This window comes from Lactobacillus pasteurii DSM 23907 = CRBIP 24.76, from assembly GCF_000297025.1.
Lineage (GTDB): Bacteria > Bacillota > Bacilli > Lactobacillales > Lactobacillaceae > Lactobacillus > Lactobacillus pasteurii.
The window spans coordinates 1-57671 of the sequence record NZ_CAKD01000029.1; the positions used below are offsets into that span (position 1 = coordinate 1).

Annotated in this window: 58 protein-coding genes, 2 pseudogenes and 2 riboswitches; of the genes and pseudogenes, 43 read left to right on the forward strand and 17 right to left on the reverse strand. The window is 40.6% G+C overall.

Annotated features, from left to right (window positions below):
* From BN53_RS08825 to rlmH, 6 genes are all read left to right on the forward strand, one after another.
* Positions 1-267 (forward strand): ATP-binding protein (locus BN53_RS08825; RefSeq protein WP_040537408.1); only part of this gene is annotated, 267 nt, incomplete at its 5' end.
* The gene (locus BN53_RS08830) at positions 257-1609 is read left to right on the forward strand and encodes a YycH family regulatory protein (RefSeq protein ID WP_009560594.1); all 1353 of its coding nucleotides are present in this window, start codon (positions 257-259) and stop codon (positions 1607-1609) included. The genes BN53_RS08825 and BN53_RS08830, both read left to right, overlap by 11 nt.
* Positions 1610-2437 carry a two-component system regulatory protein YycI gene (locus BN53_RS08835; protein WP_009560595.1) on the forward strand — a complete coding sequence of 276 codons (828 nt, stop codon included), beginning with the start codon at positions 1610-1612 and terminating at the stop codon, positions 2435-2437.
* Between the two features lie 16 nt (positions 2438-2453).
* Entirely contained in the window at positions 2454-3251 is a 798-nt protein-coding gene (locus BN53_RS08840) for an MBL fold metallo-hydrolase (RefSeq protein WP_040537410.1), read from the forward strand.
* 89 nt (positions 3252-3340) lie between these two features.
* Positions 3341-4576 (forward strand): S1C family serine protease, encoded by a 1236-nt coding sequence (locus BN53_RS08845; RefSeq protein WP_009560597.1) that lies wholly within the window; start codon positions 3341-3343, stop codon positions 4574-4576.
* 471 nt (positions 4577-5047) lie between these two features.
* Entirely contained in the window at positions 5048-5527 is a 480-nt protein-coding gene (rlmH, locus tag BN53_RS08850; protein ID WP_009560598.1) for a 23S rRNA (pseudouridine(1915)-N(3))-methyltransferase RlmH, read from the forward strand.
* 27 nt (positions 5528-5554) lie between these two features.
* On the opposite strand, the gene BN53_RS08855 is transcribed toward rlmH, so the two are convergent.
* Together BN53_RS08855 and BN53_RS08860 are read right to left on the reverse strand one after the other, a co-directional pair.
* Positions 5555-6205, reverse strand: coding sequence for an energy-coupling factor transporter transmembrane component T family protein (locus tag BN53_RS08855; protein ID WP_009560599.1), 651 nt, complete (start codon positions 6203-6205; stop codon positions 5555-5557).
* A gap of 4 nt (positions 6206-6209) precedes the next feature.
* Positions 6210-7571: an ATP-binding cassette domain-containing protein gene (locus tag BN53_RS08860; RefSeq protein ID WP_009560600.1), complete on the reverse strand. Its 1362-nt coding sequence runs from the start codon at positions 7569-7571 to the stop codon at positions 6210-6212.
* 24 nt (positions 7572-7595) lie between these two features.
* A riboswitch (TPP riboswitch) is annotated at positions 7596-7684 on the reverse strand.
* A 170-nt stretch (positions 7685-7854) separates the two neighbouring features.
* On the opposite strand from BN53_RS08860, the gene BN53_RS08865 reads away from it, so the two are divergent.
* Positions 7855-9441 (forward strand): ATP-binding cassette domain-containing protein, encoded by a 1587-nt coding sequence (locus BN53_RS08865; RefSeq protein ID WP_009560601.1) that lies wholly within the window; start codon positions 7855-7857, stop codon positions 9439-9441.
* 91 nt (positions 9442-9532) lie between these two features.
* Entirely contained in the window at positions 9533-10468 is a 936-nt protein-coding gene (locus tag BN53_RS08870; RefSeq protein ID WP_009560602.1) for a helix-turn-helix transcriptional regulator, read from the forward strand.
* 34 nt (positions 10469-10502) lie between these two features.
* Here the strand turns inward: BN53_RS08870 and htpX are convergent, their stop codons facing one another.
* Both htpX and BN53_RS08880 read right to left on the reverse strand, forming a co-directional pair.
* Positions 10503-11393 (reverse strand): zinc metalloprotease HtpX, encoded by an 891-nt coding sequence (gene htpX, locus BN53_RS08875; RefSeq protein ID WP_009560603.1) that lies wholly within the window; start codon positions 11391-11393, stop codon positions 10503-10505.
* Between the two features lie 15 nt (positions 11394-11408).
* The gene (locus tag BN53_RS08880) at positions 11409-11963 is read right to left on the reverse strand and encodes a LemA family protein (protein WP_009560604.1); all 555 of its coding nucleotides are present in this window, start codon (positions 11961-11963) and stop codon (positions 11409-11411) included.
* A 211-nt stretch (positions 11964-12174) separates the two neighbouring features.
* Here BN53_RS08880 and BN53_RS09670 point away from each other — a divergent pair, with 211 nt between their 5' ends.
* Positions 12175-12627: an ATP-binding cassette domain-containing protein gene (locus BN53_RS09670; protein WP_009560605.1), complete on the forward strand. Its 453-nt coding sequence runs from the start codon at positions 12175-12177 to the stop codon at positions 12625-12627.
* 40 nt (positions 12628-12667) lie between these two features.
* On the opposite strand, the gene BN53_RS08890 is transcribed toward BN53_RS09670, so the two are convergent.
* Positions 12668-13768 carry an SLC13 family permease gene (locus BN53_RS08890; RefSeq protein ID WP_009560606.1) on the reverse strand — a complete coding sequence of 367 codons (1101 nt, stop codon included), beginning with the start codon at positions 13766-13768 and terminating at the stop codon, positions 12668-12670.
* A gap of 220 nt (positions 13769-13988) precedes the next feature.
* On the opposite strand from BN53_RS08890, the gene BN53_RS08895 reads away from it, so the two are divergent.
* The 10 genes and pseudogenes from BN53_RS08895 (at position 13989) to BN53_RS08930 (ending at position 21755) form a co-directional block, all read left to right on the forward strand.
* Positions 13989-14384, forward strand: a complete 396-nt coding sequence (locus BN53_RS08895) for an iron-sulfur cluster biosynthesis family protein (RefSeq protein ID WP_009560607.1) — start codon at positions 13989-13991, stop codon at positions 14382-14384.
* A 95-nt stretch (positions 14385-14479) separates the two neighbouring features.
* Positions 14480-14611, forward strand: coding sequence for a hypothetical protein (locus BN53_RS10000; RefSeq protein WP_009560608.1), 132 nt, complete (start codon positions 14480-14482; stop codon positions 14609-14611).
* 86 nt (positions 14612-14697) lie between these two features.
* Complete coding sequence (locus tag BN53_RS09955; protein ID WP_009560609.1) at positions 14698-15231, forward strand: MFS transporter; 534 nt, start codon at positions 14698-14700, stop codon at positions 15229-15231.
* Positions 15232-15249: 18 nt separating this feature from the next.
* Positions 15250-15969 (forward strand): annotated as a pseudogene (locus BN53_RS09960) (glycosyl hydrolase family 8); the annotation flags it as partial.
* A 353-nt stretch (positions 15970-16322) separates the two neighbouring features.
* Positions 16323-17660 carry a M20/M25/M40 family metallo-hydrolase gene (locus tag BN53_RS08905; RefSeq protein ID WP_009560611.1) on the forward strand — a complete coding sequence of 446 codons (1338 nt, stop codon included), beginning with the start codon at positions 16323-16325 and terminating at the stop codon, positions 17658-17660.
* A gap of 51 nt (positions 17661-17711) precedes the next feature.
* Positions 17712-18539 carry a helix-turn-helix domain-containing protein gene (locus BN53_RS08910; protein ID WP_009560612.1) on the forward strand — a complete coding sequence of 276 codons (828 nt, stop codon included), beginning with the start codon at positions 17712-17714 and terminating at the stop codon, positions 18537-18539.
* Positions 18540-18662: 123 nt separating this feature from the next.
* A complete protein-coding gene (locus tag BN53_RS08915; RefSeq protein ID WP_040537412.1) occupies positions 18663-19871 on the forward strand; it encodes an MFS transporter in 1209 nt (402 codons plus the stop codon).
* Positions 19871-20119 carry a DUF2087 domain-containing protein gene (locus tag BN53_RS08920; RefSeq protein ID WP_009560614.1) on the forward strand — a complete coding sequence of 83 codons (249 nt, stop codon included), beginning with the start codon at positions 19871-19873 and terminating at the stop codon, positions 20117-20119. The genes BN53_RS08915 and BN53_RS08920 overlap by 1 nt, the downstream gene beginning before the upstream one ends.
* A gap of 81 nt (positions 20120-20200) precedes the next feature.
* Complete coding sequence (locus BN53_RS08925) at positions 20201-20842, forward strand: YfbR-like 5'-deoxynucleotidase (protein WP_009560615.1); 642 nt, start codon at positions 20201-20203, stop codon at positions 20840-20842.
* A 1-nt stretch (position 20843) separates the two neighbouring features.
* A complete protein-coding gene (locus BN53_RS08930; protein ID WP_081495938.1) occupies positions 20844-21755 on the forward strand; it encodes an HNH endonuclease in 912 nt (303 codons plus the stop codon).
* 106 nt (positions 21756-21861) lie between these two features.
* Here BN53_RS08930 and BN53_RS08935 read toward each other — a convergent pair whose 3' ends face one another.
* From BN53_RS08935 to BN53_RS08950, 4 genes are all read right to left on the reverse strand, one after another.
* Complete coding sequence (locus BN53_RS08935; protein ID WP_009560617.1) at positions 21862-22617, reverse strand: amino acid ABC transporter ATP-binding protein; 756 nt, start codon at positions 22615-22617, stop codon at positions 21862-21864.
* Positions 22617-24239: an ABC transporter substrate-binding protein/permease gene (locus BN53_RS08940; protein ID WP_009560618.1), complete on the reverse strand. Its 1623-nt coding sequence runs from the start codon at positions 24237-24239 to the stop codon at positions 22617-22619. The genes BN53_RS08935 and BN53_RS08940 overlap by 1 nt, the downstream gene beginning before the upstream one ends.
* Positions 24240-24342: 103 nt before the next feature.
* Positions 24343-24516: riboswitch (Lysine riboswitch) on the reverse strand.
* 92 nt (positions 24517-24608) lie between these two features.
* Positions 24609-25373 (reverse strand): TerC family protein, encoded by a 765-nt coding sequence (locus tag BN53_RS08945; RefSeq protein ID WP_009560619.1) that lies wholly within the window; start codon positions 25371-25373, stop codon positions 24609-24611.
* A gap of 67 nt (positions 25374-25440) precedes the next feature.
* Positions 25441-26145, reverse strand: coding sequence for an NAD-dependent protein deacylase (locus BN53_RS08950; RefSeq protein ID WP_009560620.1), 705 nt, complete (start codon positions 26143-26145; stop codon positions 25441-25443).
* 95 nt (positions 26146-26240) lie between these two features.
* Between BN53_RS08950 and BN53_RS08955 the strand changes: the two genes are divergently transcribed.
* Positions 26241-26708, forward strand: a complete 468-nt coding sequence (locus BN53_RS08955) for a hypothetical protein (RefSeq protein WP_009560622.1) — start codon at positions 26241-26243, stop codon at positions 26706-26708.
* A 40-nt stretch (positions 26709-26748) separates the two neighbouring features.
* On the opposite strand, the gene cls is transcribed toward BN53_RS08955, so the two are convergent.
* Together cls and BN53_RS08965 are read right to left on the reverse strand one after the other, a co-directional pair.
* Complete coding sequence (gene cls, locus BN53_RS08960) at positions 26749-28206, reverse strand: cardiolipin synthase (RefSeq protein ID WP_009560623.1); 1458 nt, start codon at positions 28204-28206, stop codon at positions 26749-26751.
* Positions 28207-28216: 10 nt separating this feature from the next.
* A complete protein-coding gene (locus BN53_RS08965) occupies positions 28217-29146 on the reverse strand; it encodes an alpha/beta hydrolase (RefSeq protein WP_009560624.1) in 930 nt (309 codons plus the stop codon).
* Between the two features lie 87 nt (positions 29147-29233).
* Between BN53_RS08965 and BN53_RS08970 the strand changes: the two genes are divergently transcribed.
* A complete protein-coding gene (locus BN53_RS08970; protein WP_009560625.1) occupies positions 29234-29725 on the forward strand; it encodes a ribonuclease H family protein in 492 nt (163 codons plus the stop codon).
* 41 nt (positions 29726-29766) lie between these two features.
* Here the strand turns inward: BN53_RS08970 and BN53_RS08975 are convergent, their stop codons facing one another.
* The gene (locus tag BN53_RS08975; protein WP_009560626.1) at positions 29767-30705 is read right to left on the reverse strand and encodes a DUF1002 domain-containing protein; all 939 of its coding nucleotides are present in this window, start codon (positions 30703-30705) and stop codon (positions 29767-29769) included.
* Positions 30706-30854: 149 nt separating this feature from the next.
* Between BN53_RS08975 and BN53_RS08980 the strand changes: the two genes are divergently transcribed.
* From BN53_RS08980 to BN53_RS09015, 8 genes are all read left to right on the forward strand, one after another.
* The gene (locus tag BN53_RS08980; RefSeq protein WP_009560627.1) at positions 30855-31709 is read left to right on the forward strand and encodes a glycosyltransferase family 2 protein; all 855 of its coding nucleotides are present in this window, start codon (positions 30855-30857) and stop codon (positions 31707-31709) included.
* On the forward strand, positions 31693-32349 hold the full coding sequence (locus tag BN53_RS08985; RefSeq protein WP_009560629.1) for an alpha/beta fold hydrolase: 657 nt from the start codon (positions 31693-31695) through the stop codon (positions 32347-32349). The genes BN53_RS08980 and BN53_RS08985 overlap by 17 nt, the downstream gene beginning before the upstream one ends.
* 113 nt (positions 32350-32462) lie before the next feature.
* Positions 32463-33449 carry a ribose-phosphate diphosphokinase gene (locus BN53_RS08990; RefSeq protein WP_009560630.1) on the forward strand — a complete coding sequence of 329 codons (987 nt, stop codon included), beginning with the start codon at positions 32463-32465 and terminating at the stop codon, positions 33447-33449.
* 148 nt (positions 33450-33597) lie between these two features.
* Positions 33598-34284 carry a TetR/AcrR family transcriptional regulator gene (locus BN53_RS08995; RefSeq protein WP_009560631.1) on the forward strand — a complete coding sequence of 229 codons (687 nt, stop codon included), beginning with the start codon at positions 33598-33600 and terminating at the stop codon, positions 34282-34284.
* 14 nt (positions 34285-34298) lie between these two features.
* Positions 34299-35129, forward strand: a complete 831-nt coding sequence (locus BN53_RS09000; RefSeq protein WP_009560632.1) for a hypothetical protein — start codon at positions 34299-34301, stop codon at positions 35127-35129.
* A 122-nt stretch (positions 35130-35251) separates the two neighbouring features.
* A complete protein-coding gene (locus BN53_RS09005; protein WP_009560633.1) occupies positions 35252-36736 on the forward strand; it encodes an ABC transporter substrate-binding protein/permease in 1485 nt (494 codons plus the stop codon).
* Positions 36729-37469 carry an amino acid ABC transporter ATP-binding protein gene (locus BN53_RS09010; RefSeq protein ID WP_009560634.1) on the forward strand — a complete coding sequence of 247 codons (741 nt, stop codon included), beginning with the start codon at positions 36729-36731 and terminating at the stop codon, positions 37467-37469. The genes BN53_RS09005 and BN53_RS09010 overlap by 8 nt, the downstream gene beginning before the upstream one ends.
* A gap of 30 nt (positions 37470-37499) precedes the next feature.
* Entirely contained in the window at positions 37500-38453 is a 954-nt protein-coding gene (locus BN53_RS09015; protein ID WP_009560635.1) for a UbiA family prenyltransferase, read from the forward strand.
* A gap of 66 nt (positions 38454-38519) precedes the next feature.
* On the opposite strand, the gene BN53_RS09020 is transcribed toward BN53_RS09015, so the two are convergent.
* Positions 38520-39731: a CAP domain-containing protein gene (locus tag BN53_RS09020; RefSeq protein WP_009560636.1), complete on the reverse strand. Its 1212-nt coding sequence runs from the start codon at positions 39729-39731 to the stop codon at positions 38520-38522.
* A gap of 154 nt (positions 39732-39885) precedes the next feature.
* On the opposite strand from BN53_RS09020, the gene BN53_RS09025 reads away from it, so the two are divergent.
* From BN53_RS09025 to BN53_RS09045, 5 genes are all read left to right on the forward strand, one after another.
* Entirely contained in the window at positions 39886-40968 is a 1083-nt protein-coding gene (locus tag BN53_RS09025) for a D-alanine--D-alanine ligase family protein (protein WP_009560637.1), read from the forward strand.
* A 27-nt stretch (positions 40969-40995) separates the two neighbouring features.
* Positions 40996-41727, forward strand: coding sequence for a helix-turn-helix domain-containing protein (locus tag BN53_RS09030; RefSeq protein WP_040537417.1), 732 nt, complete (start codon positions 40996-40998; stop codon positions 41725-41727).
* Positions 41728-41810: 83 nt separating this feature from the next.
* Positions 41811-42920 carry a YibE/F family protein gene (locus BN53_RS09035; RefSeq protein ID WP_040537418.1) on the forward strand — a complete coding sequence of 370 codons (1110 nt, stop codon included), beginning with the start codon at positions 41811-41813 and terminating at the stop codon, positions 42918-42920.
* Positions 42917-43678, forward strand: a complete 762-nt coding sequence (locus BN53_RS09040) for a YibE/F family protein (RefSeq protein ID WP_009560640.1) — start codon at positions 42917-42919, stop codon at positions 43676-43678. Before BN53_RS09035 ends, BN53_RS09040 begins: the two co-directional genes overlap by 4 nt.
* Positions 43675-44448, forward strand: a complete 774-nt coding sequence (locus tag BN53_RS09045) for an alpha/beta hydrolase (protein ID WP_009560641.1) — start codon at positions 43675-43677, stop codon at positions 44446-44448. Before BN53_RS09040 ends, BN53_RS09045 begins: the two co-directional genes overlap by 4 nt.
* A 55-nt stretch (positions 44449-44503) precedes the next feature.
* On the opposite strand, the gene BN53_RS09050 is transcribed toward BN53_RS09045, so the two are convergent.
* Positions 44504-47518 carry a TIM-barrel domain-containing protein gene (locus BN53_RS09050; protein WP_009560642.1) on the reverse strand — a complete coding sequence of 1005 codons (3015 nt, stop codon included), beginning with the start codon at positions 47516-47518 and terminating at the stop codon, positions 44504-44506.
* Between the two features lie 153 nt (positions 47519-47671).
* On the opposite strand from BN53_RS09050, the gene nagA reads away from it, so the two are divergent.
* On the forward strand, positions 47672-48826 hold the full coding sequence (gene nagA, locus BN53_RS09055; protein ID WP_009560643.1) for an N-acetylglucosamine-6-phosphate deacetylase: 1155 nt from the start codon (positions 47672-47674) through the stop codon (positions 48824-48826).
* Between the two features lie 48 nt (positions 48827-48874).
* On the opposite strand, the gene BN53_RS09060 is transcribed toward nagA, so the two are convergent.
* Positions 48875-49351, reverse strand: a complete 477-nt coding sequence (locus BN53_RS09060; protein WP_009560644.1) for a nucleoside 2-deoxyribosyltransferase — start codon at positions 49349-49351, stop codon at positions 48875-48877.
* Positions 49352-49452: 101 nt separating this feature from the next.
* On the reverse strand, positions 49453-50250 hold the full coding sequence (locus BN53_RS09065; RefSeq protein WP_009560645.1) for a tyrosine-protein phosphatase: 798 nt from the start codon (positions 50248-50250) through the stop codon (positions 49453-49455).
* Between the two features lie 139 nt (positions 50251-50389).
* Between BN53_RS09065 and BN53_RS09070 the strand changes: the two genes are divergently transcribed.
* The 5 genes from BN53_RS09070 (at position 50390) to phnE (BN53_RS09090) (ending at position 54558) form a co-directional block, all read left to right on the forward strand.
* Complete coding sequence (locus tag BN53_RS09070; RefSeq protein ID WP_009560646.1) at positions 50390-50863, forward strand: universal stress protein; 474 nt, start codon at positions 50390-50392, stop codon at positions 50861-50863.
* A 342-nt stretch (positions 50864-51205) separates the two neighbouring features.
* Positions 51206-52144 carry a phosphate/phosphite/phosphonate ABC transporter substrate-binding protein gene (locus BN53_RS09075; RefSeq protein ID WP_009560648.1) on the forward strand — a complete coding sequence of 313 codons (939 nt, stop codon included), beginning with the start codon at positions 51206-51208 and terminating at the stop codon, positions 52142-52144.
* Positions 52145-52170: 26 nt separating this feature from the next.
* Complete coding sequence (gene phnC, locus BN53_RS09080) at positions 52171-52953, forward strand: phosphonate ABC transporter ATP-binding protein (protein ID WP_009560649.1); 783 nt, start codon at positions 52171-52173, stop codon at positions 52951-52953.
* Positions 52946-53746 (forward strand): phosphonate ABC transporter, permease protein PhnE, encoded by an 801-nt coding sequence (gene phnE / locus BN53_RS09085; RefSeq protein ID WP_040537413.1) that lies wholly within the window; start codon positions 52946-52948, stop codon positions 53744-53746. The genes phnC and phnE (BN53_RS09085) overlap by 8 nt, the downstream gene beginning before the upstream one ends.
* Entirely contained in the window at positions 53746-54558 is an 813-nt protein-coding gene (gene phnE, locus BN53_RS09090; protein ID WP_009560651.1) for a phosphonate ABC transporter, permease protein PhnE, read from the forward strand. Before phnE (BN53_RS09085) ends, phnE (BN53_RS09090) begins: the two co-directional genes overlap by 1 nt.
* A 52-nt stretch (positions 54559-54610) precedes the next feature.
* Here phnE (BN53_RS09090) and BN53_RS09095 read toward each other — a convergent pair.
* A pseudogene (locus BN53_RS09095) lies at positions 54611-54895 on the reverse strand (FAD-linked oxidase C-terminal domain-containing protein); the annotation flags it as partial.
* 21 nt (positions 54896-54916) lie between these two features.
* Between BN53_RS09095 and BN53_RS09100 the strand changes: the two are divergent.
* The 3 genes from BN53_RS09100 (at position 54917) to BN53_RS09110 (ending at position 57634) form a co-directional block, all read left to right on the forward strand.
* Positions 54917-55600 carry an alpha-amylase family glycosyl hydrolase gene (locus BN53_RS09100; protein ID WP_009560653.1) on the forward strand — a complete coding sequence of 228 codons (684 nt, stop codon included), beginning with the start codon at positions 54917-54919 and terminating at the stop codon, positions 55598-55600.
* Between the two features lie 100 nt (positions 55601-55700).
* Positions 55701-56186 (forward strand): hypothetical protein, encoded by a 486-nt coding sequence (locus BN53_RS09105; RefSeq protein ID WP_009560654.1) that lies wholly within the window; start codon positions 55701-55703, stop codon positions 56184-56186.
* Between the two features lie 50 nt (positions 56187-56236).
* Positions 56237-57634 (forward strand): metallophosphoesterase family protein, encoded by a 1398-nt coding sequence (locus tag BN53_RS09110; protein WP_009560655.1) that lies wholly within the window; start codon positions 56237-56239, stop codon positions 57632-57634.
* Positions 57635-57671: the final 37 nt, after the last annotated feature.

Consider the following 57671-nt stretch of genomic DNA (forward strand, 5'->3'; position numbering starts at 1 on the left):
AATCACGTGATTTTGAGTATTTCTGACCAAGGCCTGGGTATTCCGCGCAAAGATCTGGATAAGATTTTTGACCGTTTCTACCGGGTAGATAAGGCCCGTTCAAGAGCTCAAGGTGGTACGGGGCTAGGACTAGCAATTGCGAAGGAAATTGTTGAAGCCCATCACGGAAAAATTTGGGCAGACAGTAGCGAAGGTCGAGGATCGACATTTTACATATCCTTACCATATGAACCAATGAGTGAGGAGGATGACTGGGATGAAGTTTAAAATTAAGTTTAGTGAATTGTTGTTAGGCCTAGGGACGCTTTTAGCGATTGTTACTTCAATCGTATTGTGGACTTTTATCATGACTAACGACCAACGCTTTAGCAGAATTAGACAAACCAGCGACACTGCCGGCAAGCAGGTCACTCGTACCAAGAATACCAAGTATCTATCGGATATTTACATTCCGACTAGTATTTTTGGTTTTAAAAATAATAAGCCTTACCGCTTATATGATTCTAAAAATAATCTTTCTTTTGAATTTATGTCAGGAATTGAGGATGCCAAAGTTAGAAGTATTCGCAAGGTATCGCAAAGTCAGTCTAGCTATAGCATGTTGCTAGATAACCCAAACTTCATTCAATTGACTTATCCAGATGCGATTACTTTTCGCCTATTTGGCGATTTCAATCTAAAAGGCGACAATCGCAAGTTCAATCGGATCTTTATTTCAGATTCAAACAACTGGCTTTATGCTGGGAATGATCAAACAGGCAAACTCTACCGAGTTGGACTAAAAAATGCCAACTTTGATCATTTGCGCAAATACGCCAAAAAAGCCAGCTACAAGGGTTCGGTTAACTTTGTCAGTCTCGGTCAGGGTTATTCGACCTTTTATGATAAGGCGGTAAAATTCAACATCTATAGCTATCTGATCAACTATCAGACTGATTCATACTTTGTCTCTCGCCTCTTGGGCAATTCGGGTGTTTCTAGCCGCATTAACAAGAAGGGTCTAACAACTTACACCCTTAACTATTACACCCGGCTAACGGTGCCAAAGTCCGGCAAGAGCAATAATCATAATTACGTCTACACCCATTATGAAAAAAATGCCCTAGCTAATAAGACTCCAAATGAATCTACCAGGCTAATTGACAGTACTAGCTACGTTCATCAAGTGGGTCTTTCTGAGCAAGATATACGTTTTTTCGATTCTGATGATGATAAAGTGGCTTATACCAATTATATCGAAGGCTTGCCGGTCTTTTTGAACAAGGGTGATTTGCAGGTGTCGACTGCTTTTGGCACAGATTCAGTTATTGTTAAGTTCAATAGCTTGAACTTGCAAATACCGATTCCGTTTGATGGGCAAACGCAGACCTTGCGTCCAACTCAAGAAGTGCTTAACTCCTTGCTTCGCCGCGGCATGCGCCAAAATAGCATTCAGCGCATAGTGGTCGGCTATCAAGTAGAAAAGGACCTAAGTCATGATAATCTAATCAACCTGATTCCAACTTACTACATCAAGGCTTATGGCGAATGGAAGAGTGCTAGCGAATGGGAAAAGCAGAATACCGCTCTTTACAATCAAGTAGATTCAACAGGAAAAGGGGTTAACTAAATGGACCACAGACGAATAGAATGGCTATTTTTGATCATCTTTTTGTTGATAGATATTTATCTAGGCATCGAAATCTTGCGCTCGCCAGTAAGCTTGAGCAGCATTGATACCACTAATGGCAGCTCTGCTAGCATCCGCCAAGAAATGCGAGCAGATGGGATTGACTTGCCAAGCAATCTTTCCGAAAAAACGGCCACGAGCTATTATTTAGCAGCTAAAAACAGCGACTACTTGTCAGACAAGCTCTCAAGCCTAACGCAGGTTAATGCTAGCTACTCAAAATCGCAAAATATGATCACGGCAACGCCAAGATCGACTGTGGAAGTCAAAGGCAATAAAAAAGCAATTTTAGCCACATTGAAGCAATTTAAAGATGATGAGCGCAATGTGCCTTTTGGCAAAAATTATTCCTATGAAGAATCAATGTCTAGCGATGAGACCTATACTTTCGTGCAGGATTCTGAATATGGCAAGATCTATAACAATTCAGCCTTGCTCACGATCATTGTCAAAGACCACAAAATATCTAGCTACATGATCTCTTATCTTGGTACGGTTAAGCCAGTGCGGGAGCTGCAATCGACGATTTCGCCATGGCATGCCATCCGTTCCATGTATACCGACCGCGAATTAGCTAACAACTCGCGCATCATTAAGGTGAAATTAGCTTACTCCAAGTTGACGGTTGTTCACGGCAGTACAATTTTGTTGCCAACTTGGCTAGTTTGGGTCGAAAATAAGAACAGCAAAAATATCAGCTTGAAGCGGGTCAATGCCTTTACTGGACAAGTACTCGCGACAAATACTACCTATAGCATCAACAATTAATGGAAGGAATGATTTGGTGCAAGTATCAATTTTGGCTAGTGGATCAACTGGCAACACCAGCTTAATTATGACTAAAAAACACAAGATTCTAATGGATGCAGGTCTTTCTGGTAAAAAGACTAAGGAGCTCTTAGCTAAGGTTGGCGTTGATATTAGTCAAATCGATATGGTGTTTTTAAGTCACGATCATAGCGACCATAGTGGGGGGCTGGGTGTATTAATGAGGCGCTATCCCCAAATCAATGCCTTTGCTAATTCCGGCACCTGGGATTATTTATTGGAAACTGGCAAAATCGGAAAGTTGCCTGCCCAGCAGATCAATGTGATTGAACCTGATCAAACCCAAATTTTCGATGATTTGGAAGTAACGGCCTTTGCCACTAGTCACGATGCTGCCCAGCCGCAGTATTACGTTTTTGGCAATGAGGGGAAGCGGATGGTCTTTTTGACTGATACAGGCTATGTGTCAGAAAAAGTGGCGAAAACGATTGAAGATGCCGATGCTTATATGATGGAATTCAACTACGATACGATGATGCTTAGAGAAGGGCCTTATTCTTGGGCTCTTAAGCAGCGCATCCTGTCGGATTTAGGTCATCTGTCCAATGAGCAAGCAGGACAAGCACTCGTGGACATTGTGACTAAGCGGACCAAGCAGATTTTTCTCTCGCATTTAAGCCGGCATAACAATACCGAGTACTTGGCAAAGGATACGGCTTGGGAAATGTTAGAGCACGGGGATGCCGATGTCAGCTCAGATTTGAACATTACCATGACCGAGCCAGATGACCCAACAGATTTGACTGAGATCTAAAACTTAACAACTTTAGCGAAAAAAGATCATACATTATTCACATCTATTAGCTATATTAAGATTATCGAAGTGAAGAAGGAATGATAGACATGGAAAACAAAAATAACGAAAGAATACAAAACAATTCTAGAAAAAAGAACAACCCATTAGTTAAAACTGCTATTGTTGGCGTAGTTGCAGGACTTCTTGGAGGAGGAGTTTCTTATGCAGGCTTAGCTGCAGTCAATGGAGACTTCAATACTACTAATACTGCTCAAACTACGGTCAGCTCTTCTAGCGCAAAACTATCTAAGACAAGCGCCAAGACTAGTTCTGCCATGACGACTGCTTATAACGATGTTAAGGGTGCGGTTGTGTCAGTTATCAACTTGAAATATGGCGGCGGTCAATCAAGCTCAAGCTTATCAAGTTTATTTGGCGAGCGCAGCTCAGAATCTGATTCATCAAGTAAGAAGCTTCAAACCTATGCCGAAGGTTCAGGCGTAATTTATATGAAATCTAACGGCAAGGGCTACATCGTAACTAACAACCACGTTATTTCTGGTGCTGATGCCGTTCAAGTTATGTTGCAAAACGGCAAGACCATCGATGCTAAAGTTGTTGGTAAAGATAGCACTACCGACCTAGCAGTCTTGTCAATTGATGCTAAATATGTAACGCAAGTTGCCCAATTTGGCAACTCTAAGAGCTTGCAAGCTGGCCAGACAGTCATTGCCGTAGGTTCACCTTTAGGTAGCGAATATGCTTCAACAGTAACCCAAGGAATTATATCTGCTCCAGCTAGAATGATTACCACTTCATCTGGTATTCAGCAATCCGTTATCCAAACCGATGCAGCCATCAACCCAGGTAACTCCGGTGGTCCACTTGTTAACTCAGCTGGTCAAGTAATCGGAATCAACTCAATGAAGCTGGCTCAATCATCAGATGGTACTTCAGTTGAAGGCATGGGCTTTGCCATTCCAGCCAATGAAGTAGTAAATATCGTTAACCAATTAGTCAAAAAAGGCAAGATCACCCGTCCACAATTAGGCGTTAAGGTAATTGCCCTAAGCAATATCCCTTCAGCTTACAGAAGCCAATTAGGCATTGAAAGCAGCTTGAAGAGCGGTATCTATGTTGATTCTGTAACTAGAAATAGCGCAGCAGCTAGAGCCGGCATGAAGGCTAAGGATGTTATTACCAAGGTTAACGGCAAGTCTGTCAGCGATGTCGCATCTTTGCACACGATTTTGTATGCACACAAGGTTGGCGACACAGTAACGGTTACTGTCAACAGAAATGACAAGAACGTAAACTTAAAGGTAACTTTGGAAGCAAATTAATTAAAATTGAATAGGCAAAAAAGGCGATCTGAAGCTGTTTTAGCAGAAAGATCGCCTTTTTGTTAACTATTAGCGTGTGTAACAGAATAAAGTTCGGAACTACAAATTGTCAAGTTTTGCTAAATCACAGAAGATGTTGAAAACTGTGGAAAAAACTGTGGATTGTGCATAACTCTAATAAAAACATGGGATAGAGGGTGTGTATAACTTGTGGATGGAGTTTGACTTGCGAAATTATTTTTTTGCATTAAGATAGAGAAAGGCTTGATTTAATCGGTATTTATCAGTAAAATTTGTGAAAAATAGTTATCCCAAGCCAAAATGTGGGTAAAAATTTGAAAAAAATTTTTGCAAAGGGCGAGACCACTAAGTATAGATAAATTAAAAAAAATAGACACAAAATATAGATTTATCTTTTTCACAACTGTGGATAACTCAAGTGGAAATAATGTAAATTCTGGGGGAAAAGTAGTGAATATCAAGATTGTCTGTGTTGGAAAGTTGAAAGAAAAGTACTTCAAGGATGCGATTGCGGAATATCAAAAAAGGATGAGTCGCTTTGCCAAAGTGGAAATTGTCCAAGTTCCAGATGAAAAGGCACCTGAAAAACTCAGTCCAGCAGAAATGGAACAGGTCAAAGAAGTCGAAGGCGAGCGCATTTTAGCTAAGATCAAGGACAAGGAATATGTTTATGTCTTGGCAATCAAGGGCAAGCAAAGAGCAAGCGAAGAATTTGCTAAAGAGATCAAGGATTTGACTACCTACGGTCATTCTGACCTTACGTTCGTTATTGGAGGCAGCCTTGGCACTAGTCCAGCTGTTAACAAGCGGGCAGATGATTTGTTTAGTTTTGGCAAGTTGACCATGCCTCACCAATTGATGCGCGTGGTGCTAATGGAGCAGATCTACCGGGCCTTTATGATCAATACCGGTAGTCCATATCATAAATAAAAAAGAAGGCCACGTGGCCTTCTTTTTTTACAAGATGAAGATTCCAAGATTGAACAAGGCTAAAAGCAAAGCAAAAATCAGCCAGTCTTTTTTAGTCATGGGGACTACTTCGATGACTGAGCGCTTTTGCCCTTCGGTGTAGCCGTGAGATTCCATACCTTGGGCAAGGTTGTCGGCAGAATTTAACGCAACTAAGATCGCTTTAAAGTAAAGCATTGGCGACCAAAAAGACAAATACATGCCGCGCATCATGCCTGCTACGCGAATCTGTTTCACGGCGCTAGCCATTTGCGGAATGATGTTTAAGGCAGCTAAAACCCCATAAGTAAACTTGCTTGGCAGGTGGAAGTTTTGCTCAAGCGAGCGGGCAAACTGGCTGCTGGTCGTATCATGAGCTAGGCAGGCAATGGTCAAAGTATAGACATAAACACGCGTAGCCAAACTCCAGGCATTATAAGGATCAGACTTGCCATTAAACCAAAATAGCGTCGCAAAAATCGTAAAGGCTGGAATAAATGGAATGGCAATTAGGGCGAATAATTTTTTAGATGAAATTCGCCGAATTACTAGGTAGACAAGCGCAAAGGCAATTACAATTAGGTTGATATAGAGATTGTTCTTGATGGATAATTCCAGCGAAATAATGAAAATCAATAAAAATTCTAGACTAGGATTCATCTTCTTACCTTTCTAGATAACTCAAACGTTGTTGATCAAATAAAAGATGATAGTCGCACCAAGTAGCCAGCTCGCCTAATTGGTGACTGATAACTAGGATCGTTTGTTGGTACTTTTCTTGGCAAGCTTTCATCAGGCTAACTACCTGCTTGACTGACTCATGGTCTAAGCCGCTTAATGGCTCATCGATCAAGAGGACTTTTTGACTAGATAATAGCATCAATAAGATCTGCAACTTCTTCTTTTGCCCGCCAGACAAGGAGTATACGACTTGGTCTTTGTGGTTGAATAGGTCAAGCTTAACTAATAGTTGATCAACCTCATCCATTGTGACGTTGGGGTTGTTCTTGAGACTCAATTCCAATTCGTCTTTAACTGTTACCGTTAAAAATTGGTCAGTGGCTGCTTGAAAAATTTGTCCCACATCTTTGAGATAAGTTCGACTCTTAGCCTTGCGAACTTCTTGTCCCTCATAGCTAATCGAGCCTTCGTAAGGAATCAATTGGGTTAAAGCTTTGAAAAAAGAAGACTTGCCAATCCCGTTTGCGCCAGTGATTAAGGTTACTTTTCCTTTGACGATTTTCAGCTGATCTTGCTTTAATAAAAGCCGTCTTTGAGAAATCTGAACTTGATCCAAAACAAAGGCTGCAGCTTGGTCTTCAGGCAAGGCAAAATGATAGTCGTAATCAACGGCTTTAAATAGCTGCTCCATTTCAGCCAAAGAAAGCTGCTTCACATTTCCAGCTTCAAAGGCATAAACGTGGTCGCAGACTGAATCGTAATTATCAAAAACATGATCGCTAATGATAATGGTCTTGCCTTGATCACGCAAGTGGGCCAGCTTTTGAATTAAGAAGCTGCGCGCATGTGGATCGCAGCTAGCAAAAGGCTCATCCAGAATCAAAATATCGATGTCCATGGCAACTAACACAGCCAAAGCGACTCTTTGCTTTTCCCCGCCTGACATGGTGGAAATGTTTTGATCTAGCAAATTGTCGATTTGGGTAAAGTCCGTTGCCAGCTTTAAGCGTTCTTGATAGTTAGCTGCATCTAAGCCCAAATTTTCCAAGGCAAAAACAATTTCTTCTCTTGGCGTGGCCATGGTAAATTGCTGGCCGGAATTTTGAAACATCATAGCCGTCTTTAAGCCAGCTAAGTCGATTGATCCAGCCAGCAATTTGCCGGCGTATTTAGGATAAAGTCCAGCTAGAATCTTCATTAAGGTTGATTTGCCGCAGCCAGTTGGCCCAATTAAGAGCGAAAACTTGCCAGTATCCAGCTCTAAATTTAGTTTGTTGATGATTGGCTGTTCGTCCTGATAGGCAAAAGTTAATTCTTTGACTTTGATTGATTGATTTTTGACCATAAAAAAACACCCTCTAGGGGTGGCCGTGCTTGAAATCATCTTCCCTACGCTGGCATTATCCAGACAGGTTCAATGGGTATGTTCTCAGCCTAGTGGCACCCCGTTAATTAAGTTCATTTTACAAAATCTTAGCAGGGATGTCCATTAACTTGGATTTGTTAAAGCCTGCTTGCCCTATGATTATTGCTTTGATATTAAAAAGTATTTATTTGCTTTTAATAATTATAAAATAGATGTATAATTATCTTAAGCGTTTTTACTGTCCAGGTAAGAGGAGGGAAATATGACTCTAAAATTTGCACCCAAAAACAAAGTGTTTTTATACGTGATTTTTGCATTAATCAATGCTTTAGGCAATGTTACAGTTGCGTACACATCAAAGATCATGCTAGATTTAGCCCAGTACCATAGAGGCAAATTAAATGACTTGATTTTAGTAGCTGGTATTGGTGCAGGGACAATATTAGCTATAATGTTAGCCAACTTTGTTTACAGATATATTAAAGTAGATCTTATTAAGACGATAAACGTTGAACTTAAAGATAAGACGATGACTTATCTGGTAAATAAACGAGATGTTTCGCAAAAAGATGGCCTGAGTCTAATGACCAATGATCTTAAGCAAATCGAAACCCTTAAAGTAACCAATGAGTTGATGATTATTTCTGAATTGATCTCGTTTGTTCTATCAATCATAGTAGGACTACTAAATTCTTGGATTTTAACTTTGATCTTTTTGACTACAACTTTAATTCCTGGTTTTGTCCAAAAGTGGTTCGCTAAACCAATTCAGAAAAGATCAGGTCAATGGGAAAAAGCTAATGCGGAATATACTCAAAAGGTTAGCGATGCATTGAATGGGGCCAGGACTGCAAACTTATATGACGCTCAAATTCCTGTGATTAGCCAAGTAGTAGAAAGTGCTAAGCGAATGGAATTAGCTTTGAGAAGATTAAATTATGCTCAGCAAGGAGCATATGAAATAATTGTCGCTGTTGCGGATATTTTTAGTTTCATAATCCCATTTTTGGTGGGATCGATTTTGATGTATCAGGGATGGTTTGGTGCCGGAACACTGATTATGATCGTTCAATTATCTAATGAATTCGTTAATCCAATTGTTAATATTTTCGATCAAATTAATGCTATTAAGTCTACTAAACCAATGTGGGATAAAATTGAACCAGCTCTTACTTATCAACTTACTGAGAGTCCTAAATTTAGTGATAAGCTACAAGAATTAGAAGTGGATAATGTTAGCTATACAGTTAATGAAAAGCAACTATTTAACGGCTTATCATTGAAAATTAAACCAGGTCAAAAAGTCTTATTAATGGCTCCAAGTGGCTGGGGGAAGACGACATTTCTCCAAATGCTTATGGGACAGCTTAAGCCAAGCCGTGGTAAAGTTATTATTAATCATCAAGACATGTCAGGAAATTATCAAAAAGCCCATAATTTCTTTGGCTATATCAATCAAAAGCCATTCATCTTCGATAATAGCTTGAAATTTAATCTAACTTTAGGCAAAAAAGTGTCAGATTCTGATCTTAATCAAGCGATTGAACTAGCTGGCTTAAGTGAGTTAGTCGCAGAAAAAGGGCTAAATTATGAATTAGGCGAGTCAGGAAGCAACTTATCAGGTGGACAAATTCAAAGAATTGAAATTGCTAGGGCTTTGTTGAGCAAGAGACCAATTTTATTAGCAGATGAAGCTACGAGTGCATTAGATCCTGCTATGTCTTTAGCTATCCATCAAACCTTGCTAAAGAATAAAGGCATAACAGTTCTGGAAGTAGCACACAAGGTTAGTGATGAAGAACTTGAAATGTTTGATAGAATTATCCATTTAGACAAATTAGCAGTTTAAAAAACCTTCCAAAAATTTTCCACTTAGGCATCTAATCCAATTTGCTTTATAATGGGAATAGAAAACAAAAAATAGGAAGGTGGATCGATCTATGGCAACTGTTGCACTGGACCAATATCTTGCAAAGTTATTCGAACTAATAGTAGATGATCATGATGAAATTAAATTAAATGCAGGCAGAGCAGATTTTGGCTTGTTCTCTATCTATGCCGAAAATAAAAATCCCGGTCTGCATTTCTATCAAGTTAATGAAGCAGAACTCTTATTTGCGGTTGGTGGAAAAGTTGCTCTAACCGTTGATGGACAAGCCACCTTGATCGATCAAGCTAGTGTTCTTTTATTGCAAGCAGGCAGCAGCTATCAAGTCGGCGAACAAATGGGTGAGGCGACTTTATTGAAGGCAAGATTTGGCTCAAACTTCCGCTATCAAGCCTTTTTCAAAGATTTGGCTGGCAAGACCGATCCAGAATTAGCCGTCATTAACAAACTATCTAAACAACTAGAAAAAGATAAGTACCTATTTTTTACTGATAAGATTGAGTCAACTAAGCTTTTAGGCGAAATCGTTCAGGCATATTTAGGCGAAGAATTATTTGTCAAAAGTCTAGTTAAGGCTAAATTGACCCTAGCCTTTGTCTTGCTGTGCCAAAAGCGCAAGCAGGGCTTGACTGGCAAGGATGGACGCATCAAGTTCTCTGAAGCAGCACTAACGGAATATATCGATCAACACTTTGCCAAGGTTACTCTAGGGGATGCGGCAGCTTATTTTGGCTTTAATCCTAATTACTTCTCAAATATGGTCAAGCAAAAGACTGGTCGCAGCTTCGTCGAACATGTCGATGAGCGCCGGATGCAAGAAGCTAAGGTATTGTTAGCTAAGCCAGATGTTTCTTTGAAAGAAATCATTAGCCTGGTGGGCTTTTCAAGCAAGTCTTTCTTCTATAAGCGTTTTAACGAATACTACCACATGACGCCAGCAGCGATGCGGAGCGAACTATTTAGACAAGCAAATATCCATTTGAAATAAAGAAAACAGCCCGGAAAAATTTCGGGCTGTTTTTTTACATTTGTTCTAAGCGTTTGATTCTTTCTGCTGTGGCTGGGTGAGTATCAAATAATCCAGTTGCCTTTTTTAAAGGGTTGGAGATATACATGCCGGCACTAGATGGGTCGGCGCTTCTCATGGGCTGGCTGCCTTCAATCTTTTGCAAGGCTGAGATCAAGCCATGGGGATTGCGCGTAAGTTCAACTGATGATGCATCAGCCAAGAACTCGCGATTGCGCGATAAAGCCATCTGGGCCAGGCTAGCTGCAAGTGGTCCAAGAATTAAGGCAAAGATGATTGCGACTAACTTGAAAATTGCCATAAGCGGACTAGTTTCGCGATCGTCATCGTCATCTCGACTGCCAGCGCCCCACCAGATCATTCGACTGGCAATTCCTGAGATAAAGGAAATAACGCCGACTAGGACAACGGCAATTGTTGATAGACGAATATCGTAATTGCGAATATGCGAAATCTCGTGGCCCAATACCCCTTCAAGTTCTTCGCGGTTCATCATATTAAGTAGCCCGCTAGTAACAGCAACGGCGCTATGATCAGGGTCGCTGCCGGTAGCAAAGGCATTAGGACTAGGATCATTGATAATGAAAACTCTTGGCATTGGAACTTTTCCCACCATGGCCATATCTTCGACAATATGCCACAGTTGAGGATTGTCTTCTTCATGAATTTCCTGAGCATGGTTTAGACTCATGATCATATTGGCTGGATTTTGCATGACCATAAATAGGTAAGCTAGACTAGCAATTACGGCAATAATTAAACCAGCAAGTGGCGAGTCGCTAGTCAAATAGCCTAGTCCAGCCCCAACTAGGGCAAGAATAATAATAAAAATTACCATAATAATGCTGCTTTTGTGCTTATTACGGCTAATTTGCTGATATAACATAGATTTTCCTAATTTCTAAAACTTAACTTTAGGTGCTTCTTTTTCAGCTTCAGGAGTTTCCAAGTAGTTAACCTTTTGGAAATGATGAATTTTGGCTACGATGTTGGATGGGAAGGTCAAAAGCTTCTGATCGTATTGCGCAGCACTTGAGTTATAAAGCTGACGGGAGTAGGCAATTTTGTTTTCAGTGTTGGTCAATTCTTCTTGCAAGCTGAGGAAGTTTTGGTTGGCCTTTAAGTCTGGGTAGTTTTCTGACAAAGCGAAAATTGTCTTCAATGAATCTGACAATTGGTTGGAAACCTTAAGGGCTTCTTCGTGATCGCTAGCAGGAACTTGGTTTAATTGATTGCGCAAGTTGATGACTTGAGCCAAAGTTTCCTTTTCGTGGGATGCATAGCCTTTAACAGTTTCTACTAAGTTAGGAATAAGATCGTTTCTTCGTTTGAGTTGAACGTCGATTTGACTCCAACTTTCTTCAGTGTAGACCTTTGCTTTTTGCAAGTTGTTGTAAGTGGCAATGTAGGCAAAGACTAGCAAGACTAGGATTGCTAAAATTATCCAAATTAACATATGTAACCTCCGTAATTAATAGTTGATTACTGTACATTATAACTTAATTCTAGGATAAGGGATAGTAGGTAAGTTTTAGAGTAAAGAAATAAGTAAAAACATACTTTTTAATTGACAAATAATCTTAGGGGGTAAATTGTTTTTATTAAATATTATAATCATAAAAAATTAATTTATTTGTATAAATGCGAACGATAAAAGGAGTAAGAATATGAAACAGCTTCTTAAATACATTAAACAAGAACCAGCTAAAGTCGCCTTTGTAGCGTTTTTGACGGCGATTGCTTCTATTTTTAGAGTAGGCCACTCGTTAATTCAGGTTATGGTTTTAAATAGTTTAATCAAGCTTGATGTTAATGAGTTTGTTAGATATGTTTTATTCGATATATTGATCTTTGCATTACTATCGGTGATTTTGGCTTTTAAAGAGATTGCTCAAGCCTGGACAATTCAGCATTTGTCACTGCGATTGAGACAAGCTTTGCAATCAGCTGATTTGTTAGACTATGTTGAATCATTGCCAGAGGGGTTAGATACTGAAGTTCAGGAATCTGGTAATTCAATGTCTGGCGGACAAAAGCAAAGATTAGCACTAGCTCGAGGTCTGCTGCGGAAGTTACATGAAGAAAATTTAGCTAAATTTGATCAAATAATCGAAATATAAAACTAAAAAGGTTCTAGCCAATATCTGACTAGAGCCTTTTTTATATCATTAACAATAACCAACCAACAATGGTTAGAATAATCAAACCGGTAAACTGCATCGCCGTCCATTGTTTAAAGAACTTGGACTTACTTATGCTAGCGTGTTGGTTGTAGGTCTTAAGAACCAGCATGTTGGCCATCGAACCAACCACTGAACCAAAGCCACCGATATTTGAGCCTAAGAATAATGCTTCTGCGTAGTCGGTGAACTTACCAACTAAGATAGTAGAAGGAACATTGCTCATTACCTGACTGGAAATAATTGAAGTTAGGTAGGTTGATAGTTCTGAGTGAACCATCATATGAATGCCATTTACGACTGCTGGAATCTGCTGGATATCACTGATGAAAATGAAGAATCCCGTAAAGGTAAGCAACAATGAATAGTCTAATTTAAGCAAAATCCGTGGATTGATCAAAAGCGCCAAGGCAATGGCTAATAGCATTGGATAAATAATTGGCACGACCCGGAAAACGCCAAAGAAGAAGAAAACAAAGACTAAGGTAGTCAAGGCAGTTGGACGCCAGCTGATCCGGATGCTTTCTGCTCTTTGAACCGGAATTTCTTTCTTAGGAATAAAGAAGAAAACAAATCCCATAATGATCAATGATACTAACAAGTATGGAATTGACCAACGGAAGAATTCAACCGCATTAACACCGTATCTACTTACTAAGAAGATGTTGTGCGGATTGCCCCATGGCGTGAAGGCCGCCCCGATATTTGCACCCATACCGATTAAAGTAACTGGCAAGATCTGTGGCAAGTCGTATTTTTTAGCAATATTGAGATATAGCGGAATCAAAGTCAAAACCGTAATATCGTTTCCTAGAAACATTCCAGAAAGTACTGCTAACAGTGTGAATAAAATATTTAACTTTCGGATATTATCAGCAATACTGGTTAGCTTATAGGCTAGGACATCTAGAATGTGCAGATAGGCATAAATTTGAATGATCGTTAGCATCGCAGCCACGGAGAATAAGGTGTGGAAGTTGATGTCTGCTAGTCTAGGCCTCGCAAAAAAAAGGCTGACAATAGTTATAAATACCGTTATTTGTAAAATTCTATCTTTTGCAATATTTTTTAAGACGGTCATAAAAGGTCCCCCTCACATCTATAATCGTCTGAAAACCCTAGTTACCATTGTGAGCCTTTTTAGCACTGATATCAATAAGTAATTAGGAAAAAAAACATAATTTAAATCGGATCCATTAATTATACAAATTTTCTCCCAAAAAATAAGCAAAATTTTTCAAAAAATCGCCGAAGCTTGCTATACTTGATGCAGATAAAAAGACCATGAAAGGAAAATCAATATGACAGTAACAATGAACATTAAGCCAGAAGCGGCTGAAATGATTAAAAAGCACGTAAAAAATGACCATCAAGTGGTTCTCTTAGCTTTGAACGATGGTTCAACCAAGTACTCAAAGATGGGTGGCACTTGCACCATTGGCGCCAACTTCCAATTCGTTGTTTTAGATGAAAAGGATCCAGATTACACCATCAAGATTGAAAACAATGCTGGCTTTGATTTGTACACAGCTGAACCTGAAATGGGTTTCTTGGAAGATAATTTGGTAGTCAACGCCAGAAATGCCACCATGAGCTTGTCTGATGACAGTGGAATCATCGACGGTGCTGTTACTGTGGCTGAATACGAGCCAGCTGAAGTTACCGCTAAAGATATGGCTGAAGGTAAGACCTGCTAATATTTCCCGGGAAATACCTAGATAGGCTTGAACTATCGCTTCTATTATGGTAAACTGAACTAGATTTTCGAAAATCTGAAAGGAAGTATAGTACTATGCCAAATTACAACACTGGTTGTCAACCAAACCAAAGACCAAAGAACAAGAAGAACGGCAAGAAGCGCGTTGCTCACGTTGCTGAAGTTGTTGCTTTCTTGAACAAGGCTGCAGCAGACGAAAACAAGTAGTCGCTGAATAAATAAAGATCTGAAAAGCAATTTGATACGTTTCGTATCGAATTGCTTTTTTTAATCAAACATAGGAGTGGAGCACTATGGTTTTAAAAAATTCAAAGCTAATAAAGTTGAGCTTTTTTTGCGCAATCGTTTTTCCCATGCTACTAGTTTGGCTAGCACAAAACTACACTAAGGATGTGCAAACAGGAGTGATGGACATCCTACTACTAGCAATAGTTGTAGGCTTAACTTTGCCTAATATCTTATTGAGTTGGCTGATTTTGATGAAAAAGTATAATTGGTTCATATTTGTGGGAATTTTAGTTGCCTTTACAGCTACTTTGCTATTAGTTAGAGCTGACAACGAAAATAAGATTCGCGCAAACCTTGTTGCAGACTGGCAAAAATTTTATGTCAAAAAAGAACAAGAAGTTGCTTATATTGATACAACGCCGCACAAATCAAAGCACATGGCTCTATCTGAAGCTCAAGGCTATGGAATGGAAATTGCAGCCATGAATCCACATGGCAAGAAGGCAGACTTCGATCACTTATATCGGTATTATTTGGCAAACCGTGAAACTGGCTCGCAATTAATGTCTTGGAAGCAGGTAAAAGATGTCCAAAACTAGCATTATGATAAAAATAGCGCCACTGATGGGGATGTCTTTATTGCTTATAGCTTGATCTTAGCTGCTAGACGCTGGCATGATGCTTCCTATCGCCAGCAGGCCGTAAAGTTGATTAATGACATTATGTCTTACGAAGTTAATCACGAAACAAACTGCTTAACGGTCGGCAACTGGGCAAATAAAGATTCAAAATATTATTATTTATTCCGTACATCAGATTGTTTACCTAAAGAGTTAAAGGCCTTTTATCAAGTTACTGGCGATAAGCGTTGGCTAGTGATTAGAAAGACCATGCTTAAGTATTTGAAACAGTTAAGTGCTCAAAATAAGAGTGGGCTGGCGCCAGATTTTGCCTGGGTAAGCAAAAATGGAGTTAAAGCAGCTAAGGGTAAGGTTGTTAGCAGTAAGTACGATGGCGACTATGCTTCTAATGCCTGCCGGGTCCCAATGAACTTAGCTGGTGTAGATGATCCAGATGCAAGATATGTGTGCAAAAGAATGCTGAAGTTTTTTAGTAAACAAAGCACAGTAACAGCTGGATATAGCTTGAAGGGCGAAGCTCTCAATCATTATCAATCACGCGCATTTAGTGCACCGATTTTCTTAATGGCATCAAGTTATCGTAATCAAGGATTTGATAACCTGTTTAGTTCGCAAAAGTATGTGCTTTTACAAAAACTTAACGGAAGAAATTATTATGATGATGTCCTGGTGACTTTGACGGCGGTGGTGAAGTAGAATAGCTTGACTATTTACAAAACTTAAATTAAAATGTAAGAAAAATAAATTAATAAAAGCTGAAAAGATGAGTAAGCTGGCGATCTTTTCCAAGCGAGCTGCAAATGGTGCAAGGCAGCAATTGTATGGCCAGCTGAAGATGGTCTTTGTTTAGGCATAAGTTGTAAGCATCACGTTAGCAACTTACGGGTGACTTTCGATATTGAGTCCGGTTTTTCATGATGAGAAGCCAGTAAGGATTTTAGTCGTAAGACTAGAATTGAAGCTAGGGTGGTAACACGCATAAGCGTCCCTTGGTAGCAACAATTTTGCTACTGGGGGGCGCTTTTTGTCTTTTGAAAGGTGGTAAAAATATGACCAGTTTAACTGAATTTGCTAGAGCACATTTTAAGGATTATGACGAATTTTTTGAATTAAAAACGATCGCAGCTCAACATCTTAATCAAAAAGAAACGGCTGATTGGCTAATTGCTAAGTTTAAGGAGTTAAAGGCTGATGTAGTTGAAGAATGGAATGATCATGGTGGTCCAAGCAATATTTTTGCGGAATTTAAAGCTGATAGCGATAAAACGGTCTTATTCTATAACCACTATGATACGCAGCCTGAAGGGGATGTGAACGATTGGGATAGCGATCCTTATCAAGTTACAGTTAAAGATGGCAAGTTGATCGTTAGAGGAGCACTGGACGACAAGGGCGAATTAGTTACTAGATTAATTCTGATTGATTATTTAAAGCAGACGAATCAATTGCCCGTCAATGTAAAGTTCTTCGTTGAAGGCGAAGAAGAAATTGGTTCAAGCCATATCGTTGAATATACCAATGCTTATCAAGAGCGACTTAAGGCAGACTTGTGCATTTGGGAGGGCGGAGCCAAGAATTCTAAGGGCAAGCTGGTAGTTAGCGGCGGCTTAAAGGGCGTCTCCTGCATTGAAGTTGGCGTTGAGACAGCTAATACTGACTTGCATTCATCTCAAGCTAGCTATGCTGAAAGTGCACCTTGGCGCCTAGTTCAAGGATTGGCAACTTTGCGCGAAGTGGGAACTAATCGAATTTTGATTGATGGAATCTATGATGATGTTGATTCAATTAGCGATGAAGAAAAACAATATGTTGAAGGCTATGAATTTGACCCAGATAAAATTAGCCAAGATTCAGAATTAGCGCGTCCTTTATTGACTGATGACCCAAAACTAGCCTTAGTCAATGAGCCAACGATTACCATTAACGGCCTAACTAGCGGCTATCAAAAAGAAGGGGTTAAGACTGTTTTGCCACGTTTTGCTAAGGCTAAGATTGACTTCCGCTTATCGCCAAATCAAGACCCTGAAAGAGTTGCCCAGTTAACCCAGCAGCAACTAATTAAGAATGGCTTTTCAGATTTGAAGGTTAAGTATTTGGTTGGCCAGCCAGGTTATCGAGCAGATATTACTGACCCAGTGATTCGCTTGGTACTTGAGCAAGCAAAGGAAGTTTATGGCCCAACTGGCGTTCAGTATGTGTTAAATGACTTTGTAGCTGGTCCAGCTTATGCTTTTGGTAGAAATCTTGGCTTGCCACTAATTAATTATGGTATCGGCAATTCTAGCTCTAACATGCATGGCGCTAATGAAAATGTTCTGTTTAGCGATATTGAGCAAGTGCTTATTTTGCATGAGAGAATTTTGCGAGAGGTTAATAAGCAAGGGTAGGTTAAGGGAACGAAAATTACTGTTTTTGTTTAGTAGAAGGTAGGAATAATTGTGACGATTGGCGAGGCATTACATACAATAAGATTAAACTTGGGATTAAGTCAACAACAGATGTGTGAGGGAATTGTCAGCCGACCATTTTATGCAAAAGTTGAAAGTGGAAAAAATAGAATTAATGCAGAAAGTTTATTTGAAATATTATTTAAACATCAAGTAGATGTTCTTGAATTTTCTGAGTTGATCCAAGAAACATATATTTCGGGAAAAAATAAGACTGAAATACAATTTAAAGATAGGATGGATAATGCTGTTAATACCCGAAATGTTGAATCTTTAGAAAGATATTGTCAAAAAATAGTAGCTACTTCGGATAACAAGATATTGAAGTTACGGGCTTTAGTGACGTTAGCATATTTTAAAGGAGAAGTGAAAGATATTGACGAAAATATATATAAGGAATTGAAAAAAGAATTTGATGAAGGGCGTAACTGGACTACCAGACCAGATTTGTTGACGTTATTGGGAAATACTATGCCATTATGGTCACAAGAAGAATTGGATTTTTTAATAAGTAGGTTACTGGCTTCTGTCAAAAGACATAAATATTCGGAATTAGCGTTAGAAAGATATCTACGAATATTTGGAAACTATTTGGTGACATGCTACGACAGAAAAATTAGTATTAGATCTAATACTAATATTGTAGAAGTAATTAATTACATAATTAGCACTACTAAGTCATTTCATTTAATGATTTATAGAATAAATACTTTTTATCTGGAGGCAATGTTATCAGGGAATATAGACAAAGCTCAAAAAATTAGAAAAAATATGGAAGATTATGGTTATGGAGCTGTAATAGCTAGCTGGCCTATATGATATGTAACAAATATGATACAAGAAGAATCTTGTTTTAATTAATAAGTGTATATTATTTTTGGTGAGAATTACAGGTTGGAGTAGCATAGACAATTGTTTAAAAAATTATAAGTATCGAAGACGATGAAAAAATATAAATACATTTACTATTACATAAGCATACTTTACACAGTAGGTGTGTCACTATGGAGCGGAACGATTTATCTGTTCATGCGTCATATAGGCTATAATTATAGCCAAATAAATCTGTTTCTCAGTATTTTTTGGATCGTAACGTTTTTCGCAGAGGTTCCATCTGGATACATTGCAGATAAATTTGGCTATTTAAAAACAATTACTGTTAGTGGAATAATTCGAGCAGTAGGACTCTTAGTATTGGCATTTAGCCCATTTAATCTGTTTTACATGACTTTAAGTGGGATTTTGACTGCGATAGGAGATTCACTCCAATCTGGAACGATGGATTCGTGGATTGCAAATAAATCCGCAATTGGTCATACCAAGAATGAGCTTGGCTCGATTTATTCAGGTTATAGGATAATTGCGACACCAATAACAATGCTAGCGACGTTTGTTGGGGCAAACATCTTGGGAAATATTAACTTGCAGCTTCCCCTAATTGCCGGGGCCATTTTCTTGATTGTTACTAGTCTGACAGTTATTCCAATGTTTAAGTACGACAGTCAAAATCTGCAAAGCAAGATAAATATTTGGTCGGGGATAAACATAGTAAGTGATGTTAAAGAGGCCGTTAAGCATGAAAAGAAGACGTTGGCAATAGTGTTGTTATTATTGCCCATTGCTATTATTTCGTCAGGCCCATTGGATCAATGGCAGATCTATTTTCAGCACGGAAAACATGTCAATTCAGGTACGATATCAGTTTTTATGACTTTATCAGGGATGCTGGCCATAACTATTTATAATCGAGTTGTTTCCAAAAAGCAGCTAAACAATAAGAATCAGCTTGATTTGATTGTTATGAGCTCTATCATGATGACCGTCACTATTTGGTTAGTTGTGGTAACTAGGTCAAGTTACTATGCTTCGCTTGTCCTATTTATGGTACATACAATGTTTGGAAGTGTAGAAAATTTGATTGCTGGGGTAGTATTGCAATCAGCTATTGAAACGGAAAATCGTAGAGCAACAATCATATCCGTATCTAATGCATTAGACGCAGGAATTGAGGTAATTGCGCTAGCTGCTAATGGATTTTTGTCCGATCATTATGGAATTGGTTTTGCCTGGAATAGCCTAGCTGCAGTAGGTTTGGCGATTTTTGTACTAGGTTTCATAGTAAGTAAAAGAAGACTGGGGGTTGGTAAATAATGGAACTAGCTAATTTTTTACATGATGGAAAACTAATTACGATTCCGCGCAAGCAAAAAGCTAAAGAAGTATTGTTTGATGCCTTGATTGATAAATTCGAATTTGATCATGACTACAGTGAAAAAGAGGTCAATGAAATCTTGGCAGAAGTTTATGATGATTATGCAATTTTGCGCCGATACTTGGTTGATACCGGGCGCTTAGCACGAGATGACTATGGCCACCATTATCGTAGAATAAAAAAGTAAAATATAGATATTCCTCCTTGCATCTGGTTTATAATTTTGGTAACATAGTAAAAATTTTAGCTAGATGGAAGGAGTTTTTTTATGGGATTAAATGCTTATATTCAAGGTTTCAACAGTTTAGAGTCAATCGATCGGGCACCAGGCTACTTCAAGTACCACCACCATTCAGTGGCAGACCACTGCTTCAGAACGGCTGAACTTGCACAAATGATGGGCGATATCGAAGAAGTTAAAGGCGGACAAAAGATCGATTGGAAGGCTTTATACGAAAAGAGTTTAAACCACGACTATACTGAACGCTTCATTGGGGATATCAAGACGCCAGTCAAGTATGCAACGCCAGAATTGCGCAAAATGATTGGGGATGTCGAAGAAACTATGACAAATAAGTTTATCAAAGACGAAATCCCAGCTGAATTCCAAGAAATCTACACTAAGCGCTTATCTGAAGGCAAAGACGATACCTTAGAAGGTAAGATTCTATCAATTTGCGACAAGCTGGATCTTTTATACGAAGCATATGGCGAAATTGAATTAGGAAATCCTAACCCAGTCTTTATGCAAATGTTTAAAGAAAGTCTTGAAACAATCAAGAAGTTTGATGACTTAGTTTGTGTGCAATACTTTATTAAGCATATTTTGCCAGACTTATTCAAGGGTGATTTTGCCGGCAAAGACAAAATGCAACGGATTGCCTTTAGTATCTTATTGATGGGTGAGTAGCGTGAAATTTCAATGTAGTTCATGTGGCTTAAGGATGGCATCGCTACATTTTAAGCAAGCAGGCTTGATGAATCCAAAGCTAACCAGCATTTGCGATATTTGTATCCAGCGCGGGCTTGATCCTGAAGAATATGCTAACGACACTGTAGCGACTTTTGCTAAAGCCTTGCTGTATGCCTTTATAGGCAAAGATGGCGAGCAAGAAGTTGAATGGCTAGTCAAAACTAGACAGCTGCAAAAGCGTTATGAAGGTTTTATTCAAGATTACGACAACAATGCAGTTGCCTTGCAGCAAGTTGATCGAGCAGAATTTAACCGAGCAATTATTGCTAGCCAAGATGGCCTAAGACCTGCTCCAGATTCGGGTCGGGAATTTTCCTATAATCTGGAACAATTGGGTTTGCAGGTTGATTTTCAGCTGAATGAGGTCGATTATATCGATCGCGAGCGCATTCGGGCCAAGTATCGCTATCGCTGTCAGTACTGCGGTCGCAAGGGGCATAGCGTTGATCATAAGGATCCTGTGTCGCTATCGCATAACAATGACTTTTCGAACTTGATTTTGGCTTGTTCTGAATGCAATCGAATTAAGTCTGATATGCCATATGACTTGTTTGTTAGCTTGAATGAGCAGCTTAAGCCGATCAATCGGAAGCTGGTTAAGTACGAAAACAGTCTAGGCACTTTGAAAGAAGAGTTCCAACATCGGCGCAGCTATTTGGCTGCTCAGGTTCATCTTAAGGGCGTGGTAGCTGATCCAGAGCTAAATGCGATTAGAAAAGAAAATAAAAAATTGCAAGATGCCATCGACACCTTACAAAGTGATTATGATGAATTGCGCCACGTGCGTGAGGAGTATTTTGCGACTCATTGGCGCCTGTCTGAATTAGAAGAAAATTCCGATATAGTTTAAAACTTAAGCTTGGCCTTGGGGCCAGGCTTTTTCTATGCCTCAAGTTTTGCGCAAAAAAATAGCAGCCATCCATGCTGGATGAGTAGCTACCATTAAAAAAGAATATTTAAAAGTCGTTTTGCTTAAAGTTGCGCAAGAATTTCTGCGTCTTTTCGTTTTGTGGTTGATCAAAGATCTGTTCAGGCGCACCTTCTTCAGTCACAATACCATCGCTGATGAAGAGTACGTGATCAGAAACGTTCTTAGCAAAGCCCATTTCGTGGGTAACGATTACCATCGTTAAACCAGTAGTAGCTAGCTTTTGCATAACGTCAAGTACTTCACCGACCATTTCTGGGTCAAGGGCAGAAGTTGGTTCGTCAAACAAAAGCACTTCAGGGTTCATTGAAATTGCACGCGCAATCGCTACACGTTGTTGTTGACCACCGGACAATTGCTTTGGCTTAGCGTTGATGAAGGGCTCCATGCCAACTTTGCGCAAGTTTTCAAGGGCAATTCTTTCAGCTTCTTCTTTTGAACGCTTCAAGACTAATTGTTGGCCGATCATGCAGTTTTGCAAGACGTTCTTGTTTTCGAACAAGTCGAATTGTTGGAATACCATGCCGACTCTTGATCTGAACTTGTTGCGGTCATATCCAGCTTCCAAGACATTTTCCCCATGGAAGAGGATCTCGCCACCAGTTGGCTCTTCAAGCAAGTTGATGCAGCGCAAGGTAGTAGACTTACCACCACCAGAAGGACCAATAATTGAGACGATTTCGCCTTTATTGATATTGAAGGAAATATCGCGCAAAACTTGATGATCGCCGAAGGATTTTTGCAAATGATTAATACTTAAAATCTTGTCATTATTTTCAGCCATTAGTTATTAGCCCCCGAATCTTTAGAATTTCCCACTTGAATTTGATTTGCCATTAAGTTGTAGTTACGATTGCCATCAAGTTTTCTTTCAATCAAGTTGAAGATTCTAGTAATGGTGAAAGTAAGTACCAAGTAAATTGCTGAAATTGTCAAGTAAGTTGGGAAGAATTGGAATGTTTGACTGGCAATAGTCGTACCAACGAAGAACAATTCTGAAACTGAGATAATGCTCAAAACAGAAGTATCCTTGATGTTAACGATGAATTCGTTAGTGATTGATGGCAATGAGTTTCTAATTGCTTGAGGTAAAATGATGTGCCACATTCTTTGGTTGTGAGTCATACCCAAAGCACTAGCTGCTTCAAATTGACCTTCAGGTGTAGAAATAATACCACCACGGATAACCTCGGCTAGGTAAGCACCAGTGTTAATTGAAACAATAATTAAAGCAGCAACGGTACGGTTTAAGTTCAAGTGCCAGAATTGGGCAATACCGTAGTAGATTACGGCAGCTTGAACCATCATTGGCGTACCACGGAAGACTTCAACGTAGACTGATAATAGCCAGTTGACGATCTTCAAAGCAACCTTCTTGCCAGTAGTAGTTGGGGTAGGGATAGTTCTAACGATACCTACCAATAAACCGATGATGAAACCAGCAATCGTACCAACCAAGGCGATCAACAAGGTCATGCCGATACCGCTGATGATCATGTTGCCGTATTGCTTCCAAGTTGAAACTAGCCAGCTTTGCTTCTTGCCAGTCTTCTTGTCGGTTGATTCAGTCTTAGGTTGTTCTTTAACAGCAGTCACCATTAATTGTTGACGCTTCTTGTTAGAAATTGTCTTCAAGATTGCATTGACGTCATTCAATAGCTTAGTGTTGCCCTTCTTGACACCAATACTTGTGACAGAATCTGAATAAGGGATCTTGAAGCCCTTCATCTTGTTCAAGTTGATAGCAACGATGTTAGGGTTAACTTGCTTGTAGCTTTCGTATTCGATGTCTTCAGCTACATAACCGTCGATCGTGCCTGAAATCAAGCTTTGACGCATAGCTGAGAAGTCTCTCATCGCAGGTTCGCGCTTAGCGCCCTTTAATTGCTTGATCAAACCATAGTGCAAAGTACCTTGTTGTGCAGTTAATTTTGCACCCTTGAAGTCGTTTAAGGTCTTGGCAGATACATATTTATTAGTCTTGTTAAGAATAATTACGAAAGTTCCCTTGCGGTAAGGTTCAGAAAAGTTGATGGCCTTGCGTCTTTCAGCTGTTGGACTCATACCAGCAATGATCAAGTCGATCTTGCCAGAAGTAAGCGAAGGTAAAAGTCCGTCCCATTCGGTCTTTTCTACGACAACCTTACGGTGGAGCTTCTTACCGATGATCTTAGCGATTTGGACATCGTAACCATTGGCATAGGCGTGAGTACCGTCGATTGGTACAGCGCCGTTAGCATCAGTAGTTTGGGTCCAGTTGTAAGGGGGATAATTTGCTTCCATTCCCACTTTTAATACTTTGCTGTCAGCCTTAGCTGCTTGAACGCTTGGCGCGTGCATGTTAAAGCTAACGAGCATGGTAAATATCATCGCAATTAGTGCGATTAATCTATATCTTGACTTCAATGAAAAAACCTCCAAATTTTCAACTAAAGCCAATACAATAAAAGCGTAAAAAGGCCTCGCTACAATAAAAGCGAGGCCTAGTTTATTCATCAGTAATTAAACCAAATCGTATAGCGCTCCCTGATATTCTCAGGACAGTCTACAGGATCTGCTCCTGTAGCCCAACCGAACTAACCCGCGAAAGTCAATTCGATTTCGGCAACAATTCTTACAATCAGCTTAATCATATTCGCGTACTAGGCTGATTTTCGTAATTGTCGCAACCTCTATTGCATTGGATATTTATTTAACTGAGGAAAATATTAGATTGTTTTTACGCAAATGTCAAGCGAAAACTTTTTATTTTTAATAAAAATATTTCCAGGGAAATTACATATGCTTGTGACCGTGGCGTTTGATCTTGACGAAGTGGAAAATAATCGTAACGCCCAAAATGCCAAAAACAATGATTGCAAACAAGACATTGGACATCTCATAGTGCATTGGAGGCAAGGCTAAGAACAACTTCAGTGCAATTACTCCGATCAAGAAGTAAGCCATTGGCTGAAGTTCAGGGATGATATCCATCAACTTGATGATAATTTCTGCGATTCCCCGCATGCACAAGATACCGATCATGCCACCGATCAAGACAACTACTGGATTGTCAGATACAGCTAAAGCTGCTAGAACTGAGTCAATTGAAAAGACGATATCCATGGCTTCAATTGACACAACTGTTCGCCAAAATAGAGAAAGAATGTGCTTCTTTTCTTTCTTTGGCTTTTTCTTATGCTCGTGGTGAGCAGCTTTTTCAGGGTGTCTTTGGTCATAGAAGAACTTGAAGCTGAGGTAGAACAAGTAGATACTACCAGCTAATTTGATTTCCCAGAAGTTGATCAGATAAGTTCCAACACCAATAACGATAAAGCGGAAGATATAAGCGCCCCACAAACCATAGAGCAAGGACTTTTCTTGCTCTTTTTTACTTGGCAAGACTTGAGTTTGCGCTGCCAAAACTACCGCATTGTCGACTGACAATAGACATTCCATCAAGATCAAGGTTAGGATGATCATCCAATCCTTGCCACTAGTGAGAACGTGCTCCCAATTATGTAAGTCAAAAAAGGGTGCATATAAATTAAAAAATGACATAGTTACTAATCCCTCTACATACTATTTTTGCCTCCACTAGCTTAACAAGTCGGGGGAGCTTTTGCAATTATAGCCGGTCAAAAACCTCCAAGGCATCGCCGATAATTTCGCTAATGCCAGTTGCTGGAATAGAAGTCTTGTTGATCAGCCAAATCTTAGCAGCTGGATTGCGATAGGCTAAGAGCTGGGCGAAAGGATAAACGACAAAACTAGTTCCAGCAATAACCACTAAATCAGACTTGCGCATGATTTCCACTGACTTAGTCAAAGTTTCAGGATTAATTGCTTCGCCATACAAAACAATCCCTGGACGGATAATGCCGTCGCAATTTTCATGGCGATAGTCTTTTTCATAGGCCTGATAGTCAACCTTTTTTTGGCACTTAGTGCAGTAGATGTCGTAAAGGTTGCCATGAAACTCTAAGACATGCTCATTGCCGGCTTTTTTGTCCAGACGATCAATATTTTGCGTAATTAAATCGCCTTTTTCGTTGCAGATTTGGGCAATTTTTTCATGAATTTTGTTAGGCAGAGCCTGCGGGAAGTACATGTTTTTCATCACGAAATTGTGAAATAGTTCAGGCCGGCCATAGAGGGTGTCTTCACTCAAGATTATTTCAGGCGGCTCGCTAACGCCGTTGTAGATGCCGCTTTTTGAGCGATAGTCGGGGATGCCCGAGTGAGTTGAAATTCCTGCACCAGTCAAGAAAACTACATGCTTGCTAGAGGCAAGATCTTGCTTGAAACTGGCAATTTTAGCTAAATCAGTCATAAAAAATCCTACTTTCTAAAAGATTATAAATTTATTATAGCGCCATTTTTGTTATACTATTGGATAAGAAACTTTGAAAATAAAGCGAGGAAGCTATGGAATCATTCTACTTGGCAATTGATGTATTGTTTTTTATGTATGCTTGTTACAGTTGGTATTATCAAGCAAGCTTAGAAGTTAAAGGCGTATATCGCAGATCACTGCTAATTTGGACGCTTTTGGTAATTATGTCCTGCTCTTATGCTGATATCTTGGTGAATACCACCGAAATTCGGATTTTTTTTGCCTTGATGATTTTGACTAGCATTATCGATGGCTATACTGGCTTTGGAGCGAAGCGATTGGTTGTTTCAGGCTTTTTCAGACGAACGGTTAAGTATGAATTGATTCAAAAAGCTCTCGTAGTCAATTTATTTGGCGAGGAAAGCTCCTGTATCCTTTCTGCTAAGGACGGTCGTCAATACTATCTTAGATTCAAAATCGCTGCTCCAAGTTTAATACAGACTCTAAGGCGCTATCTTGGCCCAGACGTTGAGATCAAGACAGGACCTACTCTTTTATAACAAAAATTCCTCCGGACGTTGATCTGGAGGAATTTTATTTTTATAAAATTGGCGATAGCAGTCTAGAAAAGCTCTGCAAGGTTCTGAGCCAGCGACCTTGCTTAGCAATCATTTCTTCAGTTAATAGGGTCGATTGCTCCATGTCTTTTTCAAATGATTCGGCCACTTTTTTATTGAAGTTGCGGTCATAGAAGATGGCATTTGCTTCAAAGTTTAGATCATATGAGCGATAGTCTTGATTCATTGAGCCAACCGTTGAATATAAATCATCGATTACGGTTGTCTTGGCATGCAAAAAGCCGTTGTTGTAAATGTAGACCTTGACGCCAATTCCGGTTAGTTCATTGGCATACCATTGCGTAGCTCGGTAGATGAAGGGATGATCGGGCTTGCATGGGATCATGATGCGCACGTCGACGCCAGATTGAACGATAATTTGCAAGGCTGCAATTACGGCGTCATCAGGAATCAAATACGGGGTTTGAATCCAGAGCCTTTTTCTGGCTAGCATCATCAATCTGACCATCCCATTGCGCAGATAAGCCGTAGAATTGTCTGGACCATCAGAAACGATCTGCACTGCCGCGTCTCCGCGCTCGATGTCTGATTCATCTAAGTCAGGGAAGAAGAGGTTGTTGTAGGTAATTGGTAGATCCTTTTTTCCAATAGAGGCATTCCAGTCCATGACAAAGCGCTCTTGCAAAAGCAAAGATGCAGACCCTTCGATTCTAACGTGGGTGTCGCGCCAGTAGCCAAACTTTTTCTTTTTGCCTAAATATTGGTCGCCGACATTAAAGCCCCCGGTCCAAGAAATCTTGCCGTCAACGACGACGATTTTGCGGTGGAGGTGGTAGTTGATGCGGTATCTAGTGATTGCGTTGCGCGAAGTAACAAAGGGTAAAACCTTGCCCCCAGCTTCGGTCAAAACTTTAAACCAATTCATCGTTGCACCCATTGAGCCCCAAGCATCGTAAAGCAGGTGAACTTTGACGCCTTGCTTAGCTTTTTGGACTAATAAATCCAAGATCTTATTGCCAATTTCATCATTGTAAAAGGTATAAAATTCGACATTGATCGTTTCTTTGGCCTTTTTGATATCGATAATCAGGTCATCGAACATCTCTTGGCCATCAGTATAAAGCTTGACTTGGTTATTTTTGGTTAAAGGAGCTTCGTCATCTTTGTTAAAGAAGTGAATTGCCACATCAGCCTTATTGGAAGTATCGGAATGGCTGATCTTCTTAGGCGGAGTCGAGATCGACTTTTGCACGTTCTTTAAGCCAATATGGCGCTGCTTGTTAATGGCAAAGAGGTTTTCCTGGGAAATACCCCGGCCAAAGAAGGCATAAAGTGTCATGCCAATCACTGGCAAAACCAAAAGAATGATTAGCCAAGCCCAAGTCGTTGAGACCGACCGCTTGCGGTGAAAGACGATGTAGAATGCTAAGATGGTGTTGGTAATAATTATGATATGCCAAAGATATTTTAAAAAAATCACAAAACTCCTCCTAGTGCTGTTTCAAACCGATAAATTTATGAATGATATCGATAACAAATGGATTGTCATGCATAATGCTGTGTTCGGCGTAAGCTTCGCCGCGAACTTCGATTTCTTGGTAGATCTTGGCTTTAGGTGCCAGGATGTAGCGGATACTTTTAGCAGAAACAACAGAAATAAAGCGGTCAGTATTGGTTTCATCTAAAACGTTGCCATAAATATTCAAAACTGAAATATCCGAATTAAAGCGTCGACGATGCAAGAGAAAATAGAGATAGTGCGGGTTCATCATGCTAGGGTGACCTTTGGGCGTTAGGGCATTAACGTTGGGAATATCGCCCAAATAAGTCACTCCATCAAAAGGCCCAGCAATAAAGGCGCAGCGGTCCAGATGAGGAAAATTTTTGTGCTTATAATGCTTCATTTCCGTGCGAATGATGCAGGGACAAGATAGTGAATGGGCTACAGCGATATAGCGATCGAACTTGTAGCGCTTAGCCAAAAACGGCAGGATGAAACTGAGATAATAGTCAATGGCATAGATGCCGACGATCCGCTGGCGAAAAACAACCTGAACGATTGGATGTTTGTCGCTGCTCCAGCAGCCTTCAAGCTTGAAATTTCCAAACAAATCTGCCGTTACTTTTAAAAATTTGTCACTCTTTTTAGCTTCTAGCGCCTTGTCGATCATAATCTTGGTGGTATAGTCTCCGCCGCGAAAGCCATGAAAATAAATAATAGGAACTTGCTTTTCAGTAGCTAATTCGACTGTAGCTTGATCGTCGATTTTGCGCTTGTGCAGTCTCAAAAAGGGACGGGTAAGTTTGAATGATGCTAGGCCGGCCAAAGCAAGCATATTAAACATGCTTGGTTCTTTTGTCAGATCAGCAGTTCGATTTTTTTCCGCCTCTTCTTTATATTTTTTACTGTTGAAGAACATAGTATCCTCGCTTTATAATTCTATTAATGATAACATTCTACCACGAACTATTAATTAATGATCTAAAGATAAAGGATGAGAAAAATAATGGCAGATCAATATTATGCAACAATTTATACAGACGGCGGCACAAGAAATTCTGGCGCTGGAATCAAAGGCGCTAAGGTTGCTGCCAGCGACCCAGCAGCTTGGGCATATTTAATTGAATATAATGGTCAAGAAGTCCACGAAGCAGGCGGACGTCCTGGTCAAACCAACAATCAAATGGAATTGACTGGTTTTATTGCAGCTTTACGCAAGTTGATTGAGCTAGATATCAATCAAGAAAAATTGCTCTTTGTCTTAGACTCAAAGTACGTCTTAGACCCTATCAACCAGCACTGGCTTGAAGGTTGGAAGAAGCGCGGCTGGAAAAGAGCAGCGGGCCCATTAAAGAACAAGGAACTTTGGCAAGAAGTTGATCATCTCTTGCCAGAATTTCCTAATGCCACTTTCAGCTGGACTAAGGGCCATGAAGGCAATGCCGGCAATGAATTTGTCGATGGCTTGCTCAATCAGTTTATGGATCAACATATGTAAAAAAAGCAGAAGTCAGCTTTAAGCTGGTTTCTGCTTTTAGTTTATTTAAATAAATTGCTGAAGAATTCGACAATGCTGTCGATGATCTTTTGGAACAAGTTGCGATTTTCTGGCGTGTTCAATTTGTCAAAAATTTGCTTAGCGCCTGATTGAATTTGGCTGGAAAGCTTAGCTGCACTTTCTTTGAAGTTGCTGCTCTTTAAAGCGCCGGAGTCGCGGATTTCAATCAAAATGTTGATGATTTGATTCTTTTGATTGTTGGTGATCGTATCACCCAAATGGTTGATCTTGATTTGATTGTTGACAATGTCGCGAATTTGGCTGTCAGTAATATTGTTGCCGATCTTAGCCATGTCGCTTTTGGCACCAGCAACGGCATTGTTTAATTGCGCATCGCTATAGCCAGATTTGTCTTTATTTTCCTGCGTAATTCCGCTCAAAGTCGAGATTTCGTCTTGAGCAGCATTGACCTGACTTTGGTTTAAGGCGTTGCCGTTTTTGGCATAGGCAGCATAAACGCCGGCTAAAGCACCAGAGCCATCGATTGGAATTGCACTAGTTACGTAAATGTTGGCGTCAGTAATACCGGCAGTTAGGGCTGCGTTTTTGTATTGGTTGGCAGTGATAGTAGTGATGTTGTTTTTGCCATTATAGTCCAAAATTTTGACGTTGATGCCTGAACCACTGGCGGTCTTTTGAATCATTGCACTTGACCAGACCCCAGATGAGGTGGTGAAGTTGTCGCCAGAGGGGTTGAGATATTTGACTAGATCGCTACCGGTGATGGTGATTGTTTGATAATTTGCACCATTTAGGGGAGCGGTCAATGTTTTGATTGTTCCATCTCTTTGAGTTTGAGTTAAAGATGTGCCCAAGGTTACGACCGGGGTTTCATCAGCAAGTGCAGGCTTAGCCATTAAACTAAAGCTGGCAAATAGGCCCGCAAAGAAAATAGAAATCAAAGCATAAAGTTTTTTCATAATTTTTCTCCTTCTTTGAATACCAACATTATAATGGATTTTTACTTAACTGGCGCAAAACAGACGAAATTTCACCAATTTTTAGAAATTTACCGGGCTACATGCAAACTTAGATAGATGGTATAATAGTCGGATATGGGGGATTTTTTATGTTAGAACAACCTGAATTAACTGTCATTATGCCAGTTTACAATATGGAAAAGTACCTACCTAGAGCACTTGACCATCTGGCTAAGCAGACGGATCCAAACTTTGAATTGTTGATCGTCAACGATGGATCCAAAGATAGAACACAAGAAATTGCAGAATCATATCGAACAAAATTTAAGCACTTCAGAATAATCAATAAGCCAAATGGAGGATTATCCGATGCTAGAAATGTCGGGATGGCTAATGTAAATACACCTTACTTTACTTTCCATGACGGCGATGATTGGGTAGATCCTGACTATACGGCTTATTTTGTCAAAGCTTTTCATGAGCATCCTGAAGCTGCCATGGTTAGCTGCGGATTTTGGCTAGATTATCCAGGAAAAGCCTCATACCCTGCCACTAACAAGCCAATCGAAAAGTCGCTTTCTAAGTGGGAAACTTACCGGTTAATCGTTAATTTCTGGGGTTCATTTTTCTTCAATCATGCTTTTGTTTCGCCGGTTAAGGGCTACACTTGGAACAAGGGCTATAAGACAGCGATTGTTAGAAAACATCATTTGAGCTTTGTGAAGGAATTGGCCTTTATGGAAGACCAGATTTTCAATGTGAAATACTTGGCTTTAACTAGCGGCTTTTATTGCAGCAATCGTCCGCTTTACCACTACTGGCAAAGAGAAGACAGCATGGTTCATGACTTCAATTTGAAGATGATTCCAGACAACTTCAAGGCTAACTATTTAGTTTGGAAAATTATCTGCCAAGGACTTTGGCAAGAACACAAGGACAATAAGCAAGCAAAAAGCAGCCTAGTAAGAATTAACGAAGGAAATAGCGATGAAAGAAAAGGTTAATGGCGTTGACTTATACTACTCTAAGCTTGGCAAGGGTGAGCCACTACTTTTGATTCATGGCCACCACTTAGATGGGGGAATGTTTGACAAGATCGTTTCGCCACTTTCGCTTTATTACACAGTCTATGTCTTAGACATGCGTGGCCACGGACTAAGTGCAGGAGATATTGCAGAACACTATCAAGTCGAAGTTGAAGATATTTATGCTTTTATAAAGCAACTGGGGCTTGAGGGATGCTACTGCTTTGGCTTTGATGCCGGCGGATTAGCCGCAATGATGCTAGCTAGCCAGCACCCTGATGCCTTTAAGAAGTTGATCGTATCAGGCGTTTTCGTTAACGGAAGAGGCATTCGACCATATCACTACTTAACAGAAGGCTTTCACCGCTTCATGCGGCTTGATCGAGACAGCCGGGTAGAATTGACGGAAAGCTTTATGGCAGAAGATACTTTAAGAAAGATTCAAACGCCAACCTTATGCGTTGTTGGCGAAAAAGACTGGGTAAAAGTTGAGCACGTTCGTTGGTACAGCCAATTGATGCCAAATGGACGCTTGATTATTATGCCAAGACAAACTCACAACAGCTACACAGTAAAAAGCTTGAAACTATTAGAATTGATCAAGGACTTTTGCAAGTAGGCTAATGATCGCTTTTGAGCGACTATTAGCCTTTTTTTACGGTTGGGCAAGCTTTTATTGAGATTTTTGGTTATAATGAAAATGTATATTGTATTTTTATGGAAGAGGTTACTATGAACAAGGAAGAGCTTCATGAATTATTGCACCCAATGAAGGTTATTGGATTGGGTGGTAATCCCGTTTTAAACGAAAAGATCGCACAAATTTTACACCAACCATTGATTGAAACAGCCGTTCATCACTTTAGCGATGGCGAAATTCAAGTTAACATCGGCGAATCAATCAGAGGATGCGATGTCTTTGTAATTCAATCAATTCAAGATCCAGTTAACGAAAACTTTATGGAACTTGAAATTGTGTTGGATGCTTTGCACCGTGCTTCAGCTCACAACGTTAATGTGGTAATTCCTTACTTGGCATATTCTCGTTCAGACACCAAGACTCGCTCACGCGAACCAATTACTGCCAAATTGATTGCCAACTTGTTGCAATTGACTGGCATTGATCGTTTAATCGTTGTTGACTTGCACGCTTCACAAATTCAAGGTTTCTACAACATTCCAGTTGACCACTTGCACGCAATGCCAATCTTGGCTCAATACTTCTTGGACAACGGAATTGCTAGAAAAGAAGACGATGATATTGTCGTAGTTTCTCCAGACCACTCAGGTGCTAAATTAGCTAGAAACTTCGGTCAATACTTCGATGCTCCAATTGCGATCGTTGACCAACGTGGTGCAAGATACGATACTGAAGTTCACGACATGATCGGTGATGTAAAGGGCAAGAAGTGTATTATCGTTGACGACTTGATCGATACTGGTTCAAGAATGGCTGCTTCAACTAAGTCAGTTATGGCTGCTGGTGCCAAGAAGGTTTATGTTGCTGCTACCCACGCCTTGCTTTCTAAGAATGCAACTGAAGTTTTGAACGAATTGCCAATCGAGCAAATTGTAGTTACTGATACAATTAAGCACAAGCGTTACCCAGACCGTATGGTTAGAATTTCTGTTGACCAATTATTAGCTCGCGGTATTGACTATGTTTACAAGGACCGTTCAATTCACGAAATCTTTGATGAGCAAAACCGTTTGAAATAATCGCGATCTATGGTATAAGTGTTCTATAAACGATAATCCTCTGAATAACAGAGGATTATTTTTGTTAAATTTACTTTTTTCTATGTATATAATATAAAACGTTGGTATAATTATAATACATTGTATAGAAAGAAAAGGTACGAAGAATATGGCAAGACGTAAGAATATGGAAAGACGTAGAGTGATTTTAGGAAATACATTTAAGCTAATCCGCGAAAATGGTCTAGAAAAAGTTTCCTTGCAAATGATCGCAGAAAAAAGCGAAATTTCTAAGTCACTTTTGCAGTCTTACTATCCACACAAGTCAAAGTTGATCAGCGATATTGCACGTAACTTGCTGACGACTTTGAGCAGTGAAGTCGACAAGTATGACGACATTGGACACTCCAGCCCGTATGCACACATGAAGGCATTTATCTATACTGTCTTCATCTTGGGTTCACGCGATGAAGGACTAGATCGCATCATCTCACAAGCAATCACTAGCAGCGATTCATTAGACAACTGGGGCGATGTACTACTTAGCTGGTTGAAGGAAAATAACATCTTTGGCGAATATCCTGAAGATTTCCATGATGAAATTGCGACTGGTATTGCCTTTGTAGCAGTTGGTGTTGGTAGATTGTACCACGAACGCAAGAAGCACCATTTGACTGCTGAAGATTTGGCTAACTACGCAATTAGCTCATTGATGTACAGCTTCTGCCATGAAGATCACGCAACAATTCAAAAGGCCTTGCAAGATGGTCACAGAATTATCGCTTCTGCAGATATGTCCAGCATCCACGAGTCAATCGACAAGATGTTTGACCCAGGCAAAGATATTATCAGTTAAAGGGGAAAGAGATTATGGTTGAGCAGTCCCGGGCCGATTTGCGGCGCTTAAGTCAAGAACAAAATCATGAGTACAAACGAACCCTAGCTTTTGTTATCTTCTTAATCGTGGGCTTAGCCATGATTACAAGTACTTTTTTGAATCCTGCTTTTATGAAAAAGCAAATTCGAACTAGTAGCAACGAAGCGGTAATAGTTCGTCAGGTCAATGCCAATTTCGATGGGTTGTCGCAGCTGATTGGCGCAGATCATGAAGAAAATTCTAATTTATTGACCAGCAAGCAGACCAATCCAATTGCTGATCACATTATCGATTACACTTTAGGCTTTCACTGGTTTAAAGTCAGCAACGAAAATTTAGCCAAAGAAATTCTTGATGATATCGAGGATAATGTTGGAAACGGCACTTCCAGCGAGGCGCAAACGATTTACAACAAATTGAAAAAGCAAAAGAGCAAGACATATGTAATTATTCAGGCTTTTGATCTGAATGTCGTTACTTTAGGCGCTAATATCGCCATGATCTTGCTAGTGGTGAATATCATTATTATTCTGGTGACGATCATTACTTTGATTTCGCTAATCAATGATATGAGAACCCGCTTGAAAGTAAAGGCCTTAATCCATGCGATAACTGGAGCAGGGATGTGGGCTGGCTTTTGGCTAATTTTAATCAGTGGCCTAATTGCGGTAATTCCTGTTTTCTTTAATGTAGAAACGCCAGCTTTTGGTGCATTTGGCTATCTACTAGAAATCAGCAGCGGAGTTTTCTTAGAATTCGTAATTGCCGGCGCAATTATGTATGTAATCTGTGCAATTCCGTGGCAATTATCAACGACAAATTGATAACTTTAAAAGTCTGGAGAAATTCTAGGCTTTTTTTGAACCTTAAAAAATGCTAAACTGTTAAAAATTTTGTTACAATTAGACAAATAACTTTTTTCAAGAGTAGAGAGTAGGAAGATTAAATGGGAAAAATAAAGCATCTCATCCTCATTCTGCTTGTTAGCTTGCTAGGATTATCTATTTCAACAGCAACGCCAGTTCAAGCTGCCAAACAGAATAAGGTTGAAGCAAACACAGTTTTGCAAAAGATTCAAAAAAGTAAGCAGCTGGTTGTCGGCACCTCAGCTGACTATCCACCACTTGAATTTACCGCTAGCGAAAACGGCAGCACTAAATATGTTGGGGTTGATATTGAGCTTGCCAAGGATATCGCTAAGGATTTGGGTGCTAAATTAGTGATCAAGAATATGTCCTTTGATTCATTGTTAGTTGCCCTTGAAACTGGCAAGGTCGACATGGTTATTTCAGCCATGACTCCTACGCCAGAGCGGAAGAAGAGCGTGGACTTTTCTAAGATTTACTACCGTCCAAGTGGCGAATATTTCCTTATTAACAAGAAAGATCAAGCTAAGTACAAGTCTATCAAGGACTTTGCTGGTCAAACTTTAGGTGCGCAAACTGGTAGTATTCAATATGAATTGATCCAAAAGCAAATGAAAAAGAGCAAGGTTAAGGGCCTAGGCAAGATCAACAACCTGGTTTTGGCTTTGCAATCAGGCAAGGTAGCTGGGGTAGTTGTTGAAGAATTGATCGCTAAGGCTTATGCCCAAAACAACAAGAACTTGCTTGCCGTTAGAAGTGATTTGAAAGAAGATCAAGCCGGCAACGCTGTTGCAATTGCCAAGGGTCAAACTGCTTTAGTTAAGAAGGTCAACCAAACCATCGACCGCGTTCAAAAAGACAAGTTGATCGATCAAAAGTACTTGCCAGCAGCTGCTAAATACATGAAAACAGCCAGCAAGAACAACTCAATGAGCAAGTATCTCCCATACTTCATCAAAGGTTTAGGCTACACCGTTATTATCACGATCTTTTCAGTTTTAATCGGGGTCATTTTGGGAACAGTTTTTGCTTTGATGAGATTGTCCAATGTTAAAATTTTGCACGGCCTGGCAGTTGCCTACATTGAATTTATCCGTGGTACTCCGCAAATGGTGCAAATTCTGTTTGTTTACTTCGGCGTTGGCTACTTAATTTCCAACTTATCAGCTGTGGTCGCCGGAATTATTGCCATTGGGTTAAACTCGGCAGCATATGTGGCCGAAGATATTCGGTCCGGAATTGAGTCTATTGCCAAGGGTCAAACTGAAGCAGCCCGCAGTCTTGGTTTGAGTCAAGCTAAGACTTACCGCTACGTTATTATTCCACAAGCTTTGAAGAATATTTGGCCAGCACTAGGAAATGAGTTCATTACCTTGCTTAAGGATAGTTCTTTGGTATCTGTAATTGGGGTCTCTGAATTGATGTACCAAACTCAATTAGTCCAAACTTCAACCTACCGAGGCGTCTTGCCATTATTCATCGCAATGGTGATCTACTTTATTATGACTTTCACTTTGTCAAGAATTTTGAATTACTTTGAGAAACGGATGAAACACAATGACTAATGCAATGATAAAAATCGACCACCTCAAGAAGCAATTTGGCGAAAATGAGGTTTTGAAAGATATTTCAGCTGAAGTAGATAAGGGACAAGTTATCTGCATTATCGGCCCATCTGGATCAGGAAAAAGTACTTTTTTGCGTTGTTTGAATGTGTTAGAGCATCCAACTTCTGGTAAAATTGTCTTTGACGGTACTGATTTAGCACAATTAAAAGACGGCAAAGAGTTAGATCAATTGCGTGAAAAGATGGGAATGGTGTTCCAGAGTTTTAATCTTTTCCCAAATATGAACGTAATTGAAAATATCAAATTGGCACCAATGAAAGTTAAGGGCTTAAGCGAAGAAGAAGCTGAAAAGACAGCTTTAGAACTGCTTGAGCGCGTTGGCTTGAAGGATAGGGCTAAGCAATATCCATCTAGCCTATCTGGCGGTCAGCAGCAGCGTGTAGCCATTGCTAGAGCTTTGGCAATGAATCCTGAAGTGATGCTATTTGATGAACCAACTTCTGCTCTTGACCCAGAAATGGTTGGCGAAGTTTTGAAGACAATGCAGGACTTAGCCGAAAGCGGCATGACGATGGTTGTGGTAACGCACGAAATGGGCTTTGCTCGCGAAGTTGCAGATGAAATTTGGTTTATGGCCGATGGCTACTTGCAAGAACAAGGCAAGCCAGAAGAACTTTTTGCTAGTCCTAAGAGTCAAAGAGCAAAGGACTTTTTGGCTAAGGTGCTTTAGTTTCACTTAATTTTGGGGGCAGGAAGAAGTTTGACTTTAAAGCAATATTTTCGTTTCGTAAAGATTCACACATCGACTCTATCGCTGTTTGGCTATGGCCTTGGGGCAGCTATTATTTACTTGCTTAATGGTAATTGGAACTGGCAGAATTCTCTGATCTTTTTTGTCGCTTCGATGATTTTCGACAATATGATCACGGGAGTTAACACGGTGATGGATTATGTCATGGCTAAAGATGAACGCTTTAAAGAAATCAGCGTCATGACGGTTGAAAATATTTCAGTTAAACAAGCCTTTAGCGTAATTGGCTTGATGGTAACTTTAGGTGCCGGGCTTGGTTTATGGCTGTGTTTTAGGACTAATTGGATGTTGTTTTTCCTAGGTGGGGCAATGTTTTTGATTTTTGCCTTTTACACTTCAGGTCCATTCCCAATTTCGCGCATGCCACTGGGCGAAGCTTTCAGCGGTACGGCTCAGGGCTTAGGGATTCCATTTTTGTTTGTTTTCGTCAATGACAACTACAATCGCTTATTGGCCTTGAACTTTACGCCCGCAGCTAATGGCTACAACTTCAGTATCACTGGCAACTTACGCGATTTGATCACGGTTGTTTTGATCTGCGTGCCGGCCTGGCTTTATACGTCAAACGTCATGCTGGCTGACAACTTATCAGACCGGGTGTTAGATGAAGCTAATGGCCGCCATACCTTACCCGTAGTCTTTGGAGCCAAGAAGGCGCTCTTGCTGTATCAGACTTTGGCTTATTTGCCATATCTCTTTATTGCAGCAGCGGCTTTATTGCACATTACGCCATATTTGAGCTTGCTGAGTTTATTGACTTTTCCTTTAATTAGAAAAAATGTTGAGACCTTCAGAAAAAGGCAGGTTAAATCTGAGACTTTCGTGACGGCTTTGCAGAACTTTCAGATTGTAACTACGGCGCAGATTATTACGATTACGCTAGGGGTTTGGCTTAAGTTTTAGTCAAACAAAAGGCTGTTTATCCTTAAAAACTAGGATAGACAGCCTTTTTACTTTAGAAAAATTTACCTAGGCAAGTTCAATTACTAGACTGCGGATAAATTCGGTATGTTTCCATTGACCCTTTTTTAGTGAGTCAAAGTAGTATTGATCGTCATTTTCGTTAGGAGTAGGGTTAATAATTGCCCAAAGCTTGGCTCCTTGACTTGAGAAGGCAGACTTTAATTCTTTTTGCTTAGAAACTTTTTGATAGGTTTTAGCCTTTTTCCGTCTAAGTTTGACACTTTGGCTAGATGGTGAAACTAAGTTAAACAGCTTGAAGCTGTAGCTGTAGATTCCCTTGATGTCGACTGAATATGCATGCCCAGCAATTAACGGAGTAGCACCAGGGGAGTAGGTGATGATCGTCTTGAAGTTGCCATAGCCTGAGCTAGAGTAGTTCTTGACATTTTCAGCCTGGTAGCTCTTGCCACTGTCGCGGTCAGTGATTCTGATCTTTGGCTTATTGGTGTAGCTGCGACTAGACAAGTACAATGACCAAGCAATATTTGGTCCTTTAGTGATTTCAATTGGAAATACTCCCGTGTTTGGGTAGGCAACGACTTCTTGAGACGGTGCTCTGAACAAATCGCTGATGTTTAAGACTTTTTGCACAGAATAGCGGTAGCCGTTTGAGCCATAGACTGCACCGATACCAGTTGAGGATAATCTAGTTGAAAGAATCCAAGCTCGGTGTCCTGTATCTGAGCCGCTTAAATTGTATTGGTCAGTCAATAAGTCAGTAATGACATCACCAGCTGACTCGTTGTTGACGTTGAAGTTTAAGTTGGAAGTTTCGGTAACATCTTGCGCCAGCTTCCACACTTCCTTGTCAATGTAGCTTGGCCGAGTTTCTGATGGTAGGCCGTGTTGATTGACAAAGGGGTTAGCGTTGATTGCGGCCATGACAGCGGCCGCTTTTTGTGCATTTTCGTTAGCTGTCCTAGTGGTGATAATTGGCGCTAATCCAAACAAGCTTCGATAGTAGTTGATATAGTTTAATTGAGTATCTATGTATCCATTGCTCAATTCCCCAGCTGAAAAGCCATTTCCCAGTACTGGCTTTTGGCTGTAGAGATTATTTGGATTATAGTGAGTCTTATTCAAATTGGCATACTCTTTTTGCCAGGTGTGAACTTGCGTGGTTTCGCCTTGGCTGAAAGTAGCCGCTTGAATAGGGCTAGCCATGCTAAAAGCTAGTCCGATAGCTAAACTGATACTGATAATTTTGCCTTTAAGCATGGAAATCGCCCCCCTTCTACTTTCCCTATCTTAATTATAACCTTTATGTAAGGGCTTTTAAAAAATTTAAACTCATATTTTTGTTTTTTATTAATTCTAATTGCGTATAATTAGGGAAGTGACAATAAATATGAATTAATCGAGGAAAATAATTATGACTAAAAAAACGCAAGTAGGATTATTATTTGGTGGAAATTCTTCTGAATATGAAGTTTCGATCATGTCTGGTAGCAACATTTACGATGCAATTGACAAAGACAAGTTCGACGTTCACCCAATTTGGGTGACTAATGATGGCTACTTTGCTAGCGAAGAAGATTCTTTCAAGGTTTTGAAGGATCCAAAATACCAAGTCCAAAATCCAGGCAAGGTAGCTAACTTGTCTAACTTGATCGAATTGACTAAGCTAGCTGAAATCGATGTCTTCTTCCCAATCGTTCACGGCAATTTAGGTGAAGATGGTGGTTTGCAAGGCTTATTCAGAATCTTGGACAAGCCATTTGTCGGCGATGACATCTTGGCAGCTGCTGTAACGATGGACAAGGAATTTACCAAGATCTTGGCTCAAAGAGTTGGCATCAATGTTGCTGACTGGATCAGCATCAAGCGCTTTGAATATAACGATAAGGATAACCAAAAGACTGACTACGACTATGTAGCAAGCAAATTAGGAGGCGATTTGTTCGTTAAGCCTTCTAACCAAGGTTCATCAGTTGGGGTAAGCCATGTAACTAACAAGGAAGAATATCAAGCAGCTTTAGCTGAAGCCTTCAAGTACGACGACAAGGTTTTGGTTGAAGAAACTATTCATGGTACTGAAGTAGAAACTGCCGTACTTGGCAATGACGACCCAATTGTTGCTGGCGTTGGTCAAATCATCAATGCGGCTGATTCTTTCTACACTTACGAAAACAAGTACGACGATAATTCAACTTCTAAGTTGGAAATTCCAGCTAACATTCCAGCTGAAACAGTCGAACAAATTCGCGCAAATGCCCTTAAGCTCTTTAGAGTAACTGAATGCTCAGGTCTTGCTCGAATCGACTCAATGCTCACTCCAGAAGGCAAGATCGTCTTGACTGAACTTAACGCCTTGCCAGGATTTACCAACATTAGTATGTATCCAAAGTTGTTTGAAGAAGCTGGCATTCCTTACACTGAATTGATTACCAAGCTAATTGAAGCTGGTCAAGCTAGATACGCTCACAAGAAGACCTTGCTTCACAAGCATGATTAAGATTTAGGTGGGAGTTTTTTGGAAAAGATGACGGTTGATAAACACGAATTCGAAGAATTGCTTGCTCCTTCGCAAGTAGCTAAGGAACTAGGCGTAAGTCCAGCAACTTTGCGCAATTATTCTACGATTGTTGAAAAGGTAACGGCCAATGGCGATTACTATGAACGCAATAAGCGCAACTCTCGCTTATATCGAAAGCAAGACTTGGCAGATTTGCAGGCTTTGCACAAATTGTCGCAAGACCATGGCTTGACTCTGCAGCAAGCAGCTAGACAAATTTTTGCCGTAAGCGAAGTTAAAGAAGATACAGCTGACAAGCAGGCCTTGTCGACAGAAATGATGAACGACAAACAAGTGATCAAGTTGCTAGAGGCCTTGAGTCAGACGATTGCTAACCAAAATCAAGCCATCAAGGACTTGCAAGAGCAGCTGGCTAAGATTCAAGAGCAAAACCAAACCTTGCTTGAAAGTCAAAAGCTAGCTAAGCCAAAGAGTGAAGTTGATCCAGAAATTGAAGCCTTGCCAGATATCTCTGGCATTGTCATTCAAGGTCAAACCAAGGAAGAAAAGAGTCCTGAGGACAAGCGCAAAGAAGTAGCAGCGGACATGATGAAGAGCGAGGATCAAGTTCGCGACGAGATTCTGAATAAAGCAAAGGAAAATGCCAAAAAACGCGCGACTGCCAATGTTCACCGGACTTTGGAGGATATGCAGCTGCCAAAGAAGAAAAAACATTGGTGGCAAAGATTTTTAAATTAGTTAAGATTTACTAAGACGGCTTTCAAAGAGGCCGTCTTTTGTTTATAACAGATAAGACAGCAATTTACGAAAAGGATGACACAATGAAGATAAATAAAAAGCGTTTAGTAGCTGCCTTAATTGCGTTAGTTGTGGGGCTTGCAGCTACTTGGGCGACTTACTTTGCGACAGATATCTATCAAAAGCATGACGTAGCGGTGATTGTCGACAAGAAGATCGAGGAGAAGTTGATTGGGAAGAATGTCGACGTCTACAAGAATAAGGACGAAACTAGAGAGCAGATTCTGCACCTGAAGGTGTTGTCAGGCAAGGACAAGGGGCAGACTTTTACCGTTAAGAACCAATACTATCCATCTCAATTGGTAACTCAGAAGTACCAAGCTGGGCAGCGAGTTTTCATCAGTATTAAGAAAACGAGCATTGCCTTGATCAACCCTAAGCGCGACTGGGTCTTGGTGTTAATTTTGACGATTACGATCAGCCTGATGATTCTCTTAGCGGGTAAATTTACCATTGCTTTGTTAGTTTCGATGGCTTTAAGCTGGATTGTCTTTTACGGGGTTATCTTGTGGGATGTGAAGCTAAACGGCAGTCAGATTATCTTGATCTTTGGCCTAGCGGATGTGGTCTTTTCTTTCATCAGTTTGCTGATAGTGCAAGGCTTTAACAAAAAAATGTTGGTGACTTGGATGGCAACTTTGCTAGGAATCTTTGTCTCTTTTGCTCTGAGTTATTTGATTATGCAGCTGACTGGGCAAACAGAGATGCGCTATGAAACTGGCGACTATGCAACCCAAGACCCAAGAGGAATTTTCCTTGCTCAAACGCTCTTAGGGGTTCTAGGAGCGGTGATGGATGAGTCAACGGATATTATCTCAAGTCTGTATGAAATCATTCAGCACCGGCCTGACATTACGCCTAAGGAGCTAATGAAGAGCGGGAGAACGATGGGGCAAGAAATCATGGGACCACTAATCAATGTCTTAGTCTTGATCTTTATGGCGGAAGAGTTGCCAATGACCATTCTTTATTTAAGAGACAACAACACGATTAGCTCTTCATTTGGCTTTACCTTGTCGCTTGGCGCCACTCAGAGCGTAATTTCAGCCATAAGTATTGTGCTGACGGTAATTATTGCGACAGCTTGCAGCTTGTTGTTTTTGAAAGATAAACAAAAGAAAGGGCAGAAATGAGTACCTTATTAGCGTTGACTATTGTGCTGGCTATTTTGATGACCATTGTTGGAGCTGAAACAGGAATCAGATCGTTTTTTAGCGTTTTGATCAATACCTTGCTTTTGATTTTGGTGGCGGTCTTGATTTCATGGGGAATTTCGATACCGATTATTACCCTGATTTTTATTCCGCTTAAATTAGCGACGATTATTTTTCTAGGAACGCACGACTACACAGTGGCTAAGAATTCATTTACCGTAGCTTTTAGTGTATGTTTATTAGTAGGAGTTTTAATTCTAATTGGACAATGGCTAGCGCAAGCAGCTGGTCTGGGACCAGAAGCTGGTGAAGTCTTAGTTGGCTTGTCGCAGATGCCAGGCTTAAGCTATCCAGAAATTGCGGTAACGGTGGCCATCTTTTCGACTTTGGGTGCGATTGCGGAAGCTGCCGTTGCCATGAATTCGGGACTATTAGAATTGAAGAAGCACAACCCCGCAATTAGCCGCAAGCAGCTAGAAAAAAGTGGGGCAGCAATTGGCCGAGATATTCTTGGAACGTCAATGAATACTATTTTATTCGGGATGTTCGGCAGTTTCTTGTCATTATTTTTGTGGTATTTCCGATTAGGCTATACTTTTGGTGAAGTTATGAATGAGAAGCTCTTTGTCAATGAAGCCTTGATTATCATGTATTCATTGATTGGCGTATTATTGACGGTTCCTTTGTCAACATATCTCTTAAGCCGGAAGATGACAGAAACAAAGGTGAAAAAATGAAGCAAGCAAGTTTGACTTTGAAGAATTTTAACGGCCGGGAATTTAGCTTGAAGAGCTATACTGCAGAAAATGAAAACCGTCCATTGATGCTGGTGATTCCAGGTGGCAGTTTTGATCATTTATCGCAAAAAGAAAGCGAGCCAGTGGCACTAGCTTATTACAAGGCAGGCTTTAATACGGCGATTGTTCAATATAACTTAATTGGCGATCCAGGGATGATTTATCCAGATGCAGCGCTAGATGTTTTGACGGCGATTAAGTATTACCGCCAAAATATGTCAGGAGTAATTGCAGACAAAATTTATACGATTGGCTTTTCTGCTGGCGGTCATGTGGCTAGCGTAGCCAATTACTTTGCCACAAGCAAAGACTACCAAGCAGAATACGGCTATTATCAAGCAGAAGTTGTGCCAAATAAGACCATCTTAGGCTATCCGCTAATCGATATTAAGAAGATCGGCTTTCCACTGCCAGATGGTGCAGAAGAAATGTTGCCAGCAGACCCTAAGATCAATGACACAGCTTTAGCTGTTACACGTGAAACACCAGCGACTTTCATGTTTCAGGCACTGGATGATCAGATCGTTTTAGTCGACAATTCTATCAGCTATTTAGAGGCTTTGCGCAAAGCAAAGGTAAGAAGCGAACTGCATTTATTTGAAAAAGGCGGTCATGGCTTTGGATTAGCTAATTATCATGACCACGATTGGCCAAATGATCCACATTTAGCTAGTTGGTTTGAATTAAGTTTGGCTTGGCTAGAATTTTAGAAACAGAAAAGGACACGATCACATTTTTGTGAATACGTGTCCTTTTTTCTATTTGTTAATCAAAATATGACTTATCGCGGTAGAAGACAACTTCCTTACCAGCAACAAGTGGCCCAGATGACTTGTAGACAGTCAATCTAATTGCCCTTGCTTTAATATTGCGCAAGCCGATAACCTTGTTCTTGCTATCAGCCTTCCAGTGGAAATGTTCGCCGTAGCTTTGGAAAGTTTGTCCATCAAGCGATATTTCTAAACCAACCTCAATTGGATCATTGTGATGGTCGATATTGTGCGGAGTAAAGACCATCCGGCTGAGCAATTCAACTTGGTTGAAGGCAAAGGTTAAAGTTAATGGCTTTGCTTCATCAAATTCGTCTTGCGTTTGCCATTCGCTTGATGACTTCAAATCAGTCAAATAGCTAAGCGGGTGACTGACTGCAGCTTGATAGTTTGAATTAACTTTGACATTTTTAATCGCATAGTCAATTGCTGCTCGCTTGGTGATTGCGCCAAATGGCTCTGACCATTCAGAAACCTTGTTGCCAGCCACATTTCTTAAGCGCATGATGTAGCGGGTATTTGGCGTCAATTCGTGGAAGGTGAAGCTGTCACCGCTGATGCCATTATGCAAAATGCCATTGATTTCAATTTGCACTTCTTCAGTTACCTTTGGCCAGTTGACCGTCAAGGAATGGGCTGTGACTTGGTCTAAATCAACGCTTGGCTGCTTAGGCGAGCGCAAAAGCGAGTCGGTGATTGAATGAACCAAGGTTTGAGAACCATAATCAAAATTAGGCAGGCTGATTTCAATCTTAGTATCAGTGATTGAGCGACTAGACAACTTGATTTGTAAGGCGGTTTGCCTTTTTTCTTGGAATTGGTCAAATTCATCTAACCAGCTGTAGTTAGTGTTGTAGAAGAAGCCTTCCTTAGCATGGGCAAAGGTATCAACGGTACCATATTCTTGCATCTTGATGACTTGATCATTGATCTTGACGCTCAAGCCATCAGGATAATGATCGCAAAGGATGTTCAAGCTAGTAGTGCCTTCGCTATCCATGCCAGTAAATTCGCCCTTAGTAGGGAAAATTTCAATTGTCAAGCGGCTGCCCTCGAGCTTACTAGTGACCTTGGTTTCGGTGTGGTTATGGATAAAGTCGCTGTTGCCATTGTCATCGTAGAAGGTAATCGAACTTTCTCCATGTGGGTAAAAGACAAAGTTGCGCTTGCCTGTATCAAAAATTGCCCCGCCTTTGACGAAGACTGGCAAATGCCAAGTTGGATAAGAGAGCTGATTGTAAACCCTGCCGCCGAGGTATTTTTCGCCAGTGAAGAGGTCAATCCACATCATGCGGTGGTTTGGCAAGTAGAGATTGTCCTTGCGCGAATTGCCTTGACCGTCTTCGCGTCCATTGATAATAGGAGCGACTAACAAGCTATCGCCTAACATGAATTCATGCTTTACTTGGTCAGTATAATTGATCTGTTCATGTGGAAATTCCAAGAACAAGGCCCGCATGATAGGACCGCCAAATTGGGCTTGATAGATCAATGAGTAAAGGTATGGAGTCAGCTTCTGTCTTAAGCCAAGATATGCCCGATTGATGCGAGTCATCTTGTTGTTATAAGCAAAAGGCGTCTTTGAAAAGTCTCCTTGGTCGTCCATGTTGAATAGAAGTGGCGTAAAGGCCTTCCACTGGAAATCTCTGATGGCAATTTGGGCATTGCCCCCGCCATTAGTTCCGTCAACTGCACTTGAAACGATCGGCTCGCCAGATAGCCCGGCTCCAATAAAGCCAGCAACTTGAGTAGCAATATTTTCCCAATTGCCGCCGCTATCGCCAAAGATGATGGCAGAATCTTTTTGGCTGCCGCTTTGGCCATTATTTGTCAAAATTAGGCCCCGCTTTCTATTAAGCAAGGTCTTCAAGACCATTTGATTGCGGCCTAAAGCAGTAGGGGAGCTGTTTTCTGACATGATGAAGGAGTATCCCTTGGCAAAGCTAGGGATGTTGCTAGTCCAAATTCCCGCTTCAACGCCTTGTTCTTTGGCATATTGGGCAAAGCTTTCAAAAGCGCCATCATCAACTTGTCCTTGATAGTTAGCCACCATCCAAGATAGAGGGAAGTTGCGCTTGTGGTAGCGATCGATTGTGGCTCTAGCTGAGAATTGATATTCTTCTTCGCCATTTAGCGAGCCTTTGCCACTAGCTTCCCCAGGGTTCTTGGTTCTGACATAGTAATTGCCATCTTCAAACAAGCTAGCATTTCTGACTTTTGCTTGACTTGGTGCCCACATAGTTGATTGGTAGTTGCCGATATGACCTAAGCCTAGAGCATATTTTGGCGGCATGATTGGCCGGCCGGTAATAGCGTAGAACTTAGCCAAGATTTCATCAGGGGTGTCGCCAATCAAATAGAAACTATCAAAAATTGACTCCTCGTGACTAATGACTGTTACATCTTTGTTCAACTTGCCAAAGTCGTAGCTGCCGCTAGCTTCGGTGTTTCTAAATTCGCCAAAGCCGGCATTGGACCAGAAGAATGGCACTTGGCTGATAACGCCGCCTTTGCCAGTGATCTTGTCGGCCTTGATTTCGATTTGTCTACCCTTATGAGAAAAGGCGCCGTTTTGTAAGCCACCGCCGAAGTAGAATTCGTTCTTGTTTTGCTTCAAAAATTCGTAGCTTTGACCCTTGCCAAGTTCAAGCGAGCTGGCTTGAACCATGCGCGGACGGTGAAGATGATTGTCAAAAATTGTCATCAAGGCAGGCTTTTGCCCAAAAATCAACTGATAGTCGCCAGTTTGAATAATCAAAGAATCGCTGGTTGCGCGTGGGCGAGACTTTTCAAATAAATGATTGTTGAAATAAGTCAAGTTGACTAATGAGCTGTGGTTTTCATTGAATTCTTTACTTGGATCAAGGAAAAACCGAAAAATCCCATCTGCTAAAATATATAAACGTGCTATTTCGCCGGTTGAATAATGTAATTCATAATAATGATCTTGTTTGCTAGCACCGACGAGTTGACCTAATTGATGTCGATTAAATTGCATTTCTTGTGTCATTTTGCATCTTCCTAAATTATCTTCTTTGTTCCATTATAACGAAAAAAACGAGATACCATAGCAATAATTAAACTTATTTACAATTGGTAAAGACCAATTTATTTGGTAAAATAGAATTGATTGATAAATTTTAGATTGGATCGAGGCAAAAAAATGGCTTATTACATTCATGCAGACAAATTTTTCTTAGAAAACCGCACTGAAAATGGCGGCTATCTTGAAGTTCAATCAGATGGCAAGTTTGGCTTCTATTATCCTGAAAGCCAAAAGCCAGCTGGGGAAATCCGCGAATATCAAGGTAAATGGATTGCTCCCGGCTTAGTTGACACCCACATTCACGGCTCTTTAAAAGAAGACGTAATGAAGAGCGACTGGGAAGGCATCAACAAGATTTCTGAAGGCTTGTTAAGAGCAGGGGTTACTTCATGGCTTCCAACTACAGTTACAGCGGCTAGCGATGAATTGACTAAGATTTGCGAAATGTTTGCCAAGCACCAAGGCGAGGAAACTGGTGCCAAGATCAAGGGATTGCACTTTGAGGGACCATTCTTTACTGAAGAACACGCCGGTGCAGAAAATCCTAAATACATGACTGATCCAGATATCGAAAAATTGGACAAGTGGCTTTCAGCTTCTAATGGTATGCTCAAGAAGATTGCCATGGCACCTGAGCGCAAGGGATCAGTAGAATTTATCAGAGAAGCAGTTAAAAAGGGCGTAGTTGTGGCTTTGGGACACTCAAATGCAAACTTTGACCAAGCTGTTGCTGGCGTTGAAGCTGGAGCTAGCGTCTTTACTCACACCTTCAATGGGATGCCTGACCCAGCTCACCATGGTCCATCTATTTCTAATGCGGCTATGTCTTTAAACAATGTGACTGATGAATTGATCTGCGATGGCCACCACGTAGATCCAGCCATGGCTAAGGCTTTGATTGAAGCAGTCGGCGTTGAACATGTTGCTTTGATTACTGACTGTATGGAAGCTGGCATGATGCCAGATGGCGACTACATCTTGGGCGAATTGCCAGTCTACGTTAAGGATGGCATGGCCCGACTTAAAGATGGTGACAACTTAGCCGGCAGCGTTTTACTACTTAAAGATGCAGTTAAGAATGTCGTTGACTGGAACATCGTTACGCCAGAAAAGGCGGTCATGATGGCCTCATATGTTCCAGCTAAGAGCTCTGATTTGCTTGATTCATGCGGCAGCATCAAGCCTGATAAGGATGCAGACTTTATTGTTTTGAACCCAGATATGACTTTGAGCGAAACTTATTTAAATGGTGTTTCTCGCTACAAGGCATAATAGATACAAAAAAAGCGCCCACACGGGCGCTTTTTGCGTTTGGAAATATTAATAAACTGCTCCATCGTAGAAGCTAAAGCGAGGATTGTTGAAGTCAAAGTCCTTCAATTCACTCATCTTGATAACACTGTCAGCAACGCCCCAGCTCATCAAGTTGATTGGTTGGCCATAATATTCATCAGGAATAACCAAGAGAATGTACTTGCCATGGCCCATAGCGTAGCCTAATTCCATACCAAGACCTACATCTTCTTCATCAGGCAAATAAACGCCAAGCATGATGTCGCTCGACTTGATTCCTACTAAGTCGTTGCGGTAGGTAGCAGTTGCCCATTCAATGTCGTGCAAGTATTCAGGGTGTTCGTCTACTCTGATGCCCTTGTATTGGTTTTGCAAAGGAACATAGCTGTTGTCCAAATCAACAGTAGGGTTTGCCTTCAAAGCTTCCATTGCTTGGTCATAAGCCTTGGTTTGCTTGTCGTTGAACCAACCAGCACCAAAGTAAAGAGTTTTAGTTTTAGTCATCGTCGAACCTCTTTCAAAAATAAAAACGTCTCTTTCAACTGTATCATTTAATTTCGAAAATAATCAGACTTTTATTTTTGAGATTTTTGTTTTCTGTATTTCTATTTTTCAAGATAGATTCTGCGCAAGTCCATCAAATCGCCAGCTGATAGCTTCATGACTTCGCGCAAGTAGTTGTTGACGCTGCCGTAGTTGTCGTTGATTACTTTAACCGCATGGTCGAAGTATTCTGGGTAGACGGTTTGGATGTCGTGAATTGACTTCAAGGTGTTTTCATTTTTGCCGGCAGCCTTTTCTCTAGCTAGCATATTTTCAACGAAATCCTTAGTTGTAATTCTAGTCAGCAAGTAGTCTTGACGAATCAATTCAAGTGGCACGCCTAAAGCAGTCAAGGCTAATAAAGCGCCAAAGCCAGTCCGATCTTTTCCGGCAGTACAGTGGAAGATCAAGGCTTGGTCTTCTTGGTCGTTTTCGAGCATGGCAGAAAAGAGGTTGCGGTAAGCTATTTTGGCTGATTCGCTGATGACCATGTCTTCGTAGGCTAAAAGCATGTGGTCAAAGCCAAATTGGGCATCTTTTTTGGATAATTCGTCCAAGCGATCGATTGACTTAGATGAATTTGTCAAGTCTTCGCTAAAAACTGGATCGTATTCGTATTTAACGCCTTCTGGCACGCGGTCAGGTTGACGGGTTACTTCTTCTTGACTTCTAAAGTCGACGATGTATTTAAGACCGTATTTAATCAGATAAGTTTGATCAGCTACGGTTAAATCAGCCAAGTTGCCAGTTCTAAGCAATTTGTGGTATTTGATTTTCTTTCCAGAAGCGGTAGCGTAGCCGCCGAGTTCGCGGAAGTTGCGACCGCTGGTAATTCCGATAAGTTGGTTAGTTAATGCCATCTAAATCCCCCTTGCAAAAATTAAGTAGAGTCTATTTTAACAACATTTTTCTGAAAGAACAATTCTTAAGATTTTAGTCAAAAAATTATGCTAAAATTGATATTAGATAAGTAAAATAATATTCCTAGGGGATGAAAATATGACTGATGTAAAGCAAAGTATTCTAGTTCCAGTCGATGGATCAGAATCAGCTGAAAAGGCTTTCGACAAAGCAGTAAAAATCGCTAAGAACAACGGTTCACATGTTGACGTTTTGAACGTTATTGACACCCGTCAATTTATGGGCGAAATGCAGGATACTTTAATTTCCGGCGATACCATTTACCAAATGACTCAAGACTCCGAAGAGTATCTAAAGAGCTTGCTTACTTGGGCAAAGGATAATTTCGACTTCGAAGATATTGATTACCACATTCGTTATGGTAGCCCTAAGCGCATTATTTCCTATGACTTTATTAAGGACCACCACAACACTTTGGTTGTTATGGGTGCAACAGGTTTGAATGCCGTTGAAAGAATGTTGATGGGCTCAGTTACTGAATATGTCAACCAACACGCTTTGACTGATGTCTTGATTGTAAGAACTGACATCGATAACAAGCCTTTTAAGTAATAAGCGATGAAATCAAGGTTTATTAGCCTTGATTTTTTTATTTTCAAAAAAGATCGAAAAAATTCATTAATTCTCTTGTACAAATCCGAATGATTCTGTTATTATCATTACAAACGAACGCGACTTGTCGGAGGTGGGAAAGTGATGCAAAGTTCAGCAGTGATTAATTCAGTGGCTTATTCTTCTGTGGGCGTAGTGTCTACTTTTTCTTTTGAACAGATTGTTCGTTTTTTGAAACAGAATATATATTAGAAGACTAAATGTGATGGCTTTTTGTTGTTGCGTTGAGTCTTTTTTGCGGTATTCGTCAGTTACTGTTGTTTTTCGTCATAGGGGGAAAAGATGAAAAAATTCAAAAAACTACTACTAGGTGCTCTTACCTTATTAGTTGCTGCTAGCGTAGCTGCTTGCTCAAACGGCAAGAGTTCTTCAAGCTCAAATGGCAAAGGTTACACTCCTAAGTCATTGACTATTCAATTCGTACCAAGTCAGGCTGCCAACAAGCTTGAAGCTAAGGCTAAGCCACTTGAAAAGATGCTTTCAAAGCGCTTGGGCATTCCAGTTCACGTATCAATGTCAACTGACTACAACACTGTTGTTGAAGCAATGAAGTCAAAGAAAGTTGATGTTGGTTTCTTGCCACCAGATGGTTACGTTTTAGCTCACAAGCAAGGTGCTGCTGATTTGCTTTTGCAAGCTGAACGTTACGGTATTTCACAACCAGGCGGCAAGCAAACTAAGAAGCTTGTTAAGTTCTACCGCGCAGAAATTCTTGTAAAGAAGGGTTCAAAGATCAAGTCTTGGAAGGACCTTAAGGGCAAGAGCATTTCTGTTCAAAACCCAACTTCAAGTGCTGGTTACATTTTCCCAGTTGCTGAATTGAAGGAAAAGGGTCTTGACGTTACCAAGGAATCTAAGTTGGTTACTGTAACTGGTCACGACCAAGCTGTTTTGAACGTATTAAACGGCGATACTGATGCAGCCTTCGTCTTTGAAGACGCACGTAACACTGTTAAGGCAGATAATCCAAAGATTATGAGCCAAGTTGTGCCAATTTACTTCACTAAGCCAATTCCAAACGACACTATTTCTGTTCGTCCAGATATGTCAAAGGCTTTCCAAAAGAAATTAGCTAAGGCCTTCATCGCTGTTGGTAAGTCACCAGCAGGTAAGAAGGTTATCGAAAGCGTATACAGCCACGAAGGCTACGACTACACTAAGGATAGCGACTTCAACATTATCCGTAAATACGATAAGATTGCAGAAGCTACTACTAAGTAAAAAAATAAGTTAGGGGTTAATAACTAATGGCAGATTCCGTAAAGCCAATTATTGAATTGAAGAAGGTATCCAAGATCTACGATAACGGAACCGTAGGTTTGAAGGACATTGATTTAACCATTAATAAGGGTGAATTTGTAGTAATCGTTGGTTTATCAGGTGCTGGTAAGTCAACCCTTCTTCGTTCAATCAATCGATTGCATGATATTAGTGAAGGAGAAATCTTGATTGATGGCAAGTCTATCACCAAGGCTAAGGGTAAAGCCCTTCGCTTGATTCGCCGAGACATCGGTATGATCTTCCAGAGCTTTAACTTGGTTAAGCGTTCAAGCGTTTTGCGCAATGTCTTGACTGGAAGGGTAGCATATTATCCAACTTGGAAGACTACCTTCAATCTTTTTACTAAAGAAGATAAGCAAAAGGCTTATGAAGCTTTGCAACAAGTTGGCTTAGCTGACAAGGTTTATGCAAGAGCTGATGAGCTTTCTGGTGGTCAACAACAACGTGTTGCCATTGCCAGAGTTTTAGCACAAGATCCAAAGATTATTTTGGCCGATGAACCAACTGCTTCTTTGGACCCACAAACTTCTTTGCGCGTAATGGAAGATTTGAAGATGCTTAATGAAAAGTACGGCATGACTGTTGTTGCCAACTTGCACAGCGTTGAATTAGCCAAGCAATTTGGTCAACGCGTAATTGGTATTCGTGCTGGTCAAGTCGTTTACGATGGCGAAATGAGCAATACTTCAGAAGCAGTCTTCACTAATATCTACAATGGTGGAAACGGAAGCGAGGCAGAAGATGAGTAAGACTGAACAAGATTTGTTGAACTTGCCTAAAAAGAAGTTCAACTACATGAATCTAGTTTGGCTTATTGTAATCGTTGGCGGATTGTTTGTTTCAATCAATGAAACCAACACCCACTTGAGCGTTTTGTTTGCCAACTTCAGTCAGTTTACGGATATTTTTGTTCAAATGTGCCATCCTGATTGGAGCTACTCAAGTACGGTAATTCCGCTTTTGCTTGAAACGATTAAAATGGCCATCTTGGGAACAGTAATCGGATCTGTGGTTGCCTTCATCTACTCACTCCTAATTGCGCGCAACATTGTCAAAAACAAGGCTGTGACTGGAGTTTTGCGGGTGATCATGAACATCATCAGAACTATTCCTGACTTGCTGTTAGGTGCGATCTTCGTTGCGATTGTTGGTATCGGACCAGTCGCTGGTATTTTGGCTTTGTCAGTCTTTACCTTCGGTGTGGTTGTTAAGTTGTTCTACGAAGCAATCGAAACGATCGATCCAGGTCCAATTGAAGCTTTGACTGCCGTTGGGGCTAACAAGTTGCAAGTAATTCACTTTGCAGTTTTGCCACAAATTATGACTTACTTTATTTCATACGTGCTTTATGCCTTTGAAATTAACGTCAGAGCTTCAACAGTTCTTGGATATTTAGGTGCTGGTGGTATCGGTTTGTACTTACAACAAACCTTGCAAGTCTTCTCTTACGATAAGACTGGTACAATCATCATCTTCATCATTATTGCAGTAGTCTTGATTGACTATGTTTCATCTAAGTCACGGGAGGCATTGATGCGCTAATGAATACTACATATAAATTATTGCCACCTAAGCCAAAGAACACGAAGAAACAAGTCACTACTTGGCTGACTGTTATTGTTTCAATTGCCTTGATCATTTGGTCATGTACTGGAATTGATTTCGGCGGAATTAAGGCAACTGCTGGTCAAATTGCCGGAGCAATTATTTCAGGTATTTTCCACCCGGATTGGAGCTATGTCTACAACGGTAGTGGAGAAGACCTAGTTTCTCAATTATGGGAAACTTTGTGTATTGCCTTTTTGGGAACCTTTATTTCTGCCATTATTTCCTTACCATTTGCCTTTTGGGCAGCTCATACCAGACATAAAAAATGGTATTCATCTAGAAGTGGTAAGATCGTTTTGGCAATTATTCGTTCCTTCCCAGAAATCATCTTGGCTTTGATGTTCATCAAGGCCGTTGGTCCTGGCTCGGCAGCCGGTGTTTTGGCTTTGGGATTCCACTCAGTCGGAATGCTTGCTAAGTTGTTCTCAGAAGCAATTGAAAACTTGGAAGAAGGACCTAATGAAGCGGTCACTTCAGTTGGTGGATCAAAGGTTAACGTCATCATGTTCTCAATTATGCCAAACTTGATGCCTGCCTTGATCTCTAACACTTTGTACCGGTTCGATGTTTCGATTCGTTCAGCTTCGATTCTTGGTTTGGTAGGTGCCGGTGGTATTGGTTACCCATTGATCATCGCCTTGCAATACCGTCAATGGAATCGAGTAGGAATTATTCTTTTGGGAATCATTGTCATGGTTGTAATCGTTGACTGGATTTCCGGCCAAATTCGTAAACGTTTGGTTTAATATTAACCACGAAAAAAGGAAATGCATTTTGCATTTCCTTTTTTGTATACAATTAGTCAATCTTACACTTTGGGTTGAGCAAGTTCATTGGATCAAATAGGCTCTTGATTTGGTGTTGAACCCAAACGACATTTTCGCCAAGTTCGACATTGTTCCATTGGCTTTTAAGCATGCCGACTGCGTGTTCGCCAGCATGTCCTGCAGTAAAGATTTCAAGATCATCGTGCTCATTAGCTAAGTCTTGAATGTAGCCAACTAATTCAGCCATCTTGGAAGTAGGAACAGCCATATCTTCCATGACGGCCTTGACCAAGGGGGCGGCTGGCAGGCAGTCTTTTGGAATAATCACGACCAGCCAATGGCATTAAACCGTTTTGGCGATCCAGGCAAGTACCGAGTTCAGTCAGCCCAAATGCTAGCTACGACCATGCATCTATTAAGAGGAACGCCATACATTTACATGGGTGAAGAAATCGGCATGATCAATCCTGACTATCAATCAATTGACGACTATGATGATGTTGAAGCCAAAAATGCCTACCAAAGCCTGCTTGATGCTGGCAAGAGCAAAGAAGAAGCCTTTGCCATTGTTAAATATAAGGCTAGAGACAATTCTAGAACGCCAATGCACTGGAATAGCGAGCGTTACGCCGGCTTTAGTCAGGTTAAGCCGTGGCTGATGCCAACTGATCAAGACCGCATCAATGTCGAAAAAGAATTAGCCCAAGGACAAATCTTCAATTACTACCAAAAATTGATCGCCTTGCGCAAAAATAGCGACTTAATTGCTCAAGGTCATGTTGAGCCACTCTTTAAAGATGACCAGCAAGTTTTGGCCTACCGCCGCTTTTTGCCAGGTCAAAGCCAAAGCCTGCTAGTCTTCAACAACTTCTCTAAAGATGAAGCTAGCCTTGACTTAGACAAGTACCAAGGCAAATCTTGCCAGGTTCTTATCAGCAACTACCAAAGCGACTTGACCACTTTGCCAGCGGATTTGAAATTAGCCCCATATCAAAGCTTGGCAGTTTTGATTAACGAATAAATTTATAAATATTGATAAAATTGCCCAATTTGCTCCGATAATTAGAGCAAATTGGGCGGTTTTTGTTATAATTAAGAGTGAATTTTTAGGAGGGTTCTTGATGGAAAAGCTAGAAACAATGATTTTGGCCGATGACTTGGCCTTGTCACAAGATAAGATTTTAAATGGTGAACAAAGCTTTGATGCCGAAGCTGTTTACAAAGTAATTGATGAGTTAGGCGTTTTAAACCGCCCAATCAAAGACTATCTTGAAATGACTCAAGAACAATATTACGAAGCTGAAAGTGACCACAAACTTGCATTGTTACACCTTTCAGACCGTTTGGTTGATTTGCACGATCGAATTTTGACTAACCACGTTGATGGCTACGTTGACAAAGATGAGATCAATTTGACCTACAATCATGAGAATCCATATCAAGATGATCTTTACAATGCTGAGGTTGATTACCGAGTATTGACATACAGCTTGAAGGTAATTGGCGCTGTTCAAGCAATTGCAGCTGAGGATTTGAAGGAAGTATTGTCCAAGGATGCAGTTTTGTCATTAGGACTTGCTAGCTACGCTTTAGCAAAGAATGCATAGTTTTAAAGTCGGATATTGCCGACTTTTTATTTGTCTTTTGAGGCGAAAAAATGGGGATTTTTAAGTACAGCAAAGGCATTATCGATAAATTAATGGGGGCAACTAAGCAAGCCAGCCTCTCCAAAGGTGGCCTCTTGATTGACCCGATGCAGAAATATCTAACAGTGGGCGAATACCAGGTTGGGGCAGATGACGGTACACCCGGTGAGAAAAATTACACTTTGACAGTCTATAAAGATGATAAAGGCACCTTGCACCAGGCGCTAAGCCCAGAAAGCACCAACAAGTTGGCGCCAGAATATGAGCGTAGATTCGACAAAGACTTAGGTCATTATCGGGCTTTTCGCAATTCTAAGACCGGCAGACGCTATATTGTTGAGCAATATCTGGATAATTTTTATCAAGATATCAAGCCCCACATCAGAAAGGGCGATGGCTCTTACAACATCAGCGTGATCACCGATACTCATTTCAAGAACAAAAACAGCCTCGACTTCTATGGCTGGAATGGCTTAGCCCATGTTAAGGAATTTTCTTATCTCGATCAGAAGAATTTTTTGAATTTAAAGGTTCACCTAGGCGACTGGATTGACGGCTCAGATGCCGGCTTAGTTAGCGAAGGAGAACTCACCAAGCTCAGGGATGCCTTTAGATCAAAGACCGTGCCTTATATCATGGTCAAGGGCAATCATGATGAAAATGACAAGTTCGACGAGATGCATGACTTAAAAGCTTCGTTTCCAGAGGGCGAATTTGAAAGCATCATGTGGCCGGCTATGTACAGTCAGGCTAGAATTCGCTATATTTCCCGCCAACACGGGGTGTGCTATTTTGACTTTGGCGATTTGCGGGTAATTTCAATCAATACGTCAGATATTCCCTATATCCTAGATGCCCATGGCAAAAAGCGTTACGACACAAAATTAGTGCTAGGAGTTAGGGAAGATCAAATCGAAGAGATCATCGAAATCCTAGCTCACTCTTCAGGCAAGGAGATTATTTTCATGAGCCACGCCAACCCCATCAACCGCAAGGGCAGCAATGCCTTAAAGTATAATGGTCGGTCTTTACATGAATTATTAGTTGCTTTCAATCAACGAGAAAAAGGCAAGATGCATACCAACCGCGATGTGCCGGCAGAATTTAGATTGAGCAACGACTTTGACTTTACCAAGGTCAAGGATGCCCGCATAATTGCCTACTTCTGCGGTCATCGCCACCGGGAAGATCAGTTTAGAATCAATGGCATTCAATATATCCTGTTCAATTGTTCAGCCTTGATGGGGCCTAACCACAGCCTGACGACCAAGTACAATAAGAGCTGGAATCGCGAAATTGACACGCCATCAGAGTATAGCGGCTATGTGGTCAATGTCGATTTGCGTCGCCACCGCCTACAAGTTTTTGGCTATGGAGCCAGTTCAAGACGGAGAATCTTTTTTATTTAGTTTTTAGTTAAGAATTTTGGCCTAATTTGGTATTTAC

What these genes read in the sequence shown, in the direction of transcription:
- BN53_RS08830 (WP_009560594.1), top strand. Translation starts at nt 257, where the DNA reads ATGAAGTTTAAAATTAAGTTTAGTGAATTGTTGTTAGGCCTAGGGACG.
- BN53_RS08835 (WP_009560595.1), top strand. Translation starts at nt 1,610, where the DNA reads ATGGACCACAGACGAATAGAATGGCTATTTTTGATCATCTTTTTGTTG.
- BN53_RS08845 (WP_009560597.1), top strand. Translation starts at nt 3,341, where the DNA reads ATGGAAAACAAAAATAACGAAAGAATACAAAACAATTCTAGAAAAAAG.
- BN53_RS08855 (WP_009560599.1), bottom strand. Translation starts at nt 6,205, where the DNA reads ATGAATCCTAGTCTAGAATTTTTATTGATTTTCATTATTTCGCTGGAA.
- BN53_RS08860 (WP_009560600.1), bottom strand. Translation starts at nt 7,571, where the DNA reads ATGGTCAAAAATCAATCAATCAAAGTCAAAGAATTAACTTTTGCCTAT.
- BN53_RS08865 (WP_009560601.1), top strand. Translation starts at nt 7,855, where the DNA reads ATGACTCTAAAATTTGCACCCAAAAACAAAGTGTTTTTATACGTGATT.
- BN53_RS08870 (WP_009560602.1), top strand. Translation starts at nt 9,533, where the DNA reads ATGGCAACTGTTGCACTGGACCAATATCTTGCAAAGTTATTCGAACTA.
- htpX (WP_009560603.1), bottom strand. Translation starts at nt 11,393, where the DNA reads ATGTTATATCAGCAAATTAGCCGTAATAAGCACAAAAGCAGCATTATT.
- BN53_RS08880 (WP_009560604.1), bottom strand. Translation starts at nt 11,963, where the DNA reads ATGTTAATTTGGATAATTTTAGCAATCCTAGTCTTGCTAGTCTTTGCC.
- BN53_RS09670 (WP_009560605.1), top strand. Translation starts at nt 12,175, where the DNA reads ATGAAACAGCTTCTTAAATACATTAAACAAGAACCAGCTAAAGTCGCC.
- BN53_RS08890 (WP_009560606.1), bottom strand. Translation starts at nt 13,768, where the DNA reads ATGACCGTCTTAAAAAATATTGCAAAAGATAGAATTTTACAAATAACG.
- BN53_RS08895 (WP_009560607.1), top strand. Translation starts at nt 13,989, where the DNA reads ATGACAGTAACAATGAACATTAAGCCAGAAGCGGCTGAAATGATTAAA.
- BN53_RS10000 (WP_009560608.1), top strand. Translation starts at nt 14,480, where the DNA reads ATGCCAAATTACAACACTGGTTGTCAACCAAACCAAAGACCAAAGAAC.
- BN53_RS09955 (WP_009560609.1), top strand. Translation starts at nt 14,698, where the DNA reads ATGGTTTTAAAAAATTCAAAGCTAATAAAGTTGAGCTTTTTTTGCGCA.
- BN53_RS08905 (WP_009560611.1), top strand. Translation starts at nt 16,323, where the DNA reads ATGACCAGTTTAACTGAATTTGCTAGAGCACATTTTAAGGATTATGAC.
- BN53_RS08915 (WP_040537412.1), top strand. Translation starts at nt 18,663, where the DNA reads ATGAAAAAATATAAATACATTTACTATTACATAAGCATACTTTACACA.
- BN53_RS08920 (WP_009560614.1), top strand. Translation starts at nt 19,871, where the DNA reads ATGGAACTAGCTAATTTTTTACATGATGGAAAACTAATTACGATTCCG.
- BN53_RS08925 (WP_009560615.1), top strand. Translation starts at nt 20,201, where the DNA reads ATGGGATTAAATGCTTATATTCAAGGTTTCAACAGTTTAGAGTCAATC.
- BN53_RS08935 (WP_009560617.1), bottom strand. Translation starts at nt 22,617, where the DNA reads ATGGCTGAAAATAATGACAAGATTTTAAGTATTAATCATTTGCAAAAA.
- BN53_RS08945 (WP_009560619.1), bottom strand. Translation starts at nt 25,373, where the DNA reads ATGTCATTTTTTAATTTATATGCACCCTTTTTTGACTTACATAATTGG.
- BN53_RS08950 (WP_009560620.1), bottom strand. Translation starts at nt 26,145, where the DNA reads ATGACTGATTTAGCTAAAATTGCCAGTTTCAAGCAAGATCTTGCCTCT.
- BN53_RS08955 (WP_009560622.1), top strand. Translation starts at nt 26,241, where the DNA reads ATGGAATCATTCTACTTGGCAATTGATGTATTGTTTTTTATGTATGCT.
- BN53_RS08965 (WP_009560624.1), bottom strand. Translation starts at nt 29,146, where the DNA reads ATGTTCTTCAACAGTAAAAAATATAAAGAAGAGGCGGAAAAAAATCGA.
- BN53_RS08970 (WP_009560625.1), top strand. Translation starts at nt 29,234, where the DNA reads ATGGCAGATCAATATTATGCAACAATTTATACAGACGGCGGCACAAGA.
- BN53_RS08975 (WP_009560626.1), bottom strand. Translation starts at nt 30,705, where the DNA reads ATGAAAAAACTTTATGCTTTGATTTCTATTTTCTTTGCGGGCCTATTT.
- BN53_RS08980 (WP_009560627.1), top strand. Translation starts at nt 30,855, where the DNA reads ATGTTAGAACAACCTGAATTAACTGTCATTATGCCAGTTTACAATATG.
- BN53_RS08985 (WP_009560629.1), top strand. Translation starts at nt 31,693, where the DNA reads ATGAAAGAAAAGGTTAATGGCGTTGACTTATACTACTCTAAGCTTGGC.
- BN53_RS08990 (WP_009560630.1), top strand. Translation starts at nt 32,463, where the DNA reads ATGAACAAGGAAGAGCTTCATGAATTATTGCACCCAATGAAGGTTATT.
- BN53_RS08995 (WP_009560631.1), top strand. Translation starts at nt 33,598, where the DNA reads ATGGCAAGACGTAAGAATATGGAAAGACGTAGAGTGATTTTAGGAAAT.
- BN53_RS09000 (WP_009560632.1), top strand. Translation starts at nt 34,299, where the DNA reads ATGGTTGAGCAGTCCCGGGCCGATTTGCGGCGCTTAAGTCAAGAACAA.
- BN53_RS09005 (WP_009560633.1), top strand. Translation starts at nt 35,252, where the DNA reads ATGGGAAAAATAAAGCATCTCATCCTCATTCTGCTTGTTAGCTTGCTA.
- BN53_RS09010 (WP_009560634.1), top strand. Translation starts at nt 36,729, where the DNA reads ATGACTAATGCAATGATAAAAATCGACCACCTCAAGAAGCAATTTGGC.
- BN53_RS09020 (WP_009560636.1), bottom strand. Translation starts at nt 39,731, where the DNA reads ATGCTTAAAGGCAAAATTATCAGTATCAGTTTAGCTATCGGACTAGCT.
- BN53_RS09025 (WP_009560637.1), top strand. Translation starts at nt 39,886, where the DNA reads ATGACTAAAAAAACGCAAGTAGGATTATTATTTGGTGGAAATTCTTCT.
- BN53_RS09030 (WP_040537417.1), top strand. Translation starts at nt 40,996, where the DNA reads ATGACGGTTGATAAACACGAATTCGAAGAATTGCTTGCTCCTTCGCAA.
- BN53_RS09035 (WP_040537418.1), top strand. Translation starts at nt 41,811, where the DNA reads ATGAAGATAAATAAAAAGCGTTTAGTAGCTGCCTTAATTGCGTTAGTT.
- BN53_RS09040 (WP_009560640.1), top strand. Translation starts at nt 42,917, where the DNA reads ATGAGTACCTTATTAGCGTTGACTATTGTGCTGGCTATTTTGATGACC.
- BN53_RS09045 (WP_009560641.1), top strand. Translation starts at nt 43,675, where the DNA reads ATGAAGCAAGCAAGTTTGACTTTGAAGAATTTTAACGGCCGGGAATTT.
- BN53_RS09050 (WP_009560642.1), bottom strand. Translation starts at nt 47,518, where the DNA reads ATGACACAAGAAATGCAATTTAATCGACATCAATTAGGTCAACTCGTC.
- nagA (WP_009560643.1), top strand. Translation starts at nt 47,672, where the DNA reads ATGGCTTATTACATTCATGCAGACAAATTTTTCTTAGAAAACCGCACT.
- BN53_RS09060 (WP_009560644.1), bottom strand. Translation starts at nt 49,351, where the DNA reads ATGACTAAAACTAAAACTCTTTACTTTGGTGCTGGTTGGTTCAACGAC.
- BN53_RS09065 (WP_009560645.1), bottom strand. Translation starts at nt 50,250, where the DNA reads ATGGCATTAACTAACCAACTTATCGGAATTACCAGCGGTCGCAACTTC.
- BN53_RS09070 (WP_009560646.1), top strand. Translation starts at nt 50,390, where the DNA reads ATGACTGATGTAAAGCAAAGTATTCTAGTTCCAGTCGATGGATCAGAA.
- BN53_RS09075 (WP_009560648.1), top strand. Translation starts at nt 51,206, where the DNA reads ATGAAAAAATTCAAAAAACTACTACTAGGTGCTCTTACCTTATTAGTT.
- phnC (WP_009560649.1), top strand. Translation starts at nt 52,171, where the DNA reads ATGGCAGATTCCGTAAAGCCAATTATTGAATTGAAGAAGGTATCCAAG.
- phnE (WP_040537413.1), top strand. Translation starts at nt 52,946, where the DNA reads ATGAGTAAGACTGAACAAGATTTGTTGAACTTGCCTAAAAAGAAGTTC.
- phnE (WP_009560651.1), top strand. Translation starts at nt 53,746, where the DNA reads ATGAATACTACATATAAATTATTGCCACCTAAGCCAAAGAACACGAAG.
- BN53_RS09100 (WP_009560653.1), top strand. Translation starts at nt 54,917, where the DNA reads ATGGCATTAAACCGTTTTGGCGATCCAGGCAAGTACCGAGTTCAGTCA.
- BN53_RS09105 (WP_009560654.1), top strand. Translation starts at nt 55,701, where the DNA reads ATGGAAAAGCTAGAAACAATGATTTTGGCCGATGACTTGGCCTTGTCA.
- BN53_RS09110 (WP_009560655.1), top strand. Translation starts at nt 56,237, where the DNA reads ATGGGGATTTTTAAGTACAGCAAAGGCATTATCGATAAATTAATGGGG.